This is a genomic window from Streptomyces stelliscabiei (assembly GCF_014873495.1).
Lineage (GTDB): Bacteria > Actinomycetota > Actinomycetes > Streptomycetales > Streptomycetaceae > Streptomyces > Streptomyces bottropensis.
Genome location: NZ_JADBGF010000001.1, coordinates 8,080,250 through 8,137,920 on the forward strand (window position 1 = coordinate 8,080,250; position 57,671 = coordinate 8,137,920).

Consider the following 57,671-nt stretch of genomic DNA (forward strand, 5'->3'; position numbering starts at 1 on the left):
CCTTGGCGATGCGGGCGAATTCCCGCCGGTAGTCCGGAAGGCTCAGGCGATCGGCGTCGAAGGCGAACACCCAGGCCCGGTCAATGCTGCTGGTGAGCCATGCGTGGGTCGACCACGAGGCGTTCAACAGGCGGATGTACGTGGCGGCCTGCTCGGAGCGGACGAGATCGAGCGCGCGATGATCCTCGCGGGGGTCGAAGCGGACGAGGAAGTAGGGATCGGTGAGCAGGGCCTCGGCGTGTTCCTCGGAACCGGCCGCCGTGACATGGCCGAGGGCGTGCCGGAAGACGTAAGGCTCCGCGGGGCCATGGACGGATTCCCAGCGGTCGGAGTGCCGGACCGGATCCGCGAGAAAGGGGTTGACGAGTTCCGCGAGCAGAGCCCGCTCCAGCCCCATGTGCCGTGCCTCGTCCCACGGATCCACGTCCACCGGATGGTCGTGGAGGTAGTCCGCGAGTCCCTGCTGGAAGATCCGGTAGAGGGCCTCCTTGCTCACCGGGTCGACGCCGGTGCGCAGGAAGGGTGAGGCGTCCCGCAGGGTGCCCAGGAACTCCTCGTCGGTGATCCCGCCGCAGTCCAGTGCCTTGAGGCAGCGACGCAGGGCCGTCCGGGGCATGCCGTCGCCGCGTGAGCGGGCCAGGATCGCGAGGACCGCGCGCAGTGCCGGAAACTCCTCGGCACGGGCGCGCAGCACCGCTTCCAGGAGGTCCGGCAGGTTGGGCGTGGCCAGCTTCGCGTGCGCGGTGGCGCCCACCTCGTCCTGCGGCGGGTGCTTCAGCGTCATCAGGTAGTGCACATACAGGCCGGCGAGCAGGAACGGCCCCCAGGGACTGTCCTGCCGCAGCCCGCGGACGATGCCCTGCGCCCCGAGCTTCGCCAGGAGGCCGACGAACTCGGCGGCGGCGCCGGTGGTGTAGGACTCGCAGGTCGCCAGCAGTTGAGCTATGTAGCGGCGAATGTCCTCCTCGACCGCCAGCCGGTCGGCGGTGTCCAGGTCGACGCGGTCGACCGGGATCTCCGGCATCTCCTCGATGGCGGACAGCGCGTCGATCACTTCGTGCCGACCGCCCAGCAGGATCCGGCAGGGCGGTCGGCCGGATGTGCCGTCCCGTTCCTTCTGCGCGACGAGGTCGGCGACGATACGCAGCACCGATTGCGGGTCCGTGCTCTCGTCGATCGCGTCGAGCACGATCAAGCGGTTCCTCCCCTCCAGTTCCAGGGCCTTGCGCAGCAGGGCCGAGGTCCAGGGCGCGGAATCGGCGGTGTGCGCTCCGGAGTCAGGTGCTTCTGTCCGCCGGTCGGGGTCGGACTCGTCCTCGTGCTCCTCCCTCGGCCGCTGGAGCTGGGCATGTCCCGCGATCGTGTCGATCACCTGCTGCGCCGAGCGCTGCCGGGCGTGCAGGGCGACCACGTGGGGGACCTCCGGAAGCGGTTGCTCCGTGGAGGTCCACAGCTCGCGGAAGCGGCCCCGCAGATCCGGGTGCGCCGCGCAGACGATGACGCCCAGTAGCCCCGACTTGCCCGCACCGGCGGCACCGGTGACGGTCAGCAGTGGGCTGTTCGCGGCCTGCCACGTCATGTACTGCTTCAGTTCCGAGGCCCGGCCCGAGAAGAAGCCGACGCCGATGTCGACGGGCACGAGGCCACGCCCGGAGGCCCGGTCGATGAAGTAGAGAGCGTCACCGATCTCCTCGCCCGCCGCGATACGGCTGCCCAGATCCCTGCGCAGGTCCTCTTCCCCCGGTACGTAGCCGAGCGAACGACGCTGCCGCTGAAACTCCTCGAGGCTGAGGTTTGCTCGTTGCGGAGTGGGGAGGAAAGGCCAGTCGCCGTCGCCCTGGGTCAGACTGAAGCCCAGAGACAGACGCTGTCCGGCGGCGTCCGCCCTGACCACCTGGGCCAGGCTCTCGACGAACAGGGCGAAGCTGATCGCCTCCGCGTTCAGGGAGAAGTCCCGGTCCCGCAGCCGATGGAGCGCGGTCGCGATCCAGCCGCTGAACCGCCCACCCTCCGTCGGTGAACCGCTCACGGATGCTCCGAGCAGCCACACCCCGCGTTCGCCGTCCAGCTCGGACAACGGCTGCCGACCCGTCGCGACGCCCGCCGAACACGTGTCCACGAGGAACACCACGCGCCGCCGGTTCCCGCCCCGCTCGACCTCCCGCTGCGCCCGCTCGATCCAGTGATCCAGCTCGACATCCCGGTCGTCACGGGCGACCAGACCCAGACGTCCACCGCGGTCCGTACGGCCGTGCCCGATCACGTGGACGACTGTGACGTCGGCCGGCTCCCGCTCGTTGACGAGCCGCCGGCGCAACAGCCTCTCGATGGTCTCCTCGTCCTCGTCCAGCGAGCGTTCGACCTCGGCTCCCAACCGTTCGAAGGCATGCCGGACTTCGTCCATCCGCGAGGAGACGAAACCCAACTCCTCCATGTCGGTACCGTCGTCGAAGCTCCCCACCCCGATCGACAGCACGGAGACACCCAGAGCATCACAACGGCCGTCCGAACCCCGCAACGCGACTCCCGCACACATCAGTTGGCGCAGCACCGGACTGCCGAACCGGCGCGATCCTCCTGACGCTACCCGAACATGAAGTCCGTACGACAGATTCCGCTCCCCGCGCCGTGCACCGCGAAGCCTCCGTCCAGGAGCGGGATGGGCCGGCCTGTCGCCCGTACAACAGCCGCCGTGAGGGCGACATGTGAGGACGGCTCAGGCCGCGACGAGCCGCCCCTGCCGCAGCGCGGCGGCGTAGCGGCGCAGCAGCAGCGCGGCCAGTTCGGGGGAAGGGCCGAGCACCTCGGCCAGCACGTCCGCGCCCGCCTCCGCCGCGCCTCGCGCGATCCGGTCCGGCAGCCGGCCGGGTGCGACGACGTACGGCGCCACGGCCACCCGCTCGCAGCCGAGGGCCCGCAGTTCCCGTACGGCGTCCTCGGTGCGGGGCAGGGACGCGGAGGCGAACGCGGGTCGCACGGCGCACCAACCGGTGTGCCACCACTCCCGCGCGATGTCGGCGATCACCGCGATCGCCTCCGGGTCGGAGGACCCCGCCGAGGCCAGGACGACCCCGGTCGAGGACTTGTCGGCGGGGCTCAGCCCCGCCTCGTACAGCCGGCGTTCGAGGGCCGACAGCAGCAGGGGCGAGGGGCCGAGGACCTCCGCCCGGCGGATGCGCAGGGACGGCGGCGCCTCCCGCAGGACCGCCGGGATGTCCGCCTTGGCGTGGAAGGCGCGGGTCAGGAGCAGGGGCAGGGCCACCACGTCCCGTACGCCCTGTACCGCCAGCGACTCCAGCACCCCCTGGACGGAGGGGACGTCGAAGTCGAGGAAGCCGGTCTCCACGCGCAGCCCGGGGCGCATCGCCCGCACCCGCCGGACGAGGGCGTGCACGGTCGCGGCGTGCCGCGGGTCGCGGCTGCCGTGGGCGACGACGAGGAGAACCGGCTTCTCGGACATGTGGATCAGCTCTTCACCAGCAGACCGCGGCTGCGCAGCACCCACCGCTCCAGCGGGCTGAAGATCAGCAGGTCGATGGCGATACCGACGATCAGGATGAGGAAGATCGCGAGGAACACCTGCGGCATGCTGCTGTTGGTGCGGCCCGCCTCCAGCATCTGCCCGAGACCCGAGCCGATGTCGGGGGCCTTGGCGATGATCTCGGCGGCCATCAGCGAGCGCCACGAGAACGCCCAGCCCTGCTTCAGACCGGCCACGTACCCGGGCAGGGCCGCCGGCATCACGATGTGCCAGGTGCCCTTCAGCCCGGTCGCGCCCAGGGTGCGGCCGGCCCGCAGGAACAGCGGCGGCACCTGGTCGATGCCGGACACCAGGCCGTTGGCGATCGAGGGGACCGCGCCGAGCAGGATCACCGTGTACATCACCGACGGCTCCAGGCCCAGCCAGACCACCGCGGCCGGCACCCACGCCACCGACGGCAGCGACTGCAGACCGGAGAGGATCGGGCCGATCGCCGCCCGGACGACCCGGACCCGGGCCACCAGCAGACCCAACGGGGTACCGATCGCCAGAGCGGCCAGGAAGCCGAGCAGGCCGCGCGAGACGCTGGTCCAGATGGCCTCCAGGAGCGTGCCCTGCAGCCAGGCCTGCCGGACCTCCCCCCAGACCGCCGAGGGCGCGGGCAGTTTGTAGGCGGGGGCGACCTCCGCCAGGACGAGGAGCTGCCAGACCGCCAGCACCAGCGCGACCGCGGTGATCGGGGGCAGCACCTTCTGGACGAGGACCTGGCGCAGCGGCGGCCGGCCGGTCTGCACCGAGTCCAGCGCGTCGAGGCCCGCCTCCAGCCCGGCGAGATCGTCGGCGTCCTTGACGTCCTTGACGCCCTTGGCGTCCCTGACGTTCTTGCCGGGGACGGTGCCGCTCTCGGTCTCAGTGCTGGCCATGGCGGCGGATCTCCCTACGCAGTTCTTCGGTGATCTCGACGGACAGCTCCGCCACGGCGGTGTCCTCGATGCGGCGCGGCTGCGGGATGCCCACGGTCCACTCGCGGGCCACCCGGCCGGGGCGCGAGGACAGCAGGACGACCCGCTCGGCGAGCCGTACCGCCTCACGCACGTTGTGCGTCACGAACAGCACCGAGACCTGTGTCTCGCTCCAGATCCGGGTCAGCTCGTCGTGGAGCACGTCCCGGGTGATGGCGTCGAGCGCGGCGAACGGCTCGTCCATCAGCAGCAGCTTGCTCTCCTGCGCCAGGGCGCGGGCCAGGGCGACGCGCTGGCGCATACCGCCCGACAGCTCGTGCACCCGCTTGCCGTACGCGCCCTGCAGCCGGACCAGACCGAGCAGGTCCTCGGTCCGCTCGCGCCGCTCGTTCTTCGGAACTCCCCGCAGTTTCAGGGCGAGTTCGATGTTCTTGCCCGCGGTGAGCCACGGGAACAGGGCGTGCTCCTGGAACATCAGGGCCGGACGCCCGTCGGTCGTGATGCTGCCCGCGGTCGGGGCGTCGAGACCCGCGACCAGGTTGAGCAGCGTCGACTTGCCACAGCCCGAGGCCCCCAGGAGGGTGACGAACTCGCCGGGAGCGACATCGAGCGTGATGTCGTCCAGCACGAGCTGCTGCCCGGCCGGTCCGGAGAAGGACTTCGATACGTGCTCGATACGGGCGGCGTGCTGCGTCGCCTGGACGCCGTCGGCGGCCTTGGCGAGTGCGGTGGCCATGGTCGTCACCTCCTGGGAACTCATCGGACTTCGCGGTTACTTGACGCCGAGACCGGCGTCGCTGACCTCGTCGTCGCCCTCGGCCTTGAGGACCTTGTTGAGCAGCGTCAGGTCGTAGATCCCGTCGAGCTTCGGGTTCTCCAGCAGCCCGGCCTTGACCGCGTGATCGGCCTCGGTCTGCAGGGTGGACGCCAGCGGGTCGTTGATGAACTGGATGGACTTCCACGCCGGGTCGAGCACGTCCGCCGGCAGCTCCTTACCGGAGTCGGCCTTGAGCTGGGCGTTCGCCGCAGCCTTCGCCGCGTCGGCGTCGGAGACGATGAAGGCGTTGGTCTTGACCGAGCCGCGCAGCACGGCCTCCACCACGTCCGGGTGCTCCTTCAGGAACTCCTGGCGCACGATGATGTTCGTGATCACGAACTTCTTGTCCGGCCACAGGTCGGCCTCGTCCAGCAGCACCTTCGCGCCCTCGGCGACCAGCTTGGACGCGGTCGGCTCCGGCACCCACGCGCCGTCGATGGCACCGGACTTGTAGGCGTCCGGGGTGACGGAGTTCTCCGTGCGGACCACGGACACATCGCCCTTGCCGGTGTTCGCGTCGACCTTCCAGCCCTGCTCCGCGATCCAGTTGAGGAACGCCACGTCCTGCGTGTTGCCGAGCTGCGGGGTGGCGATCTTCTTGCCCTTGATGTCCTTCGTGGACTTGATCTTGTCCGGGTTGACGACGAGCTTCACACCGCCGGACGCCGAACCGCCGATGATGCGCAGGTTGGCGCCGTCGGCCTTGGTGTACCCGTTGATCGCCGGGGAGGGGCCGATCCAGCCGATGTCGATGGAGCCGCCGTTGAGGGCCTCGATCTCCGAGGGGCCGGCGTTGAAGGTCGTGTACTTCGCCTTGGTGGCGCCGAGCTCCTTCTGGAAGAAGCCCTTCTGGATACCGACGAGAGCGGTCGCGTGGGTGAGGTTGCCGAAGTAGCCGATGTTGACGGTGTCGAGACCGTCGATCTTCTCGGCGCCGGCGGCGACCTTGTCGGTCTTGGCGTCCGTGGACTCGGAGCCGTAGCCGCAGGCGGCCAGGGCCAGCAGCGGGAGCGCGGTGACGGCCGCGAGGGTACGTCGGAAAGCTGCGGAGCGGTGTGCAGGCACGGGAGGTGTTCCTCTCGGAGGCCCGGCGGTCACGGTCTCTCAGGTCGTGGCCGGGAAATCGGGTTTTCGTCTACGGCGGTGGGGGGTGAGGGCGCGCAGGCAGTGCGCGTACGTCAGCGCACACATCGCGCCACTCCGCCCTGCCCGCTTCCGAGGGCGCCGCTGCCCACACGGCCGCCCTCCTTCGCGAACGTCGCGTAGAAGTCCTGGGAGTTCATGTCAGAAGTCCCACCCGTCGTCCTCGGCCTCGTCCTTGACGGGCTCGGGGGAGGCGAACGACTCGCCGACCATGCCGGCCGTGAGCGTGGTGCCGTCGTTCGGGTCGATCAGGATGAACGAACCGGTGCGCCGCGAGTCCGAGTAGGAGTCGACGGGCAGCGGCTCGGCGGTACGGATCTTCACTCGGCCGATGTCGTTGGCGACGAGCTGTCCCGGGTGCGGGTGCAGGGACAGGTCGTCGAGCGTGAGCCGGGACGGGATGTCCTTGACGATCGCCTTGACGGTACGGGTGCCGTGCTTGAGCAGCACGCGGTGCCCGACGGTCAGGGGCGCGTCGGCGACGTGGCAGACGGTCGCCTCGATGTCCTGGGTGGTCGGCGGGGCGTCCTTGCTGGGCACCAGCAGGTCGCCGCGCGAGATGTCGATGTCGTCCTCCAGGAGGATCGTCACCGACTGGGTCGTCCAGGCGACGTCGACCGGCACGCCGAGCAGGTCGATGCCGGCGATCTTCGTGGAACGCCCCGAGGGCAGCACCGTGATCTGCTCGCCGACCCGGAACGAACCGGCGGCGATCTGACCGGCGTAGCCCCGGTAGTCGGGGTGCTCGGCGGTCTGCGGCCGGATCACGTACTGCACGGGCAGGCGCGCGTGGCAGTGGCTCAGGTCGTGGGCGACCGGGACCGTCTCCAGGTGCTCCAGCACGGTCGGGCCGCCGTACCAGTCCATGTTCGCGGACGGCTCCACCACGTTGTCACCGGCGAGCGCCGAGATCGGGATCGCGGTGACCTCCGGGACGCCCAGCTCGGTCGCGTAGGCCGTGAACTCCTCGGCGATCGCGGCGAAGACGGGCTCGGCGTAGTCGACCAGGTCCATCTTGTTGACCGCGAGCACCACGTGCGGCACCCGCAGCAGCGCCGCGAGGGCCGCGTGCCGACGGGTCTGCTCGACGACACCGTTGCGGGCGTCGATGAGGATCACCGTCAGCTCGGCCGTGGAGGCGCCCGTCACCATGTTGCGGGTGTACTGCACATGGCCGGGGGTGTCGGCGAGGATGAAGCGGCGGCGGGGGGTGGCGAAGTAGCGGTAGGCCACGTCGATGGTGATGCCCTGTTCCCGCTCGGCCCGCAGGCCGTCGGTGAGCAGCGCGAGGTCCGGGGCCTCCTGGCCGCGGCTGGCCGAGACCCGCTCCACAGCCTCCAGCTGGTCGGTGAGGACCGACTTGGAGTCGTGCAGCAGCCGTCCGACGAGGGTGGACTTGCCGTCGTCGACGGAACCGGCGGTCGCGAACCGCAGCAGCGTGGTGGCCGAGAGCTCCTCGGCGGTGATCGTGCTCATGCTTAGAAGTACCCCTCGCGCTTACGGTCTTCCATCGCGGCCTCGGACATCTTGTCGTCGGCGCGGGTCGCGCCGCGCTCGGTCAGCCGGGAGGCGGCGATCTCGGTGATCACGGCGGCCAGCGTGGTCGCGTCGGAGTCGACGGCGCCCGTGCAGGACATGTCACCCACGGTCCGGTAGCGCACCAGGCGCTTCTCGACGGTCTCGCCGTCCTTGGGCCCGCCCCACTCGCCCGCGGTCAGCCACATGCCGGCCCGTTGGAACACCTCGCGCTCGTGGGCGAAGTAGATCTGCGGCAGCTCGATGCCCTCGCGGGCGATGTACTGCCAGACGTCCAGCTCGGTCCAGTTGGACAGCGGGAAGACGCGGACGTGCTCACCGGGGGCGTGGCGGCCGTTGTAGAGGTTCCACAGCTCGGGGCGCTGGCGGCGCGGGTCCCACTGGGAGAACTCGTCCCGCAGGGAGAACACCCGCTCCTTGGCGCGGGCCTTCTCCTCGTCACGGCGCCCGCCGCCGAAGACCGCGTCGAACTTCTCGGCCTGGATCTTCTCGGTCAGCGGCACCGTCTGGAGCGGGTTGCGCGTCCCGTCCGGGCGTTCCTTCAGCACTCCGCGGTCGATGTAGTCCTGGACGGAGGCGACGTGCAGGCGCAGCCCGTGGTCGGCGACGGTGCGGTCGCGGTACTCCAGGACCTCGGGGAAGTTGTGCCCGGTGTCCACGTGCAGCAGCGAGAAGGGGATCGCCGCGGGCGCGAACGCCTTCAGCGCCAGGTGCAGCATGACGATGGAGTCCTTGCCGCCGGAGAACAGGATCACCGGCCGCTCGAACTCACCCGCCACCTCGCGGAAGATGTGGACCGCCTCGGACTCCAGGGCGTCCAGGTGGGACAGGGTGTAGGGGGTGCCGGTCTCCCCGGAGACGGCGGCGACGGTCGTCGTCATGCCAGACCCTTCTCGGTGAGCAGCTGGTGGACCAGCGCCGCGGACTCCTGGACCGTCTGGTTCTGCGACTCGATGCGCAGGTCCGGAGTCTCGGGAGCCTCGTACGGGTCGTCGACACCGGTCAGCCCGGAGATCTCGCCGGCCGCCTGCTTGGCGTACAGACCCTTCACATCGCGCTCCGAGCACACCTCGATGGGCGTGGCCACATGCACCTCGACGTACGCCGCACCGCTCGCGGCGTGGCGCTTGCGGACCGCCTCCCGGCTGTCGGCGTAGGGCGCGATGACCGGAACGAGGGCCTTGACGCCGTTACGGGCGAGGAGTTCGGCGAGGAAGCCGATGCGCTGCACGTTGGTGTGGCGGTCGGCGCGGGTGAAGCCCAGGTCCGCGGTGAGGAACTCGCGGATCTCGTCGCCGTCGAGGACCTCCACGAGGTGGCCGTCCTCGCGGAGGCGGCCCGCCAGCTCGTGGGCGATGGTGGTCTTGCCGGCACTCGGCAGACCCGTGAGCCAGACGGTGGCTCCCGTGGCTCCGGTGGCTCCGGTCGTCACTTGGTTCTCCTGGTTCGTCGCGGGGGCACGGCCCGTCCCGGGGACGGTGCTCCCGACGGTGTCGGCTGTCTCGGCGGTGCCGGTGGGCACTGCGGCGCTCACAGGTGCAGCCCGCACTCGGTCTTGGTGTTGCCCGCCCAGCGGCCGGCCCGCGCGTCCTCGCCGGGGGCGACGCGGCGGGTGCAGGGGGCGCAGCCCACGGAGGTGTAGCCGTCCATGAGCAGGGGGTTGGTGAGCACGCCGTGCTCGGCGACGTAGGCGTCCACGTCGTCCTGCGTCCAGCGGGCTATCGGGGAGACCTTGACCTTGCCGCGCTTGTCGTCCCAGCCGACGACCGGGGTGTTCGCCCGGCTCTCGGACTCGTCGCGGCGCAGGCCGGTCGCCCACGCGTCGAACCGGGTCAGCCCCTCTTCCAGCGGCTTGACCTTGCGCAGGAAGCAGCAGAGGTCGGGGTCGCGGTCGTGCAGCTTCGGCCCGTACTCGGCGTCCTGCTCGGCGACCGTCTGCCGCGGGGTGATCGTGAGGACGTTGACGTCCATCACGGCCTCGACGGCGTCCCGGGTGCCGATGGTCTCCGGGAAGTGGTAGCCGGTGTCCAGGAACACGACGTCCACGCCGGGCCTGGCCCGGGAGGCGAGGTGCGCGACCACCGCGTCCTCCATGGAGGAGGTCACGCAGAAGTTCTTGCCGAAGGTGTCCACGGCCCACTGGAGGATCTCCAGCGCCGAGGCGTTCTCCAGATCACGGCCGGCCTGCTCGGCGAGCGCCTTGAGCTCGGCGCGCTTCGCCGCCTCCGGGCCGGCCGTGTCCGGCGAGGAAGCCGCTGTGTCGGAATCCGCCTGAACGGTAGTCATATGTGATCCCCTCCGCTGTCGGCTCGCTGAAATCCCCGGGACAGCAGCCCGAGGAACTTCAACTGGAAGGCTCGATTGCAGGCCCCGCATTCCCACGCGCCGTGTCCGGTCTCGTGGGGGCGCAGGTCCTCGTCACCGCAGTAGGGGCAGTGGAAGGGGGCGGCTCGCTCGCTCACGACAGGGCCTCCTCGTCGGCGCGGGTGACCCACGCGGCGAACCGCTCGCCGTCCGCGCGCTCGTCCTGGAAGCGCTTGAGCACCCGCTCGACGTAGTCGGGCAGTTCGTCGGCCGTGACCTTCAGGCCGCGCACCTTGCGGCCGAAGCCGGCCTCCAGACCGAGCGCGCCGCCGAGGTGCACCTGGTAGCCCTCGACCTGCTCGCCCGCGTCGTTCAGGACGAGCTGGCCCTTGAGACCGATGTCCGCCACCTGGATACGCGCGCAGGCGTTCGGGCAGCCGTTGATGTTGATGGTGATCGGCTCGTCGAACTCCGGGATGCGGCGCTCCAGTTCGTCGATCAGCAGCGAGCCGCGCGCCTTGGTCTCGACGATGGCGAGCTTGCAGTACTCGATGCCGGTGCAGGCCATGGTGCCGCGCCGGAAGGGCGAGGGGTTGACCGTGAGGTCCAGCGCCTCCAGGCCCGAGACGAGCGAGTCGACCTGCTCCTCGGTGACGTCGAGCACGATCATCTTCTGCTCGACGGTGGTCGCGACCCGGCCGGAGCCGTGCGCCTCGGCGAGGTCGGCGATCTTCGTCAGCGTGGTGCCGTCCACGCGGCCGACACGCGGGGCGAACCCGACGTAGAAGCGGCCGTCGTTCTGCGGGTGCACGCCCACGTGGTCGCGCCAGCGCGCCACCGGCTGGTCGGGCGCCGGGCCGTCGACCAGCTTGCGCTTCAGGTACTCGTCCTCCAGGACCTGACGGAACTTCTCCGTGCCCCAGTCGGCGAGCAGGAACTTCAGGCGGGCGCGGGTGCGCAGCCGCCGGTAGCCGTAGTCGCGGAAGATCGAGATGACGCCCTCGTACACGTCCGCGACCTCGTCCAGCGGCACCCACGCGCCGAGCCGCTGCCCGATCTTGGGGTTGGTGGAGAGGCCGCCGCCGACCCACAGGTCGAAGCCGGGGCCGTGCTCGGGGTGGCGGACGCCGACGAACGCGATGTCGTTGATCTCGTGCGCCACGTCGAGCAGCGGCGAGCCGGAGATCGCGGACTTGAACTTGCGGGGCAGGTTGGAGAAGTCCGGGTTGCCGATGATCCGCCGCTGGATCTCCGCCATCGCGGGCGTGCCGTCGATGATCTCGTCCGCGGCGATCCCGGCGACGGGCGAGCCGATGATCACACGGGGGGTGTCACCGCAGGCCTCGGTGGTGGACAGGCCGACGGCCTCCAGCCGCTCCCAGATCTCGGGCACGTCCTCGACGCGGATCCAGTGGTATTGCACGTTCTGCCGGTCGGTGATGTCGGCGGTGCCCCGCGCGAACTCCTGCGAGATCTCACCGATCACCCGGAGCTGGCGGGTGGTCAGCCTGCCGCCGTCGATCCGCACGCGCAGCATGAAGTACTTGTCGTCCAGCTCCTCCGGCTCCAGGATCGCGGTCTTGCCGCCGTCGATCCCGGGCTTGCGCTGGGTGTACAGCCCCCACCAGCGCATCCGGCCGCGCAGGTCGTTGGGGTCGATCGAGTCGAAGCCGCGCTTGGAGTAGATCGTCTCAATGCGTGTCCGCACATTGAGACCGTCGTCGTCCTTCTTGAACTGCTCGTTGCCGTTCAGCGGGGTGAAGTGTCCCGCGGCCCACTGGCCCTCACCACGGTGACGGCTCGCCTTGCGGCGGGGCGTGGCGGGGTTCTGCGGGGTGGCGGCCATGGGTGTATGTCCTTCGGGAAAGGCGGGGGAGGCGGCTCTGACCTGCGCTTGCGCGCGCATGCGGGCACACACCGGCAGCGTGTGCGGCGCCTGCGCGTCCTTGCGCGGGCTGAAACAGAGGAGGTGCGGCGCTGGGGCCCGGGGTCGTCCGACCCCTCGCGGTCGGGCGTCAGCTCACCGGACAGATGGCGCTGGACATGCGGCCGAGGTCGACGTGCCGCCGACTCACCAAGGCAATTCCAGTTCCAGACATGACGGAAGCGTGTCACGGCTCTTTAGACCGAGTCCACCGTCATCCATATGTCGGACAGGGATGTCTCGCATGGCGAGACGATGTGATGTGGGTCATGGTGTGGGAACGGCCGCTCCGGGCCAGGGCCCCGGCGCCGGGACGTCCGCCTCCTCGGTCACCTTCGTGTCGAACAGCCGGAACCCCCGCCGCAGGTAGTTCCCCATGGCGTGCTCCCCGTCCAGGGAGCAGGTGTGCAGCCACACCCGCTTGGTCGGCGGCAGCTCCGGCCACCGCTCGGCGAGGTCCCAGGCGCGGGCCGTCCCGTACGACAGCAGATGCCCGCCGATGCGCCGCCCCCGGAACGCCGGGACCAGCCCGAAATAGGCGATCTCCACGACCCCGTCGTCCTGCGGCTCCATCTCCACGTACCCGGCGGGCGTCCCCCGGTCGTGGGCGACCCAGGTCTCCACACCCGGTCGGCCCAGGTGCTCCTGCCACCGCTCGTACGACCACGACAGCCGGTCGGTCCAGCGGATGTCACCGCCGACCGAGGAGTACAGGAACCGGCTGAACTCGGGGGAGGGGACCCCGGCGCGCACGATACGGACGTCGTCGCCCTCGGGCGCGGCGGCGGGAAGCAGGTCGCTGGGCGAGGTCTGCTCCAGGGACCAGGTGGTGACGGGACTGCTGCTCATGGGCCCAGGGAACCACGGGGCCCGGCCCGCCTCCAAGGCAGGGCCGGGCCACCTGGCCGGCCGGCCGGTCGACCTAGTCCAGCGCGCTGTCGACGTCCCGCAGCCGCACCGCGTAGAGCACGCGCTCCGGGACGGGGTCGGTGAGCGTCCACACCTCGCCGGTCTCCGGCGAGTAGGAGAGGGAGGCGGTGTGCCGCCCCCAGCAGGCGTACGACTCCAGGTCCGCGCCCGAGGTCCCGCTCGACTCGTTCGCCGGGCACTTGGCGGCGTCGGCCCCCTCCTCGTCCTGCCGCCAGAGGGTGCCGTGCGTGTCGCGCTTCTCCGCGGCCTGCTCGACGTACCAGTCCCCCTGGTGGGCGAGGACCCCCTGGACGCCGGTGGCCTCGGTCTCGTACGCCTCGGTCGCCACGGCGTCGCTCCGGCGCCCGCTGGTGCTGAGCAGGCCGGTGCGGTCGCCGGTGACGTCGAGGGCGTAGCGCCAGACGCGGGCGGGTTCCTCGCGGCCGGGGCGGAACCGCTCGCCGGCGACGACCGTGGGCGGTGTCGACGTCCGGTCCAGGGAGAGCGAGCCGAAGCAGGGCACCCCGTCGTGGTCGCGCGCGTCGCAGCCGTCGCCCGACGGGGGGCTGTAGGAGGCGACCGCGGGCAGCGCGTACCGGTAGTGGTGGGCCGACCAGCCCTTGCCGGCCTGGGCGCCCTTGCCCGGCTTGTCGGCCTTGCCGATCGCGTCGCTGTCGGTCACGTCGGCGCGCAGGAAGCGGGCCAGGTCGAACACGTACAGCGAGTCGTCCCGCCCTTGGCGGCCGCCGGGACCCTGCGCGGTGACGATCAGCTTGTCGTCGTACCAGGCCATGCCGCCGAGCCGGGAGCGCAGGCCCTCGAAGCCCTGGCCGCCGGCCGTCGGCACGACCAGCAAGACCCAGCGGTAGGCGAGGTTCGCCGGGTCGCTCGCGTCGACGAAGGCGACCCGGGCGAGCCCCTTCTCGTCGACGGGGACGAGGCCGGTGCCGTCCCGGTCCGCGACGCCCGTGCCGCCGCGGTGCGCGTTCGCCGCGCCGCCGCCGGGCGGGACGCTCCGCACACCGGTGTGCGACCAGCCGGCCGCGATGACCTGGTTGTCCCGGGACGTGGTGACCGAGCGGGGGGTCCACTTGTCGCTGACCGCGTCGCCCGCCTCCCAGCAGTACGCCCGCACGGCCACCGGCTCGACGGGCAGATTGTCCTTCTCGCTGTCGAAGCAGTCGCCCTCGCCGCGCATCGCGTGGTTCGCGCTGCGCAGCACCTCCTCGACACCGACCGGGCCGCCCGTCGCCCGGGCCAGGCTGTGCAGCTCGGCGGGGTCGGTCAGGGTCTCCCGGAGCTGCAGTCTGCGCAGCTCACCGGCCGAGGTGAGGGAGGTGAGGGAGCCCGGGGTGCTGCCGCCCGCGGCCTGCGAGGTGCTGATCAGCGTGGCCGCCGCCGTGAGTGCCAGCGCGGTGCCCGCCAGGGACGCGCGCAGCGCACGTCCCCTTCTGCGTCGTCGGTGCCTGCCGCGGTGCTGCATAAAACCTCCCGGGGACGGCCAACTGCCCGCCGTGAAGAAGATCTTGACGGGGAGGCAGGTGGGGCGGCCTGGCAGCGATGCTACGGCAGTGGGACACGTGTCACGCCGAGGTCCCGGGAAATACAGGGAGATCCCTCACTCCGAGGCCATGATCCGTTCACCGGGAGCTGTTGCGGATGTTCGACCTGAGTTCAGATGACCGGCTCGGCTCTCTGATGTCCCGGGGGCCCCTCGTCGCCGAACGGCCCACGCGCGCAGGCGCCCCGCGCCCGCACCACCCCCGGTGCCACCGAGTGCGGCAACAAGTCCGACGGGGCCTCGGGCAGCCGGACTTCGACGTCGGCCCGCTCGGTGAAGCGGTACGGGCGGTGGTCGAGGAAGGCGCCGAGGTAGCGGCGTACGCGGGACATCTCGGCGCGGACGGTGACGGTGCGGGCGGGGTCGCCGAACACGTCGTCGGCGAGGGCGGAGGCACTGCGGCCGCCGCGGTGCAGGGCCAGGAGGTACAGCAGTTCGGCGTGGCGGGGGGTCAGTTCATGGGTCCAGGAGCCCGCGGAGCCGGCGACGGTGACACTCCAGCGGCGCGGGTGGGAGACGTCGAGGGTGATGTGCGTGGCGGTCGGCGCGGGCGCCGGGTCCGCGGTGGGGCGTATCAGCCAGCCGTCGGGCAGCGGCTCGACGGTGCACAGACCGAGCGCCGGGAGCCAGCAGCGGCCGGGGGAGAGCGACTTGGGGAGGGCGACGCGGCTGGTGTACGGCATGCCGGTCACCGCGGCCGTCCAGCCGTCCCGGTCGACGGCGACCGCGCGGCCGCCGATACGGGCCAGCACCGGGGCCGCCACCGCGCGCAGTTGTTCGAGCGAGGTCAGGTGCAGGTCCCGCAGCCGGGCCTGGGCGAGTTTGGCGACCGAGTCGACCAGGGCGAGGGTGGAGGGGTGCAGGGTCTCCAGGGGACCGCTGATGTCCACCACGCCGAGCAGCCTGCCGTCGCGCGGGTCCGTGACCGGGGCGCCGGTGCAGGTCCAGGGGTGCAGGGCACGCACGAAGTGCTCGGCGGAGAAGACCTGGACGGCGCGGCGGGAGACGAGAGGGGTGCCGATGCCGTTCGTGCCGACGATCTCCTCCCGCAAGTCCGCGCCGATCCCGAGCCCCTGTCCGTCGGCCATGCGCAGTACGGCCGGACTGCCCTCCCGCCACAGCACCCGGCCGTCGGCGTCGGCGACCATCATGATGTGCTGCGAGGTGTCCGCCAGGGAGAGCAGCCCTTCGCGGAGCACCGGCAGGACGTGGCGCAGCCGTGTGGTCCGGCGGCGGCGCTCGATCTCGTCGCGGCCGAGGAGGTCGGAGCGGATGTCGTGGTCGGGGTCGACACCGCTGCGTACCGTACGGCCCCAGGACTCGCGGATCGCGGGGCGCGGGGCGGGTTTCGAGGGCCGGCCGTCGAGGGTGTGGGCGCGTACCTCGCCGAGGATGCGGGCCGCTCGGGCGGCGTCCGTGGCGGTGAGCCGCGCGACTTCCATCGGCGAGTGCGGCACTCGTTCCTCCCCGGCAGGCCCCTGGTTCCTCGGCCCCGGTGGTCGTGGAAACCCGGCTCTGCGCGACGGTGTTGACTGCGGGCTTCCTAGTCTGCCGCTCTTCGGCCACGGAGGGGCACACTCCGGCCACAGAGCGCGGACGAGTTGCAACCCCCTGCAACCCTGGCGTACCGCCCCGCCCTCCTTGAAACTTGTTCGACGTCGCCCCGGTGCGACGTACACGCTCCTCAAGGGGGCTCTGGAAGCGGGGGTGGTGCCGTGTCGGCGCAGCACCACTCCCGCGTCGTACCGCCCGGCACCGGGCCATCCGAGGATCGGGCCACCCGGCCTCGGGCCACCCGAAAGAGGGGCGCCCGCCGCGGGCGGGATTCCTCGCGGCGGCGGCTCAGCCGACCGGACGCGCCCGTTCCACGATCGACGCCAGATCCAGTGTGTGCGGCAGGGTGCCGAAGGCCGTGCCCCGGTCGCCGCCGAGCCGGGAGGCGCAGAAGGCGTCGGCGACCGCCGGCGGCGCGTATCGCACGAGGAGCGCCCCTTGCAGGACGAGGGCGAGCCGTTCCACGAGCCGGCGTGCGCGGGCCTCGATGCCGTCCAGGTCGGCGAGTTCGGTCAGCAGGCCCTTGATCGCGCCGTCGAGCCGGTGGTCGGCGCCGCGAGCCCGGCCCACCTCCCGCAAGTAGGCGTCCAGGGCCCCCGGTTCGCGCTGGAGCGCGCGCAGCACATCCAGGGCCTGCACGTTTCCGGCGCCCTCCCAGACGGAGTTGAGCGGGGACTCGCGCAGCAGACGGGGCATGCCGGACTCCTCGACATAGCCGTTGCCGCCGAGGCACTCGGACGCCTCGACCACGAGCGGGGCACAGCGCTTGGTCACCCAGTACTTGGCCACCGGCACCGCGAGCCGCAGGAGCGAACGTTCGTTCTCGTCGCCCGACTCCGCCGCGTCGTACGCCGCCGCCACCCGCATCGCCAGCACCGTCGCCGCCTCCGACTCCAGCGCCAGATCCGCGAGCACGTTGCGCATCAGCGGCTTGTCGATCAGCGGCCCGCCGAACGCCTCCCGGTGCGCGCAGTGGTGCACCGCCTGCGCCACCGCCTGCCGCATCAGCGAGGCCGCGCCCAGCGCGCAGTCCAGCCGGGTGGCCGCCACCATCCCGATGATCGTGCGCACCCCCCGCCCCTCGTCCCCGACCCGGCGCGCCCACGTCCCGTCGAACTCGACCTCGGCGGAGGCGTTGGAGCGATTGCCCAGCTTCTCCTTCAGCCGCTGGAGGCGGAACACGTTCCGTGACCCGTCGGCCAGCATCCGGGGCACCAGGAAGCACGTGAGCCCTCCCGGAGCCCGCGCCAGCACGAGGAACCCGTCCGACATCGGCGCCGAGCAGAACCACTTGTGCCCGGTCAGCTCGTACGTCCCGTCCTCGGCCAGCGGCCGGGCGACGGTGGCGTTGGCGCGTACGTCGCTGCCGCCCTGCTTCTCGGTCATGGCCATCCCGAAGAGGGCGCCGGCCTTCTGCCCGGCGGGCCGCATGTCCCAGTCGTAGAGCGTGGACGTCAGCCGCGGCTCCCACTCGGCGGCGAGTGCCGGGTCCGTGCGCAGGGCGGGCACCGCCGCGTGCGTCATGGACAGCGGGCAGCCGTTGCCGGCCTCGACCTGCGTCCAGACGACGAACGCGGCCGCCCGCCGCACATGCCCCCCGGGCCGCGCCCAGGCCGCGGTCAGCCCGGCCGACACCCCCTTGCCGAGCAGCCGGTGCCACGACGGATGGAACTCCACCTCGTCCACCCGGTTCCCGTACCGGTCGTACGCCCGCAGCTTCGGCGGGTTCTCGTTCGCCAGCCGCCCCCACTCCTGCACCTGGGCGGAGCCCGCCGTACGGCCGAACCCCGACAGCTCCTCGCGCGCCTCGTCCAGCAGCTCCGGAGCCAGATGCCGCTCGACCGCCTCGCCGAGCACCTGGTCGGCGGCGAAGACGTCGTAGTCCACCAGGGGCGGAGCCTGATTGGTCACTTCGTGGGTGCTGGATGCCATGTCCGGAACCTACCCGTCGGCGTCACGTCGTCACGACGACGCTCACCGGTGTCCGGCGGGCGGATGTCCGGCGCCGGACCAGGACGGTCCGGCGCCGGACCGCGCGGGCCTCAGACGGGCGCCGCCAGCTCGCCCGTCCCCACGTCACCCGTGCCGAACTCCGCCTCCGGGGCCGCCACACCCTCCCCGTACTGTTCCTGCGGCCAGCCCGGCCGGTAGATCGTGTCGAGGTAGCGCTCCCCGAGGTCCGGGGAGATCGCCACCGCCGTGGTGTCGGGGGAGCCGTTGCGGGCCAGCCACGCGCCGGCGCCGCTGACGACCGTGCCGGTGGAGCCCCCGAAGAGGAAGCCGCGCCGGGCCATGCGGTGACACGCCCGTACGGTGTCGGCCTCCTCCACCCGGACGACGTCGTCCACGTAGGACGCGTCGAGCAGCGCCGGGGTCACGCTCGTGCCGAGCCCCGGGATCATCCGGCGGCCCGGCGCCCCGCCGAACGCGACCGAGCCGACACTGTCCACCGCGACGATCCGCACCCGGCGCCGCCGCTCCCAGAACCACCGGGCGCAGCCCATCAGCGTCCCCGAGGTGCCGACCCCCACGAACAGCACGTCCAGGCGCGGGAACTGCCGGGCGACGGCGGGCGCGGTGGTGCGGTAGTGCGCCTGCCAGTTCGCCTCGTTGGTGTACTGGTCCAGCCACACGTACCGCGGGTCGGTCGCGCACAGCGCGCGCACGTACGCGATCCGGGCACCGAGGAAACCGCCGTGCGGGTCCGGTTCGGAGATGACGTGGACCCGGCTGCCCAGCGCCTCGATCACGCGCCGGGTCTGCGGATTGCACCGGGAGTCGGTCACGCACAGAAACCGGTGGCCCCGGCTCGCCGCGATCATGCTCAGCGCGACGCCCAGATTGCCGGACGACGACTCGACCAGCGTCGAGCCCGGCCTCAGACGCCCCTCCCGTTCGGCGGCCCGCACCATCTCGGACGCGGCCTTGAGCTTGATCGAGCCGGCGAAGTTGAACCCCTCGCACTTCAGGAAGAGCTGATGTCCGACGACCTGGCGCAGATCGACGTACAGCTCCTCCTCGTTGAAGTCCGTGGGAACGGATATGACTGGCACCGCTGCCCCCCTGGTTGTGCACTGTCGTACGCGCTGCGCCCGGCCGTTCAGCCGTGGCGGCGCAGCTCGTGGAAGAAGTCGTCCACGACCCGCAGTCCGCCGGAGCGGGCCACGTGCTCGTGGACATGACCGCCGACCGCGAGGTCGAGGACCCCGAGGCCGAAGGGCGAGAAGACCACCGGACGGTCCGCCGGCACGGACGCCCGGCCGGTGAGGACGTCGTGGAGCGTTCCGTCGAGGAAGTCCCGCGCGCCGGTGAGCTGTTCGGTCAGGTGCGGTGAGGTGTTCGCCTTGAGGCAGTGCTCGACGTCGTCGACGAAGTTCGCCGACGCGAGCAGCACCTCGGGCGCGAGATCGCGCAGCGACACGTGCAGCACCAGGGGGTTGTGGGCGAACCACTTCGGTTCATGGACGTGCGGCTCGCCCGCGATCGTCGCGAACACCACCAGGTCGCTCGCCCGGATCACCTCCTCGGCGCCGTCGTACACGGTCACCCGCCCGTCGGCGCCGGAGCGCTCCAGGTACCCCCGGAACCCGGCCGCGCTGTCCGCGGACAGGTCGTGCACCCCCACCTCCTCGAACGCGAAGTCCGTCGCCGCGAGGAACGTGTGGATGTACCGGGCGATCAGGCCGGTGCCGAGGAAGCCGACCCGGGCCGGGCGCGGCGCCCCCCGGCGCGCGCTCAGCCGGTCGGCCGCCAGCGCCGCCGACGCCGCCGTCCGGGTCGCGCTGATGACCGAGGCCTCCAGGCACGCGAACGGATAGCCGGTGGCATGGTCGTTGAGGATCAGCACGGCGGACGCGCGCGGCAGCCCGGACGCCGTGTTCTCCGGGAAACTGGAGATCCACTTCAGCCCGTCCACCTGGAACCTCCCGCCGAGCGAGGCGGGCAGCGCGATGATCCGCGAGGACGGACGGTCGGGGAAGCGGAGGAAGTACGACGGCGGGTTGACCGTGTCGCCGGTGTCCCCGTTCCCGTGCAGGAGGTAGGCGGACTCGACCAGTTCGACGATCTCCCGCTCCCGTCCCCGCAGGGCCTGCTGCACCTGGGCGCCGGAGATCACGGCGAAACCCGGAACCTCGGTCATACGGAACTCTCCTTCGTGGGGAAGCCGGCCGGCCGGAAGTCAGCCGGCCGTACCGGGTCTGCGAGGCCCACGAGCACCTCGCGGGGGCCCTGATACGGCTCACGGCTGTGTGCGCAGCGGAGGTTGTCGACGAGGAGCAGGTCGCCCGGCCGCCACGGCCGGCGGACCGTGTGCGCCTCGTAGACCTCGTTGAGCGTCTCGACGACGTCGGCGCCGATCGGTTCGCCGTCGCCGTAACGGGTGTTGAAGGGCAGCCCGTCGGCCCCGTACAGGTCCACCAGGTACTCGCGCACCTCGGCGTCCATCGTCCATTCGCTGAGGAACGCGATCTGGTTGAACCAGCACCGGCGGCCGTTCACCGGGTGCCGGAGCACGGCGGGGCGCCGCTGCCGGGTGCGCAGGGTCCCGTCGGGCCCCCAGTCGAAGTCGATGGAGTGCGCCCGGCAGTAGGCCTCGACGACGGTCCGGTCGTCGGTGCCGAACGCCTCGGCGACCGACGCGCCGATCTCGTCGTGGTACGAGCGGGTGAGCAGCCAGCCCTCCCGCTCGAACCGTTCGGTCAACTCCGCCGGGAGCGCGGCCAGGACGGCCGCCGAGTCGGCGATCCCGGTCGCCCCGCCCCGCTCCGCGGCCTCCAGACACGCCAGGAGCAGCAGGCCGGGGACCTGCACGCCGTAGCTCGACTCGTGGTGCATGCACATCGGTTGGTTCGGCGGCCAGGCCGTCGACGAGTACACGCCCCGCGCGTACGTCCGCCGGGGCGCGAACGCCTCCCTCTCGGTCATCAGCGTGTCGGTCAGCCCCCTGAAGACGGCGCCCACTTCGACGGCGTCCCGCAGGCCGAGTCCGCGCACCAGCACCGAGCCGTGCTCGGCGACGGCGGCCCGCAGGGAGTCCCGCCGCCCGGCCGCCCACCGGGCGGCGGGTTCGGCGGGGGAGACGGTGAGCAGCGGCGGGCTGTCGGTCGACAGCACGATGTCCGGCAGCGGCAGCGGCAGCGGCAGGGCGGTCGCGGACGACGGAGCCGTCGCCGGGTCCTTCCGGCGGCGCCCGGCGGCGCGGCGGCTCAGGAAACCCATGACGTCCTCCCGGGGGTGGCGGGGCCGGCGGCGGCCCTGGTGTCGATCAGTGCGGCCAGCCCGGACAGCACCGGATGCGCGGTCACGTCCTTGGGGGACACCGCCCGCCGCAGGGCGATCGCGAGCTTCACCGCCGACAGCGAGGTGCCGCCCCGGTCGAAGAAGTGGTCGTGCCGGCCGATCCCGGCGCGTGGCACACCGAGCACCTCGGCCCACGCGTCGGCCAGCCGCTCCTCGGTCGCCGTCGCCGGCGGCTCGCCCGGCCGGCCGTCCCTCGCGTCGAGTTCCTCGGCCAGCGCCGTCAGCGTCCGCCGGTCGGTCTTGCCGTTGGCGGTCAGCGGCAGGCTCTCGCGCCGGTGGAAGACCGACGGCACCATGTACGCCGGCAGCGAGGCCGCCAGCCGGTCCCGCAGCTCCTCGGCCGCGAGGGGCCGGCCGGAGTGGAAGGCGACCAGACGCTCGCCCCCCGCGACCACCACCGCGCCGTCCCGCACCCCCGCCACCTTGAGCAGCGCGTTCTCCACCTCGCCGATCTCGATGCGGAAGCCGCGCACCTTGACCTGGGTGTCCCGGCGGCCGAGGAACTCCAGCTTCCCGTCGGGCCGCCAGCGCCCGTGGTCCCCGCTGCGGTAGAGCCGCTCGCCGGGCCGGTAGGGGTCGGTGGTGAAGGCCTGCGCGGTGCGCTCGGGATCGTTGACGTACCCCCGCCCGACACACACCCCGGAGAAGACGATCTCCCCCGGCGCGCCCAGCGGCACGAGGGAGAGACGCCCGTCGACGACGTACACGCGGACGTTGCGCACGGGACGGCCCAGGGGCACCCGGCCCCCCTCCGGAGCCCGGTCCATCACCTCGTGGTTGGTGTCGTCCGAGGTCTCGGTCAGCCCGTAGGCGTTGACCAGGGGTGTCCCCGGTTCGGTGGCGAACCAACGCTCCGCCAGCTCCTTCTTCAGCGCCTCCCCGGTGACCGACACCCGGCGCAGGTCGGGCAGTTCGCGCGGGTGCCGCTCCAGATGGGCGAGGACCGCCTCCAGGTACGACGGCACGACCTGCAGCACGTTCACGCGGCCGTCCGCGACGCGGTCGACGAACCGCTCGACGTCCAGGATCGCCTCCTGCTCCACCAGGAGGGTCCGGCCACCGGCCAGGGGTCCGGCCAGCAGCTGCCACAGGGAGATGTCGAAGCACTGGGGCGCGGTCTGCGCGACCGTGTCCCCCTCGCCGATGCCGAGGTCGTCGAGCTTGGCGAGGAAGTGGTTGAGCATCCCGGCGTGCTCGCACATCGCGCCCTTGGGCTCGCCCGTGGAACCGGACGTGAAGTAGATGTACGCGAGCCGGTCCGGACCGATCTCCAGGCCGAGGCCGGAGTCCTGGTGGCCCTCGTCGTACGCGTCCTCGACGAGCAGCCGCCGCACCCCGGGCAGTGTGGTCAGCGCCCGGTCCAGCGTGGTCGTGCTGCCCCGTTCGGTGAGCACCAGCTCGCATCCGGCGCGGGCCAGCGTGGTGGCGATGCGCTCGGCGGGGAAGTGCGGCTCGACGGGCAGATAGACGCCGCCCGCCTTGAACACCGCGAGGACGGCCGCCATCCAGTCGAGGTCGCGTTCGGTCACCACCGCCACGACACCCTCGCGGCCGAGGCCCCGGGCCAGCAGGGCCCGGCCGAGCCGGTTGGCCCGGGAGTCGAGTTCGCGGTACGTCCACCGCCGCTCCCCGTGGACGGCCGCGACGGCGTCCGGGTGCGCCACGACCCGCTGCTCGAACAGCTCGTGCACCCGGGCCTCCGGCAGGTCGCGCAGGGGCCCGGCCAATCCGTCGAGCTGGAAACGGAGTTCGTCGTCCGACACCAGACTCCGCCCGCCGTGCCCGGCGTCCGGTTCGGTGGCCAGCAGGGTGAGGGCGGTGACGTGGTACCCGGCGATCCGGGCCGCGGCGTCCTCGTCGAGCACGTCGGTGCGGTAGCGCAGCCGCAGCGCCGGGCCGTCGTCGCGGTGCACCAGCCCCACCCGCAGGGCCACGTCCGTGTCGAGGTCGCCGTCGCCCCCGCCGGTGTCGAGCACCGTCTCGAACGGCGGCTCCGAGAGGCCCAGTTCGTGCCGCAGGGCGTCCACCGGATATCCGGCGTGTGTCAGCAGCTCCGCGGTGGCCCGGTGGGTGTGTTCCAGCAGGGTGCGCCAGGTGCCGTCGGGCGGGACACCGAGCCGGCACGGCAGCAGTCGGCCGTCCTCCAGCCAACCGGTGGTGACCTCGCTCTCGCCCGACAGTGCGGCGAGCACCTTCGCGTGGGCGGCGAGCAGCGCGGCCGTACCGTCCGCGGTGGTCAACGTCCCTTCGGGCAGGGCGACTTCGTGGACGCCCGCTCCCTTCTCCGGGTCGGCGCTCCACCGCGGTATCACGGTCCGCCCCCCGGCGGTGAGCACCTCGTGCCAGTACGTGCGGGCAGCGTCGCCCGATTCCGAACGGTCCATCGTTTCCCCCCGATTCACCGTGTTCCGGTGTTCTCCGTGGCCGGGTTCCCGCCCCAGCGCGCGTGCGGCGGTACCTCCTCGCCCTTCATCAGGAAGGAGTCGGGCGCGAGCACGGCTCCTTCGCCGAGGACGACGCCGTAGTGGACGAACGCCCCGACCTCCAGCGTGCTGCCGGCGCCGATCGTGACGTGGTCGGACTTGAAGGTGCCGTCCTCCTGCGAATGCGCCTGGATCTTGCTCCCGGCGGCGAGCGTGCAGTCGTCCCCGACGGCCGTCAGGGTCCGCTCGGTGATGTACACCCCGTCGTCGAAGACCCGGCGCCCGATCCGCACCCCCAGCAGCCGCCAGACGAGACTCTTGTAGGGGGTGCCGTTGAGCACCTCCAGGTGGGCGTCCGGCAGCTTCCACAGCCGCTCCTGCCGCCAGAAGACCGGGTCGTAGATGGAGCACAGCCTCGGCCGCAGCGGCCGGAAGCGCGTCAGGGACCTCTCCACCAGCGCGTGGTACAGGACGGTGAACACCAGCGCCGCCAGGGGCAGCGCGGCGAGCGCGAGCAGCCCGGCCGGGCCGTCCCCGTGGCCGTACAGGTCGAAGGCCGCGAAGCCGAGCACGGTGAGCGCGAAGGCGTGCAGCCAGCGCAGGAACAGGAACAGCCCCATCGAGCGCAGGTTGAAGCGGTTCTTCGCGGCGAGGCGCCGGCGCAGCTCCTCGCCCTCGCGCAGATGGTCGAAGCGGCTGTCGCGCTCCACCGAACGGGGGATCTCGAAGGGCGGCGAGCCGAGCAGTCCGACCCCTTCGCGGATCTCGCCGTCGAGCGGCACCAGCACCTTCGTGGCCAGCAGACAGTTCTCGCCGGTCCGCCCGCCCACCGGGTAGGCGATGGCGTTGCCCAGGAAGTTGTGCCCGCCGATCGCCGTCCGGGACACCCGGAACGAGGTGGAGGAGTAGTCCGCGTTCATGACCGACAGACCGTCCGCGACCATCGTGCCCGCGCCGACCTTCACCAGGTACGGCGTCTCGTGCCGCACCTCGGTCCCGAAGTTGGAGCCGGTCTGCTCGACGTGTGAGAGGTCGTATCCGAGGGCCCCGAGGCAGGGGACGATGTAGGAGCTGTCGCCGCACAGCCAGGTGAAGAACCTGAGGTTGGTCAGCCGGGCGACCGTGCGGTGCACCGAGTAGTGGAAGCCGTAGAGCCGATAGGTGCGGTCCGGCTTCACCAGCGGGCGCAGCAGCCGCGGTACGACGAACACGGCGACGGCGGCCGCGACGACGGAGCCGGCGAACAGCGCGAGCGACAGGGTCGCCGCCTCGGCGTAGAAGCGGGCGGTGGTGAGGTGCAGTGACGCCGGGTCGAGCAGGGTGTGCAGCGCGGGGGCGGCGGTGAGCAGCAGACAGGTGCCGCCGACGGTCAGCGGCACGTACAGCAGCAGCGCCTGGAGCAGGGCGGTGAGGCCGTATCCGGCCCGCCGGAGCGTGCCGCAGGGGAGCGGTGCGACCCGGATGTGGTCCACGTCCGTGCGCCGGGCCGGTGAGCCGTGCCAGCTCTCTCCGGCCGGGACCGATTCGCCGTCGCGCAGCGCGGAGGAGTGGCCGAGCTGGGAGCCGTCGCCCAGGGCGGTGCCGATGTCGAGGACGGTGTGCTCGCCGACGAAGACGTCCCGGCCGAGGGTGACGGGGCCGGTGCGGATGCGCCCGGCGCGCGCCCGGTAGCAGAGGAAGGAGGAGTCCTTGCGGATCACCGTGCCCGCGCCGATCGTCAGCAGGTCGGTGCAGACCGGGAGGGTGCGGCTGAGGACGGTGACGCCCGGTCCGATGCGGGCGCCGAGGGCGCGCAGGTACAGCACGTACAGCGGGTTGCCGACGAACAGGAGCATCGGGCTGGTGCGCAGCAGCGCCTTGACGATCCAGAACCGCAGGTACGCCGGGCCCCAGACGGGGAACTCCACGGGCTTCCACCGCCCGATCAGCAGCCATTTGGCGGCGACCGGCAGGACGCACAGGGCGGACACGGCGAGCGCGCCGAAGACCGCCGAGCGCAGGTAGACCGCGAGGAACCCCGAGGCGTCCGCCACCCACTCGTACCCCTGTACGTAGCCGGTGGTGGCCAGGAGGCAGTACCCGGCGAAGAGGAGCAACTGCAGGGCCCCGCAGAGGGTGTAGCGGAAGGTGCTGCCCGGGGGCACGGGCTCGGCGGGCGGCGATGGGGCGGCCGGCGTCGCGGGGGCCTTCGTCAGCGCGGCGGCGAGGCTGCGGAGGGTGGGGTGGCCGTAGACGTCCCGGATGGACACCGACGGCAGTTCGGGGTGCTTTCTGACCCGGGCGCAGAAGTGCGCCATCGTCAGCGAGTTGGCACCGAGATCGTCGAAGAAATGACTTTCTGCGGATATGTGTTCGACGCAAGTGACGTCGGCCAGGAGTTCGGCCATGAGCCGTTCGGTGGCGGTGTACGATTCCGCGGCGTCCGGCTCGGCCCCCTGGGCCTCGCCCGGTATTTCCACCACGGGTCGTGGCGCTGGCAATGTCATTGAATTTCTCCGCGACAGGTATGGCGATGGAAGGCGCCCGGGGGTGAACGGGACGGCGCGCGGAATGACAGAAGGAGGGGGAGTTGCGGGGAGGGTTGCGGAAATCAAATGCGGTGACGTGTGGGACGGAACCGATCGGGCCTGCTCGGGGCCTGGACGAGTTCCCCGGCGCGCGCTGTGCCGGCGGCTGGTCCGGATGGGCGCAGCGGAATGCAATCCGGATTCTTTCGGTACATTCGGGAACGGGTCAAGCGGGGCCGGACGATTGACGCTTTCCCGCCCCTTTCCCGATCACTTCGGACGTGTCGGACCCGAACCCGCCCCACACCTAAGCGGGAAACTTTCCGAGGAATGACACGAATGCGCCCGAACGTTCACCTTCCGGCCCCGTAGTGATTCGGCCAGCACGTTCATGACAGAAAAGGCGATTCGGAATCACCTTTGGTTTCTCCTGGGTTTCCCTTTGTTTGCTGCCCCGTCACGCGACCGGAGGGAACCGTGCGCCGCACGCGGACTCGGCCGCGGCCGACGGCACCGGGAGGTGAGGGTGACACGCGCAGGCGGATACCTTTAGGGCGTGCAGCCAGCAAGTCAGTCGCCCCCACCGCCCGAGAGCCCGCATGGGCGTCTCCACCGCGCGCGTGCCCTCTACCGGGACGTGTCCAAGCGCAGGACCGCCTGGCTGCTCCTGAAGGACACCGTCAACTCCTGCATCGAGTACCGCATCCTGGGCCTCGCGGCCGAGGCGGCGTTCTTCTCGCTGCTCTCCGTGCCGCCGCTGCTGCTCAGCATGATCGGCCTGCTCGGCTACGTCGACGACTGGACCGGCGCCGACACCATCGCCAGCCTGGAGCTGAACCTCCTGGAGGCCTCGCGCACCGTCCTGTCCGAGAAGGGGGTCGCGCAGATCGCGCAGCCCATCCTGGACGACGTGATGAAGGGCGGTCGCCCCGACGTCATCTCCATAGGCTTCCTGTTCGCCCTGTGGTCCGGCTCCCGTGCGGTGAACGTCTTCATCGACACCATCACCGTCATGTACGGCCTCGACGGCGTCCGCGGCATCGTCAAGACCCGCCTGATGGCGTTCCTGCTGTTCATCGTGGCCCTGCTGATCGGCTCGATCGCCCTGCCGCTGATGGTCGCCGGGCCCGACGCCGTCGTCCGGATCGTCCCGTGGTCGGCGACCGTGGTCCAGGTCCTCTACTGGCCCGTCGTGATCGTCCTGTCCATCGTCTTCCTGACGACGCTCTACCACGTGTCGGTGCCGGTCCGCTCGCCCTGGGTCGAGGACGTCCCCGGCGCCCTCGTCGCGCTCGGCATGTGGGTGCTCGGCAGCTTCCTGCTCCGCATCTACCTCTCCAACACGGTCGAGGGCGCGACGATCTACGGCTCCCTGGCCGCCGCCGTCGCGGTCCTGCTCTGGATCGGTGTGGGCGCCTTCGCCGTCCTCGTCGGCGCCGCCGTCAACGCCGCGATCGACCGTGTCTGGCCCGCCGCCGCCACGGCCGCCGCCCGCGCCGCCAACGAACGCCTCCGCGAGGAACAGGCCGCCGAGTACGTCGCCCGCGCCGCCGCCGCCCGCACCCACGACCCCGAGGACCCCGACATGCCCTCCGAGTTCCCGGAGCGCTGGTCCCGCTTCCTCCCCCCGGAGGACGTGACGTCGCGACTGCGGCCGCCGGTGAAGAAGGGGGAGGAGTAGGGCACGGGGAACCGCGATCAGCCACGGACGACCCGCGGCCGGCGCATCCCCCGCACCCCACGCCGCTCGGCGTGCCCGGCCCCGGACGGCCGGTGGCCACAGGCGTAGCCTCTTGCGTGTGTACGCGGAGAGGGCTTCTCGGCTGGGTGGCGGGGCCGTCGTGTGGACGAGCGCTCCCGACGGCCCGGATGGGGCCGGCCCCGGGCGGGTACTGCCGGACGGGTGCATGGACCTGCTGTGGAACGACGGGCGGCTGCTGGTCGCCGGTCCGGACACCAGGGCGTACGTCACCGAAGGGGCTCCGAGCAATTGGGCGGGCCTGCGGTTCTCTCCGGGTGTCGCGCCCGCCTTCCTCGGCGTACCGGCGCACGAACTGCGCGACCGGCGGGTGGAACTGGGCGATCTGTGGTCCCCGGCGGTCGTGCGACGGCTCACCGCCCGGGTGGACGCGGCGCGTGATCCGGCGAGCGGGCTGGAGGAGGTGGTCCTGGAGCGGGCGGCCGAGGTGCGCCGGCCCGATCCGGTCCTGCGGCAGATCGTCACCGACCTCGACGCGGGGCGGTCCGTCGCGGCGACCGCCGACCGACTCGGCCTGGGAGCCCGGCAGTTGCACCGCCGGTCGCTCGTCGCCTTCGGGTACGGACCCAAGACGCTGGCGCGGGTGCTCCGGATGCGGCGGGCGCTCGCGCTCGCCCGGGACGGACTGCCCTTCGCCGAGACGGCCGCCCGGACCGGCTACGCCGACCAGGCGCATCTGGCCCGTGATGTCAGGGAGTTGACGGGGCTGCCGCTCGGCGAACTGCTCGCCGGCCGGTAGCGCGGCGGGCGTCCCGCTCGGCACCCGGCTGTCGCTGTCGCCCGGTGAGCGCGGGGAGCGGTCCGGCCGGTCACCCGGTGGCGGGTTCCGGCAGGGGTGCGAAGAGGTCGACGCCATGGCCGTCGGGGTCGAGGATCACGGCGTACCGCTGGCCCCACACCGCGTCCCACGGCTTGAGTTCGCCCCGGTACCCCGAGTCCACCAACTCCTCGTACACCGCGTCGACCTCGGCCGGACTGTCGCACAGCAGGGCGAGCCCGGCGCCGCCACCCGTTCCCGGGCGGTACCCCGGGTGGAAGGAGCGGACGGTCTCCTCGGTGTCCAGCAGCAGCCGCAGTCCGCCGGGCAGATGGGCCTCGGCGTGCGGCAGGTTCTCGGCGCCTTCCGGGAAGGCGAAACCGAGCCGACGGTAAAAGGCGACGGAGGCGGCCATGTCCGAGGCCACCATCCCGATCGCGTCGAGTCGTGGAGTCATACGGTCACCGTAGGCGGACCGGTGACGGCCGGTCTTGAAGGAATCGGACACGGACCCCGCAGGAACGGTGTGAGTAAGCGCTCTCACGCGTACGGACTCTTCGGCCCACCTGTGGAACAGCTGTGCGGCAGGATGTGGGCATGCACATGCCCCGTACCGCGCGTGTCCTGCTGCCCCTGGCGCTGCTGCCGTCGCTGCTGCTCACCGCCTGCGGGACGGACAAGGTCGTGGACACGGGCCGTGCGCCCCTGGCGCCGGTCCCCGACCGGGCGGAGTTGACCGCTCGGGCCGAGGCGCTGGGCCTCGCGCCGGGGCTCGTCTACGTCACCGAGGCCCCGGGATTCACGCTGGCCCGCCAGTCGGTCGGCGTGTACGGCGCCGACGGTTTCTCCGCCGCCTACTGGTCCCGGAGGAACAGCGCCCAACTCCTGCTCCACGTCGACCGAGGCACGATGACCGCCGAGAACTGCCCCGAACGTCCGCTCGGCCGGGGCACCGAGGGGCCGGTCGACTGTGAGCGCGACGGGGACGCCTGGTACCGCACCTCGGTGGGGCAGCACGAGTACGCGGTGCCGCGGGACGGGCACCTCGTCCTGATCAGCGCCGCCACGGACGCCGTCGACCGCGCCACCCTGCGGGCCGCCGCCCGGGCCGCCCACCGCCCCACCGACGCCGAACTGGCCTGCATCCTCCCGCGCCGCCATCACGACGAGCCCCGGCCCCTCTCGCCCTCGCACGACGGGCAGCCGGCCGAACGCGGCGACCTCCCCCCGGTGGGCGACGGGGCACCCGACAACGAGGTGGGCACCTCGGGGTGAGCCCGGACCCGCCGCACCGGGGCGGGCGAGCCCGCCGGACCTCCTACGGCGCGGTCTCCCCCTGCGGGCCGAACGCCGTCATGAAGCGGTCGCGGAACTTGTCCATCCGCCACACCGGGGTGTTGCCGGCCGGCTGGAGACCGTCGGTCCAGCCCCAGTCGGCGACCTTCTTCAGCACCTCGGGGTCCTTGGCGACGATCGAGACCGGCACGTCATGGCTGGGGTTGTCGCCGGTGACCGTCTTGTTGGGCTGGTGGTCACCGAGGAAGACCAGCACGGTGTCCCGGGAGCCGTGCTTCGCGACGAAGTCGACGAGGCTGCTCACCGAGTACTGGATCGACTTGCGGTACTCGTCCCGTACGGCCAGCGGGTCCTTCCAGACCTCCGTGGGGTTCTTGCCCTCGGCCTTCTGCAGCGAGTGGTAGACCGACCCGTCGCCGACCTGGTCGTCGGGGATCGTGCGCGGGATCGGTGCCCACGGGTTGTGGCTGGAGGTCAGGATGATCTCCGCCATCATCGGCCCGCGGTCCTTTTTGCCGTGCTCCAACTCCTCGAAGGCCTTCAGCGTGTACTGGTCGGGCATGGTCGACCAGCTGAACTTCGGTCCCCTGTAGCCGAGTTGGTCGGAGTCGTAGATGTGGTTGAGGCCGAAGTACTTGCCCTCGGGCCAGGCCATCTGGGTGCCCGGCACGACACCGACCGTGCGCCAGGCGCCGGTTCGACGGAACGCCTCGGTCAGGGTGAGCCGGTCGCTCGCGACGAGGTTGGCGTAACGCGACTGGTTCTTGATCCACAGACCGGACAGGAACGTGGAGTGGCCCAGCCAGCTGCCGGCGCCGGTGATGGGGGAGCGCAGCCAGCCGCTCTGCGACGCGTAACCGGCGTCCTTCAGCTCCTGCGTCTTCTGCGCGAGCGTCTGGCTGAGCGGCTCACCCATCCGCGGGTCGTCGATCGCGGAGCGGCCGTAGCTCTCGATGAACGTGATCAGTACGTCCTTGCCGCGCAGCCCCGTCAGGAGCTGGTCGGGCGGCACGTCCGCGAAGGCGTCCACCGCGGACTGCTTACGGAACGCCTCCCCGTCCTTCAGTCCGTCGTTCACCGCCTCGATCCGGTTCTCCACGAGCGTCGCCGCGCTGTGCGAGGCCACCGGGACGTCGGCCACCTCCAGCGTCAGCGTCGAACACGTGATCCATGCGGTGCCCAGGACGAGCAGCGTACGGCCGGCCGTGTGCCGGTGGCGCACCATCAGCCTGCTGATCCGCACGACCGCCAGCGTCATCAGCACCGGCAGCGCCAGCGCGAGGAGGATCACCCCGACCGTCGCGGCCTGCGCGGCGGCGCCGCCGAGCGAGTCCTTCATGAACGACTGCGCGTCGTCCAGCAGGATCCAGTCGAGCACCAGGTCGAACGGGCGGTCCAGGGTCCAGTACGACCCCATGTCCAGCACCTTGACGATCGTCAGCAGCCCGAGCAGGACCCCGACCACCACCACCGCCACGCGCCGCGCCTTCGTCGGCAGGACGAGCAGCAGCCCGGCCACGAGGATGCCCTCCGCCGGGATCCGCAGGAAGCGCCCGAACTCGATGCGGGTGATGTCGTTCGGCACGAGCAGCGCGAACATGACGAGCGCGACGGCCAGCCCGGTCACGGCCCAGGTGAGGGCCCGCGCGGCCCGGGGGTGCGCGACCCGCCAGCCGGAGGGGGCTGCGGCGGGGGTCGGCGAGGGGGAGGGGGAGGGAGACGGGGAGGGGGCAGGGGCCGATGTCGCGGTTGGCTCTGGTTGCGCGTCGGGGGCCGACTCCTGCTCCGGTTCCGATTCCGGTTCCGGTTCCGGATTCCGATCCGGGTTCGACCCTGGGTCCGACGTCTGCTCCGATGCCGAATCCGGTTCCGTCATCGGCTCCGGTTCTGGCTCGGCCTCCGTCATCGGTTCCGACTTCGTCGCCGGCTCCGACTCGGTCTGCGTCTCTGCTTCGGGCGCGGATTCCGTCCTGGACCCGGACTTGGACCCGGACTTCGCCTCGGACTTCGCCTCGGACTTGGCTTTGGCCGCCGGCTCGGCCTCGGGCTCGGACGTGGCCTCGGGCTCCGGCTCGGTCTCGACGCCAGGGGCCGGCTCTGTCTCCGTACCGGCTTCCGCCGTTGCCTGTTCGCCCGCCGTCGCCGTCACTGCCGCGTCCGGGGAACCCGCTTCCGACGTCGGCTCCGGAGGGGCGGCTTCGTCGGGGGTTTTGTCGTCGTCCGGTGCCGGTGTCGGTCCCGGAAGCTGCGGAGAGCGTATGTGCGACAACCCGAAGGTCCTTCCCTGTGGAGCATGTCGAGCTCGGTGCTGGTGGCGCGGAGTGGGCCGGGGCCGGTGCGGCCGCGGAACACCCGAGGGGCGATCCCTATGCGTACGGTCGCACGACGCCCACCGTTCACCGGAACTCAGGGTCGCCGCAACCACTTGACCGAACCAAAACACACCAGGCTCCCACCCGTGCCGACCTGCTCAGGCCGAGCGCGGCACCCCCGTGCTGGACCGCTCCACCAGCCGCGTCGACAACTCCGTGCGTGTGCCCTCCGGTTGGTCGCCCTCCATCATCCGCACCAGCAGCCGGAGAGCGCTCTGGGCCATCTCCGAGAGCGGCTGGCGGACGGTCGTCAGCCCGGGAGTCGCCCAGCGGGCCTCGGGAAGGTCGTCGAATCCGACCACGCTGATGTCGTCCGGCACGCGCAGTCCCCGCTCGGCCAGCGCCTCGTACACCCCGAGAGCCATCTTGTCCGAGCAGACGAACACGGCGGTGGGCGGCTCGGGAAGATCGAGCAGCTGGAGCATGCGGTGGTGGGCGGTGGTCTCCATGAAGTTGCCGTAACGGACGTACTCCGGCCGGTACGGGATCCGTGCGGCCGTCAGCGCCGAGCGGTAGCCCGCCACCCGGGCGCTGCTGCACATCTTGCGCCGGTATCCGGCGATCACGGCGATCCGCTCGTGCCCCAGGGACAGCAGATGGTCGGTGGCGGTCATCCCGCCCTGCCAGTTGGCCGCGCCGACCGACACCACGCCCGGCGGCGGTTCCAGGACCGGGTCGATGAGCACGAACGGGATGCGGTGCTGGGTGAGCCAGGAGTACTGGGCGGGGGACAGCTCGGCGAGGTTGAACAGCACCCCCGCGGAACCCCGTGCGGTCAGCTTGTCGAACCAGCCGCGTTCGGGGCGGGCGCCCCGGGTGCGGGTCAGGCCCGCCGAGACCACGACCTCCAGGCCGGCGTCGTGGGCGGCCTGTTCGACACCGTGCAGGACCGCGCCCGACCAGGAACTCTCCAGGGAGTGGACCACCAGGTCGACCATGCGCGGCGGTTGCGACGCCTCGAACCGGGGTCTGCGGACGTAACCGAGCCGGTCCAACGCCTCGGTGACCCGGCGCCTGGTCTCCGGGGCCACGTCCTCGCGGCCGTTGACCACCTTCGAGGCGGTCGGCACGGACACCCCGGCCTCGCGTGCCACCACCGCCAGCGTCGGCCCGGCCGTCGCGCTCCCGCCACGCACCATCGCGACTCCACCTCTCAGGGCCCCGTCCCGAGGGCCGGTGAAATTTTCGAACAGCGTCTCTCGCACGGTGCAGGCGTGCACCGCGTAGCAAGCGCTTCCTACGGTAAGCCCAACTCAACACGGCGGGAAGAAGCGGGGATTCACAGGACCGCCCAGGCCAAAACTTTCGAAACTTCGAACAAGGAGGCCGAGGGGTGAGTGTCGACGAGCATCCCGGAAAGCGGGCCCTCGCCTCCCCCGGCTCGGGGACGCGAGGGCCCGCCGCCGCCTCAGACGAGGGCGGCGACCAGCAGGGTGAAGGCCGCGACGATGACGGCGACGCGGACGTAGTGGTAGCGCTCCCAGCGCTTCATCTGCTGCTTCCAGTCGTCGGGCCGGTTGTCGGGCGTCCAGGTCTTGCCCTGGTTGTTGATCGGCACGAGCAGCAGGATCGACATGATCACGCTGACGATCAGCAGCGCGCCGGCGGCGATGACGAGACCGGTGCCGTGGTGGTGCCACCCGGCGACGGCCCAGATGCCGACGAGGACGAGTGAGCCGATGTACCAGACCGGCATCACGGCGCCGAGCATCCGGCCCCCGTGGGAGCGGGCCTGCTGATTGCTGTCGTCCGGGAGGGCGTCGAAGATCCGGTTCATGACGAAGGCGACGGAGAACTCCACCCCCACCATCAGGCCGACGAGCACGGTGGTGACGACCTCAAGTGCGTTGAGCATGGCGACCCTCGCAATATCTAGTACTGCTAGCTGATGAGGCAACGCTAGTACTGCTACTGCTCCTTTGTCTAGCGGTGCTAGAGTCAAGGCATGTCGGTACAGGAACGCAAGCAGCGCGAGCGGGCGGAACGCGAGCGCCTCATCGTGGCGACGGCCCGTGAACTCGCCGAGCGGCAGGGCTGGGACGCGGTCACCACGCGTCGGCTCGCCGAGCGCATCGAATACAGCCAGCCCGTCCTCTACAGCCACTTCCGCGGCAAGCGCGAGATCATCGGCGCCGTCGCCCTGGAGGGCGCGGTCGAGATGGCCGCGGCGCTGCGGGCCGCCGTCTCCACGGCGGACGGCGGCCCTCGCGCCCGGGTCACCGCCCTCGCCCGCGCCTACCTGGACTTCGCCGAACGCAACCCGGCGGTCTACGACGCGATGTTCCAGCTCGACGGCGGCCTGGCGTTCGCGCAGGAGGACACACCGGAACCTCTCAAGGACGCCTTCGCCGCGCTGCTGGAGTGCCTCGGCGAGGTCGCCGGGGACGGCGTGGACCCGGGGCTGTTCACCGAGTTGTTCTGGGCGTCCCTGCACGGCGTGGCGACCCTGACCCGGTCGGGACGGGTGCCGCGGGAGTACGCCGAGCCGAGGGTGGAGCTGCTGGTCGCCCGGCTCGCCGCGGTCTGACCCTCCGTCCGGCGGGCAGGCGGCCGGGGATTCGACGACAGGTCCTAAGCCTCCGCGGCCTGCCCGCCGCCTCGCCACCGGTCGCTCGCGCCCGTCGCGAAGAGGCCGCCCCTCACCTGGGAGGCATCCGCTCCCGACCGGTGCGTCCTCCTGTCCTCGCCCGCCGCTCCGCCCACTCGTCCCACCCTTCACTCCGCTTTGCACACCAGCCGGAACCCGCTGAAGTCCGCGGTGAACTCCGCCGCTACCAGGTCCTGAGCGTGGATGCCGGCCAAGGTGCCGGTGAAGCGGAGCCGTAGTCGTCGGACAGGTGGGTGAAGTCCAGGACCGGTCCGATGGGGGTGCGGGTTCGTCGCGGAGGTGCCAGAAGGCCGCCTCCGCACCGTCGAGGTCGCCCCCGAGTGACGGGTCCCTCCGGGGCGACCTCGACGAGAGACATCTGCCGGGCCCCGTCCTCGTCGCGTTCGAGGAGGCTGGGCACGGTACGGCCCTCGCCTCGCCACTGCAGGCCGCGCTGCGGTTCCCCCTCGGGTTCGGCCCAGGTCAGGTCCAGGCAGAGGTACGAGGAGGTGTTGTAGCGCAGGGTGAGGCCGGCCGCCTCGTCGAAGGTACGCGGTCGGGCGTCCACGGTGACCTCCACCTCCGCCCGGTGCTCGGAGAGCCGCTGGGCCGGCACGGCGACGGGGCCTGTCCGTCCCGTACGTCACCGCCATGGCCGAACGGGTCCGTCCCGAGGGCGGCGGCGGTGACTACGGCTCGACCGGCGGCGGCTACGACCACCTGGGCTTCGGCACCCTGATACGCCCGATGACGCCGGACAGGCCCGTTGTCCCCCGAACGGCCGTCCGAAGACCCGGCACGACCGGAATACCGCGAGGGGATGTGGTGCTCTGAGGTGGACGACGGTCCACGAGCGGGCGGGCGTGAGGAGCTGGTGCGATGACGGCAGACCGGCAGGGCCCCGTGGTCAGGACACCGTACGGGCTCGTACGGGGCACGTACGAGCACGGGGACGGCCACGAGAACGGGATCGCGGTCTTCCGGGGCATCCCCTACGCGGCCCCGCCCTTCGGCCCCCACCGGTTCCGCCCGCCCGTCCCGCCCGAGCCCTGGGCGGGGGTGCGGGACGCCGTCGCCTTCGGGCCGACGCCTCCGAAGCCGCCGTACTCGGAGGCGTTCGCCCGCTGTCTGTCGGACCCCGTCGTCCCGGGCGACGACTGCCTCAACCTGAACGTGTGGACACCGGCCCCGGACCCCGCCGCCCGGCTGCCGGTCATGGTCTGGATCCACGGCGGTGCCCTCACCCGGGGATCGTCGGCGGTCCCGGTCTACGACGGTGCCGCCTTCGCCCGTGACGGTGTGGTGCTGGTGTCCCTCAACTACCGCCTGGGAGTGGAGGGTTACGGCCTCTTCCCGGACGCCCCGCCCAACCTCGGACTGCGTGACCAACTGGCCGCGCTGGAGTGGGTGCGCGAGGCGATCGCCGGGTTCGGCGGCGACCCTGACCGGGTGACCCTGGCCGGCCAGTCGGCGGGCGCCATCAGCGTCGGCGCGCTGCTGGCCGCCCCCCGCGCGCGGGGCCTGTTCCGGCGGGCGGTCCTGCAGAGCGGGCCGCCCGAGGCCCTGGACCGGGACAAGGTGCGCCGCATGGTCCGCCGGATGGCGACCCGACTGAAGGTCCCGGCGACCGCCGAGGCCTTCGCCGCCGTGGACCGGACCGCTCTCGTCGAGGCGCAGGCGGAGGCGGGCCGCCTCAGCAGTCCGGTGCTGGGCGGCCCCGCCTTCGGCCTCGTCGTCGACGGCGACCTGCTGCCCACCGATCCGCTGGAAGCCCTGACCGAGCACGGCGCGGCCCCCGGGACCGACCTCCTCATGGGCTGGACCCGCGACGAACACCGCCTCTGGCTCGTCCCCGGCGGCCTCCAGGAGCGTGTCGACCGGCTCGGCACGGTCGCCCTGGCCGGCGCGCGCGCCCGCTGCCGCTGCGGCCCCGAGCTGCCCCGCGGCTACCGCGAACTCCATCCCGACACGGGCACCGCCGACCTGGTCGGCCGGCTCGTCACCGACCACCTGCTGCGCGTCCCCCTGCACCGCGTGGCGGACGCCCGCCTCGACCACGCCCGGTCCTACCTCTACGAGTTCGCCTGGCCCTCCGGCACCCCCGCCCTCGGCTCCTGCCACGCCCTCGAACTCGGTTTCGTCTTCGACACCGGCGACACCTCGGCCTCCGCCAAGCTCGCCGGAGAGGACCCGCCGCACGACCTCGCCGCCGCCATGCACACCGCCTGGGTCCGCTTCGTCACGGAGGGCACCCCCGGCTGGCCCGCCTGGGACGCCACCCACCCGGTGCGCGTCTTCGACAGCCCGGTGGACGCGGACACCCCGGACGGCATCCGGATGGTCCTCGGTCCCTACGACCCCGAACTCGCTCTCTGGGACGCGGACGCCAGACGCCCCCGCAGAGTCCAGGGCGCGGGCACCTTCGTCATCTCCGGCGGAGGCCCGCTCCCGGCCCTGCGCCGCTTCCGCCGCAGTCCGTGATGTCCTCTAGCCGTGCTCCGGGCCGGGCTCGGCGGTCCCGTCGGCCACGGGCGTCCGGGGCTTGGTGTGGAGGATCTCGCGGGCCTGTTCCGCGGCGCGGACGGTGTTCTCGCTGACGAAGTCGAGGAAACGGGCCACGTTCTCCAGGCGTGCGGCGGCGGGAGTGCCGGTGCCGAGGACACCGACACCCTGACGGGCGGTCTCGACGATCTGGGAGATGGCGCGGGCGCTGGCGAGCATCGACTGGTACCAGACGTCGTCGTCGACGACGTAGCGCTCGCGGCGGCGCTCGCCCTGTTCCCGGCGGACCATGCCCTGGCCGTCGAGGAACGTGATCGCCTTGGAAATGGACGCGGGGCTCACCTGGAGGCGCTGGGCCAGCTCGGACGCGGTGAGGCTGCCGCTGTCGGTGAGCGTGAGGCAGGCCATCACCCGGGCCATCATCGTGGGCATCCCCGAGGCCGTCATGACGGCCGTGAAGGTCTCCTCGTACTCGCGTACGGCTTCGGCGTCGCGTCCGTGGGGCTGCTCGGGCGCCCGCGCGGAGAGGGGTGCGGTCGGGCGACGACGGTGGGCGCGGCGTTCGGTGGCGCGGTGGGCCAGCTCGGCGCGGTACCCGGTGGGGCCGCCGTTGCGCATCACCTCACGGGTGACCGTCGACGTCGGACGGTCGAGCTGTCTGGCGATCTCCGCGTAGGCGAGGCCGTCGGCCAGCCCGAGCGCGATCTGCCGTCGTTCCTGCTGAGTGAGCCTGCCTCCCGGCATCGCTGTCTCCTTCGTGCTCCGTGGTGCGCCCACTCTAGCGTTCACCTCAGTTCATTGCAACGTGACGCGTGCGTTTCGTTGCGTTAAGTTCGAACTCATCGCAACGAAATAGAGCCTCTGATCTGCATAAACGGTAGAGCTACGCAACGAGTATGTTGCTGAATCTGTGAATGCAACGTAGCTTTTCCATTGTCAGAAACAAGGACGCGAAGGAGAGAACGATGCAGAAGTTCGACACCCCCGCCCCGATCTCCGCGGTGCTGAACATCCCGGCCGGACACGTGCGGTTCATCGCCGCCGACCGGGTCGACACCACCGTCGAGGTCCGTCCCGCCAACGCCTCCAAGGACCGTGACGTCAAGGCCGCCGAGCGGACCACGGTCGACTATCGCGACGGAGTGCTGCGGATCGAGGCCCCCAAGGCGAAGAGCGAACTCCTCGGCCCCTCCGGAGCCCTGGAGGTCACGGTCCAGCTGCCCGCAGGCTCCCGGGTCGAGGCCACGGCGGCGGCCGCCGAGTTCCGCGGCGTCGGGCGGCTGGGCGAGGTCTCCATCGACGGCGCGCACGGTTCGGTCAAGTTCGACGAGGTCGCCGGCGCCCGTCTGGCCCTCCTGGCCGGCGACGCCCTGGTCGGCCGTCTGGACGGCCCCGCCGAGATCACCAGCGGCAAGGGCGACCTGCGCGTCACCGAGGCCACGGGCGGCACCGTCACCCTGCGCACCGGACACGGCGAGATCTCCGTCGGGGCCGCCGCCGGCGTCTCGGCCTCGCTGGACGCCTCCACCTCCTACGGCCGGATCCGCAACTCGCTCAGGAACGGCGAGGGCGCCGCCGCCCGGCTCGACATCAGCGCCACCACCGGCTACGGCGACATCACCGCCCGCAGCCTCTGACCCCCTGACTGCCACCCGTGACCTTCGAAGGAGCGACTCCCATGACCGACCCGGCCATCGCGGCGAACGGGCTGCGCAAGTCCTACGGTGACAAGACCGTCCTCGACGGCATCGACCTCGCGGTCCCCGAAGGGACGATCTTCGCCCTGCTGGGGCAGAACGGTGCCGGCAAGACCACCGCCGTCAAGATCCTCTCGACCCTCGTCCCCTCCGACGGCGGCCGGGCCCAGGTCGCCGGCCACGACCTCACCGCCGACCCCCAGGCCGTACGCGCGGCCATCGGTGTCACCGGGCAGTTCTCCGCCGTCGACGGCCTGATCACCGGCGAGGAGAACATGCTCCTCATGGCCGACCTGCACCACCTGCCCAAAGCCGAAGGACGACGCGTCGCGGCCGAACTCCTGGACCGCTTCGACCTCACCGACGCCGCGAAGAAACCCGCCTCCACCTACTCCGGCGGCATGAGACGCCGCCTCGACATCGCCATGACCCTCGTCGGCGACCCCCGCATCATCTTCCTCGACGAACCCACCACCGGCCTGGACCCCCGCTCCCGCCACACCATGTGGCAGATCATCCGCGAACTGGTCACCACCGGCGTCACCGTCCTGCTCACCACCCAGTACCTCGAAGAAGCCGACCAGCTCGCCGACCGCATCGCCGTCCTGCACAACGGCCACATCGCCGCCGAAGGAACCCCCGAACAGCTCAAACGCCTCGTCCCCGGCGGACACGTACGCCTGCGCTTCACCGACCCCACCGCCTACCGCACCGCCGCCACCGCACAGCCCCACGCCACCCGCGACGACGACGCCCTCGCCCTGCACCTGCCCAGCGACGGCACCCAGCGCGAACTGCGCGCCATCCTCGACCAGCTGCACACCGCCGGCATCGAGGCCGACGAACTCACCGTCCACACCCCCGACCTCGACGACGTCTTCTTCGCCCTCACCGCCGACACCACCCTCCCCACCCAGACCGCGCAGGCCACCGAGGCCACCCAGACCAAGGAGACCGTCCGATGAGTTCCCTCGCCCTCGCCGTCCGCGACTCCTCCACGATGCTGCGCCGCAACCTCCTGCACGCGCGCCGCTACCCGTCGCTCACCCTGAACCTGCTGCTCACGCCGATCATGCTGCTCCTGCTCTTCGTCTACATCTTCGGCGACGTGATGAGCGCCGGCATCGGAGGCAGCGACCGCTCCGACTACATCGCCTACATCGTCCCGGGCATCCTGATGCTGACCATCGGCGGCACCGTCGTCGGGACCGCGGTGTCCGTCGCGACGGACATGAACGAGGGCATCATCGCCCGCTTCCGCACGATGGCGATCCACCGCGGCTCCGTGCTCATCGGGCACGTCGTCGGCAGCGTGCTGCAATGTGTCGCCAGCGTGGTCCTCGTCGGCGCGGTCGGCGTGGCCATCGGCTTCCGCTCCGTCGACGCCACCCCCCTGGAATGGCTGGCCGCGTTCGGGCTGCTCGCCCTGTTCTCGCTGGCGCTCACCTGGATCGCGGTCGGCATGGGTCTGGTCAGCCCCAACGCCGAGGCGGCCGCCAACAGCGCACAGCCGCTGGTCCTCCTGCCGCTCGTCTCCAGCGCCTTCATCCCGGCCGACACCATGCCGGGCTGGTTCCGGCCGATCGCCGAGTACCAGCCCTTCACCCCGGCCATCGAGACCCTGCGCGGTCTGCTCCTCGGCACCGAGATCGGCCACAACGGCTGGCTCGCCCTCGCCTGGTGCCTGGGCCTCGCGGTGCTCGGCTACTTCTGGTCGGCCGCCCGGTTCAACAGCGACCCGAAGTGACGCCGTGACCACCGGATCCGCGACTCAGGTCCCCGTGCCCCGCGAGGGGCGCGGGGACCTGTCGCGATCGGTCACGCGGGCAAGCGCCGGTCGCGTGGCGGGTCCTCAGCCCAGTGTCCGCGCGATGGCCGCGATGGCCTCCGGCCCCACCCGGCAGCATCCGCCGATGAGCCGGGCCCCGGCCGCCCGCCACCCCTTGACCTGCTCGGTGGTGAACGTGGACCGCCCGGTCCAGGCCCGGGCCGACGCGTCCCAGGTCTCGCCGCTGTTCGGGTACACGACGACCGGCTTGCCGGTGACCCTGACGGCTGTCTCGATCGCGCCGTCCACGTCGTCGGAGGCGCAGCAGTTCACGCCGACGGCGACGACCTCCTCGGAGTCGGCGGCGAGTGCGAAGGCCTCCTCCAGCGGCTGCCCGGCCCGCGTGCGGTCGCCGGCGACGGTGTACGACAGCCAGGCGGGCACGCCCAGACCGCGGACCGCCCGCAGCAGGGCCTCGGCCTCGTCGGTGTCCGGGATCGTCTCCAGGGCCAGGACGTCGGGGCGGGCGGCGGCCAGCGCCTCCAGCCGGGGCCGGTGGAACCGTTCCAGCTCGGCCGGGCTCAGCCCGTACCGGCCCCGGTACTCGGAACCGTCCGCGAGCATGGCCCCGTACGGGCCGACCGAGGCAGCCACCAGCAGCGGGCCCGAGCGGCCCCGCGTCTTCGCCTCCACCGCCGCGTCCACGGCCGACTCGACACTCAGGGCCATGAGTTCGGCCGCCCTCTCGCCGTCGACGCCGCGCTTGGCGAAGCCCTCGAAGGTGGCCTGGTAGCTCGCCGTGATCGCCACGTCGGCGCCCGCCTCGAAGTAGGCGAGATGGGCCTCGGTGAGCGCCTCGGGCTGCTCCGCGAGCAGCCGCGCCGACCACAGCTCGTCGCTCAGGTCGTGCCCGGCGGACTCCAGCTGGTTGGACATGCCGCCGTCGAGGACGAGTACATCGGCGGCGAGGGCCGCGGCGAAGGGGCCGACGGGAGGGCCGGGGACGGGGGAGAGGCTGCCGGGTGCGTTGCTGGTCATGCCGACGACGGTAACCGAGCCCCGGAGGCGGACCCCCGAGTATGTCCAGTCTGTGAACAGATCGACCACCATGTGGACTGCGGGGGTACGATCACGCCCTCCCCGTCCCCACTCCCTCCCCCGGGAACCGCCATGACCACCACCAGCACCCCCGAGGCCACCGAGCCCGAACCGAGCCCGGCCGGCGACGCCGGGGCGACCCCGGCCGCCGGACCCGGCGCGAGCGCGGCCGCCCCGGGCCGCAAGTTCGGCGTCGTCGCGGCCACCGCCCTCGTCATGGGCAACATCATCGGCGGCGGCATCTTCACGCTCCCCGCCGCCGTCGCCCCGTACGGCACGGTCAGTCTGCTCGCCTTCGGCATCCTCTCCGTGGCCGCCGTCCTGCTGGCGCTGCTCTTCGGGAAGCTGGCCCGGCGCAGCCCGGTCACCGGTGGCCTCTACGTCTACCCGCGCGACGCCTTCGGCCCCTTCGCGGGCTTCCTGTCGGCCTGGTCGTACTGGACGATGTGCTGGGTCAGCATCGCCGCGCTCGCCGTCGGCGTGGTCGGCTACGTGGACGTGCTGATACCCCTGGGCGACGGCAAGGCCGTCCCGGCGCTGGTGGCCCTGGCCGCCCTGTGGCTGCCGGCCGCCGCGAACTTCGCGGGCACCCGCTACGTGGGCGCGGTGCAGATCGTCTCCACCGTGCTGAAGTTCGTGCCGCTGCTGCTGGTCGCCACCATCGGTCTGTTCTTCGTCGACACCGACAACTACGGTCCGTTCAACGCCTCCGGCGAGAGCACGCCCGGCGCCATCGCGGCCGCCGCGGCGCTCCTTCTCTACAGCTTCCTGGGCGTCGAGTCGGCCGCCGTCAGCGCGGGCGAGGTCAAGGACCCCGAGCGCACCGTGGGCCGGGCCAGCGTCCTCGGCACGCTCGCCTCCGCGCTGGTCTACATCCTCGGCACGGTCGCGGTGTTCGGCCTGGTCCCGCACAAGGAACTGGTGGAGTCCGGGGCGCCCTTCGCCGACGCCGTGAACGCGATGGCCGGCGGCAGCTGGGGCGGCACGGTGATCGCGCTGGTCGCCGTCGCCTCGATCGTCGGCTGCCTCAACGGCTGGGTCCTGCTCAGCGCCCAGATGCCGTACGCCGCCGCCCGCGACGGCCTCTTCCCGAAGCCCTTCGCCCGGCTCGGCAAGGGCGGTGTGCCCGGCTTCGGCGTCCTCGCCACCGCCGTCCTCGGCACGCTCCTCATCGTCGTCAACTACGCGGACGACCCGGACACCGCCTTCCGCGTCCTCGTCCTCATCACCACGTTCACCGGCTGCGTCCCGTACCTGTTGTCCGCCGCGGCCCAGCTGTACTGGCTGGCCAGGGGCACCCGCGAGCGGGTCCGCCCCGCCGGCCTGGTCCGCGACCTGATCGTCGCCGCGCTCTCCTTCGCCTTCTCCTTCTGGCTGATCGCCGGAGCCGGCTACGCGGCCGTCTACCAGGGCGCCCTGTTCCTGTTCGCGGGCATCCCGGTCTACGTGTGGCTGCGGGGCCGGCAGGAGGGCGCCCAGGACGAGGCGGACACGGTCGCCGGGGCCGGGGTCTGAGCCGGACGGCACGACCGCGCCTCAGCCCGCGGCCGCGTGGCGCCCGCCGCCGCGGCGGTTGTTCCTGAGCCTTCGGGTCACCGGCACGAGCAGCCCGGACAGACAGCCGACGGCGAGCGCGTACGGCCACCAGCCGAGGCCGGTGTCGGCGGAGGCACTCGCGTTCTGCGTACGGGTCTCCCGGGCACCGGACCCGGGGCCCGCGGCGGCCTTCACCGCCGGTGACCGGTCCGCCTTCGCCCGGGAGAGGACGACGTCGTTGCCGTCACCGCCCCGGTAGGTGATCCGGTACGTGTGCTCGGCCAGCTTCACCTCGGCGCCCTCGCGGAGCCCGGTGAACGACCCGGTGTTCCGGCCCTCGCCCCGGTGGTCGATCACGGTGACCTTCGCGCCGGGCCCGCCGGCGGCGGCCGGTGCCGCGAGGTCCAGACCGCCGGCCAGCCGCACCGCGCCGGAGACCTTCAACGGCTTCGCGCGCAGGACCAGTTGACCCTTCTTCGTCTGCGTGTAGCCGCCTGTCACCGTGAGGCCGGTCACGACCGCGCCCGCGTTGGTCACGGCTCCCTTCACCGTGCCCCTGCCGGACAGCGACCGGGTCACCGTGAGCCCGGCCGTGCCCACGTCGAGCGTCGCCGCGGCGGTGGTGAGCCGTAGGGTGCGGCTGTGGGCGAGGGTCGCTCCCGAACGCAGGGCCAGCGTGCCCCTGGTGACGGTCGTCGGCCCGGTGTACGTCACCGCGCCGCCGGTCAGCGTGGTGGTGGCCCTACCCGACTGGGTGAGCGAGCCGCTGCCGCCGATCCGCGACAGCGTCACGGGCCTGGCGGTGTTGCGGACGATCAGCGAGCCGTTGTCGACCACCTCGCAGAGGTCGCCCTCGGTGTACAGCCCGCCGTCGCCGCCGGACCTGCCGCTGCCCAGCCGCAGCACCGCGCCCTTCTCGACCGTCGTCGACCCGTTGTAGTACTGGACGGCGGCGAAGGTGACGTCGTTGCCCTTGGTCCCCTTGACGACGATGTCCCCGGCGCCGGGCGCGGAGAGGGTGTCGTGGAAGCGGCCGCCGCCGATGGGGGCGCCGAGGGTGACCGGCCCGTTGTAGTCGAAGGTGAGCCGCGAACGGGAGCGGGCGGCGAGGAGGTTGATGTAGACCGTCTCCGCGGTGCCCGGCATGAAGATCTTGTTCGTGGTGCCGTCGCCCCACTGGACGTCGGCGCCCTTGATGTTGGTGCCGCGCTTGTTGACGTTCTTGCGCGCGGGTGTCCAGTTCAGGGCGGGGTCGCTGAGCGAGGGGTTGGTGTCGCCGCCCCGGTCGGACCAGCTGTACTGCCCGGTGAGGATCACCTTGCCGCCGGGCCGCGACTGCACGTTGATGTCGCTGCCGTACTCGCGCTGGTAGAAGTCCATGCCCTGGGTGACGGTCCGTCCGAGCGGGGTGTCCACGGTCCAGGTGCCCTGGTTGAGGACCTTGCGCGCGTTCGGCAGGGAGGTCGCGTACTCCGGGCGTCCGGCGTTCACCTGGGTGCCGTTGTCGATCACACCGCTGAAGGGATGGGTGCCCGACAGGTCCCAGGTGGCCCACAGGAACCGCGGCTGGCTGACCAGCCCGGAGCCGCTGAGGGTCCCCAGGTTGTACGCCACGTCCTTCAGGGCGAGCCGCAGGGTGCCGTCGACCCGGATGTTGTTCTGGTTGAGCCGGAACGCCGGGGTGCCGTACGGGTAGTGGCCGATCACGCCCGTCGAGCCGCTGTCGCCGTACTGGAGGGTCGCGCCCCGCTCGACGGTCACGGCCGGCGGGTCCGGGCGGGTGACGGTGACGTAGGGGTGGTTGCCGCCGAGGATCCGTACGCTCTGCCGCTGCCGGGACTTCGGCAGGGTGAAGTCGCTGTCCCTGGTGAAGATCAGTGTTCCCGTGCCGCGCACGGTGAGCGTGCCGGTGCCGCTGAACACACCGCCGTACGTGGTGGTCCCCGACGGCACGGTCACCACCGTGTCCCCGGCGAGCGTGACATCGCGCCCGGCCAGCACCTCGGAGGTCGCGTCGCGGGGGCCGGCGGCGGTCGCGGTGGGGGCGCCGAGCATCAGGGCGGTGACCGCCAGGGCTCCGGCGGCGGCCGCTGTCTTGTGGGTTTGGCTGTGCACGACGTCGGAGACGGTCCGGGGCTCACCCCGATAACAGAAACTTCGTGAAGTCCGGCTTCCGCGCATCGGTTCGTTCCTGTGCTCATGTGTTCGTCTTGCCCGACCCGTTGACCTGGACGTAACACGCCCTTACCTTTTCGCCGTTCGCCATGACTGATCTTGTGCGAAATGTCGAACGAATCTGTTCTCTTTTGTGTCTCTCCCTTCCTCCCCCTGTCCCCCCAACCTCCCCCCACGTGCAGAACCCCGCAGAGAGGCGGACCGCATGAGCCGCGAGCACGAACTCCCCCATCCCCCCGACCGCAGGCTGCTCCTCAAAGGCGCCCTGGCCGCCGGCGCCCTGACCGCCCTGCCCGCCACCGCCGCCCGGGCGGCCACGCCTCCGGCGGTCACCTCCCGGCCGGCGTACGTCAATCCGCTGGTCCGCAATCGCGCCGACCCGCACATCAACCGGCACACCGACGGCTTCTACTACTTCACCGCGACCGCACCCGAGTACGACCGGATCATCCTGCGCCGATCCCGCACCCTGCGCGGGCTGTCGACGGCCGCCGAGTCGGTGATCTGGCGCAAGCACGAGACGGGTGCGATGGGCGCGCACATCTGGGCGCCGGAGATCCACCACATCGACGGCAAGTGGTACATCTACTTCGCCTCCGCGCCCGCCGAGGACATCTGGGCGATCCGCATCTGGGTCCTGGAGAACTCCCATCGGGACCCGTCTCGGGGCACCTGGGTCGAGCGCGGGCAGCTGAAGACGGCCTGGGAGACCTTCTCCCTGGACGCCACCACCTTCACCCACCGGGGCTCCCGCTACCTGGCGTGGGCACAGCACGAGCCCGGGATGGACAACAACACCGCCGTCTGGCTCTCGAAGATGGCCGACCCCCTGACCCTGACGGGACCTCAGGTACGGCTGACGACACCGGAGTTGGACTGGGAGGTCATCGGCTTCAAGGTCAACGAGGGGCCGTCGGTCATCAAGCGCAACGGCCGCCTCTTCATGACCTACTCGGCCAGCGCGACCGACTTCAACTACTGCATGGGCCTGCTGACCGTCGACGCGGACGCCGACCTCATGGACCCCGCCAACTGGTCGAAGTCCCCGACCCCGGTCTTCACCAGCAACGACACCACCAAGCAGTACGGGCCGGGCCACAACAGCTTCACCGTCGCCGAGGACGGCCGCACCGACGTCCTCGTCTACCACGCGCGCCAGTACAAGGACATCGTGGGCGACCCGCTCAACGACCCCAACCGGCACACCCGCGTCCAGCGCCTGCGCTGGAACCCCGACGGTACCCCCGACTTCGGCGTCCCCGTCGCCGATGCACCCACCCCGAGCACCCGGTAAGGAGAGCTGAGATGAGACGTGCGTACGCGATGCTCCTCGCGCTCTGTCTGGCGCTGGCCGGCGCCCTCGTCACCGCCGGTCCCGCCCAGGCGGCGCCGCAGACGATTCCCAACGGCGTCCAGTTCAAGGACACTTCGGGCAACCCCCTGCACGCCCACGGCGGCGGTGTCATCAAGGTCGGCACCTATTACTACTGGTTCGGCGAGAACCGCAACGCCGACAACACCTTCAAGTACGTCTCGGCCTACCGCTCCACGGACCTGAAGAACTGGGAGTTCCGCAACAACGTCCTGACCGAGGCCACCGCCCCGGAGCTGGCGACGGCCAACATCGAGCGGCCCAAGGTCATGTACAACGCGGCCACCGGCAAGTTCGTGATGTGGATGCACAAGGAGAACGGCACGGACTACAGCGAGGCCCGTGCGGCCGTCGCCGTCTCCGACACGGTCGACGGCGACTACACCTGGCAGGGCAGCTTCCGCCCGCTCGGCACCCACATGTCCCGTGACATCACCGTCTTCGTGGACACCGACGGCACCGGCTACATGATCTCGGCGGCCCGCGAGAACTACGACCTGCAGATCTACCGGCTCACCGCCGACTACACCGGCATCGCCGCCCTCGTCGCCGACCCCTGGCACGGCGGCCACCGTGAGGCCCCGGCCCTGTTCAAGCGCAACGGCGTCTACTTCATGCTCACCTCCGGTGCCACGGGCTGGAACCCCAACCAGCAGCAGTACGCGACCGCCACCAGCATCGCGGGCCCCTGGACCGCCATGACCAACGTCGGCGACGCCACGACCTTCGGCTCGCAGACCGCGTACGTCCTGCCCGTGCAGGGCACCTCGACCACCTCCTACCTGTACCTGGGCGACCGCTGGGGCAACTCCATCGGCGGCACGGTCAACGACTCCCGCTACGTCTGGCTGCCGCTGACCTTCCCGACCTCCACCACGATGTCCATGTCCTGGACCCCCGAGCTGACGATCGACACGGCCACCGGCACGGTCAGTGGCACCAGCGCCACGTACAACACGCTGATCGCCCGCCACTCGTCCAAGTGCGCCGACGTCACCAGCCAGTCGCAGTGGCCGGGAGCCCAGATCAAGCAGTACACCTGCAACGGCGGCAACAACCAGAAGTACTGGTTCAAGTCCGTCGGCAGCGGCTACTACCAGCTGACGACCCGGCACAGCTCCCTGTGCGTCCAGGAGAACGCCGGCACGGTCACCCAGGAGAACTGCAACTCCTCGTCCACGGCCCAGCAGTGGTCGCTCACCACCACCGGCTCCTATGTGAACGTCAAGTCCCGCGCGACCGGCAAGTGCCTGGACGTCAACGGCGCGTCCACCGCCGACGGTGCCGCCGTCATCACGTACGCGTGCGGCAGTGGCACCAACCAGCAGTGGACGCGCGGGACATGACGGCCAGTCAGTTCAACAGGTCGATCGCGTCGACCGACGTCCCCGCACTGAGGTAGGAGGTCGTCCCCGACCCGCTCACCACGTTGATCCGCAGCACGTTGTACTGACTCGTGTCGGTCAGCCAGGCCGACGCCGGGACGCTGTAGGTGAACGTGTGGTTGTTGCCCCGGTAGGACCCGTTCGTCAGCGACCGGGTGTTCGGCTGGGTGGGCGGGGAGGGGATCGCCGAGGTCCAGGTGTCGTTGACGACGACCTGCGGCCGGCCGTTCGCGTAGGCCGTCGTCACGCCGATGCGCAGGGTGTGGGCGGCGGCGGCCTGCGCGGCGGTCAGCCGGAAGTACACGAGGAGGCCGCTGTTGACGTCCTTCCAGAGGTAGCAGGGGAAGCCCGAGGTCTCGGTACCGCTGCCGACGACCACGTTGCCGGTCCAGGCGGCGGCCCGGACGTCCGACGGATGCGCGTACGTCATCAGGTCGGCGTTCTTGAAGCCGCCCGGCGTGCCGTTCCAGTCGTTGATCCGCCAGATCGCGCCCGCGTTGGACGGATCGTTGGTGGACGGGATCGCGATCGAGTTCAGGGTCGTCGTCCCGCCCGCGGTGACCGACACCGAGGTGGTGTACACCGCCAGCTCACCCTTGAAGACCGTCAGCGTGTACGTCCCCGGCAGCACGCCCGGGACGGAGAACCAGCCGTCCGAGGCGCGCGCCGAACCCCAGTACTGGGCCGCAGAGTTGGCGAGTCCGACCGTGTAGACGTGCGACGTGTTCCGGCCGGTGATGCCGACACCCGCGACCCGGCCCCGGCCGCTCGCGGGGACGTACCCGGACAGGCCGAGCGAGTCCGCCCACGGTGTGGTCAGGGTGCCCGGGAACAGCGACGAGGAGGGGGCCCCGCCGTCCGTGAACGCGATGACGTACGGGCCCTGGAGGCCGAACCGCTGCTCCTCGGTCTGGTTCTGGCCGTAGTACAGGATCTCGTAGAGGCCGCCGCCGTCCGCGCTCTGGTGGCGCAGCAGGGAGCGGTAGAAGGGGCCGCCGGAGGCCTTCTCGTGGTTGCTGCGGACCATCCACAGGCCGACGCTGCCGGTCTTCCAGCCGATGTAGTCGTAGTCCATCACGCGGAGTTTGGAGTAGTGCTTGGAGCGGGTCTGGCCGTCGGACTTCCTGAACACGTCCGAGGCCTCGATGGTGCTGTTCGTGTAGGTGTACGAGTCGGGCTCGTCGTTGAGGAACAGGCCCGCCTTCACGCGCAGGATGTAGCGGGTCGCCGAGACCGAGGTGTCGGCCTTGTTGGTCCACAGGTAGACGTTGTTCTCGCCGCTGCGGGCCGCGTAGTAGTGCTTCAGCGTGCCGTAGGTGACGGAGACGAGGATCGTCGAGCCGGACCGGGTGACGGTGACGGTCGAGCTGCCGAGGCCGGACTCGATGTGCGAGTTCATGCCGCCGTAGCCCTGGTACTCCGTGCCCCGGTAGACGAGCGAGGCCAGGTCACCGTTGCTCTTGCGGACCTTGAACACGAGGTTCGCACCGGTGTCGATCACGTAGTGGGTGCCGTCGTCGGTGTAGCCGAAGGCGGCGGCGCGGGCGGTGCCGGCCAGCGGCCCGGCGAGCGCGGCACCGGCCGCCGTGGCGGCGGCGCCGACGACGAGGCCGCGGCGGCTCGGGCCGGACGCGGTCGGGGGTGTGTCGGAGGCCGCCGCGGGCGTGGCCGCGGGCGTGGATTCGGACATGGGGATCCTCCTCGGGTGCGGTGGGGGGAGTGCGGTGATTCGGAAGGGTGACAGTTGAATCGTTTTCGCGAAAGGGCTTTCACGGGGTGGAAGTTGGCAATCATGTGAATGCTGGCACAGGTCTAGAAAGCGCTTGTCAAACGATGTACCGTCCAGCCGCCGGACCTTGTCACTCGTCGGAGGAGCCGCAATGAGACGTTTCACCATCGCCGCGCTGACGGTGGCGACGACCCTGGGCACCGCCTTGACGGCCGTACCGGCCGAGGCGCACCAGGGCCGGCCCGTGCTGGGCCCGGAGAGTTGCACCGCGAACGTCTGCCACTTCGACGTGCCCGCCGGCACCTACGACGTGCGGGTCCGGCTGGGCGGTGACACGGCGGGCAGCACGAAGATCACCGGTGAGACGCGCCGCACGCTCCTGGCGGAGACGGCCACCGACGCCGGTGCGACCGTCCGGCGCAGCTTCACCGTCGACGTCCGCACCCCGGAGGGCGAGCCGACCGGGCCCGACGGCAGCCCCGGCCTGGACCTCGTCGTCGGCGGTTCGGCGCCCGCCCTCGCCGACATCCGGGTGACCCCCGCCAAGGGGGCCCGCCAGATCTTCCTCGTGGGCGACTCCACGGTCTGCGACCAGCCGGGCGAGCCGTACTCCGGCTGGGGGCAGCAGCTCCCGCAGTACCTGACGAAGCGGCTGTCGGTCGCCAACTACGCCGACTCCGGGGAGAGTACGGTGTCCTACCTCGCCGACCCGCGGCTGTGGGCCACCGTCCAGGCGCGGATCGGGCGCGGCGACCTGGTGCTGATCCAGCTGGCCCACAACGACAAGCAGACCGACGAGGCCACCTATCGGGCCAACCTGGAAACCCTGGTCGCGGGCATCCGTGAGCAGGGCGGGAAGCCGGTGCTGGTCACCCCGATCGTGCGCCGCTGGTTCAACACCGACGGCACCCTCAACAACGGCACCGCTCTGCTGGTCAACGGCCTCGGCGTCGACCATCCTGCGGTGACCCGCGCGGTCGCCGCCGCCCACGGTGTGCCCCTGATCGACCTCACCGCGAAGACGAAGGCGCTGGTGGAGTCGCTGGGCACGGAAGGCTCCAAGGCGCTGTACCTGTACAACGAGAAGCGGGACAACACCCATACGTCGACGCACGGTGCGACCGTCTACGCCGGCCTCGTCCGTGACGAACTCGTCGCCCAGGGTCTGGTGCCCGAGGGCAGGACCAGGATGGGATAAGACCCCTGGGGCGTCCCGACCGGAACCGGGGCGCCTCAGGTCTGCGCGCGAGAGGGGGGCGGGTGGCATGGTGCACGTCGGCGTCTGCGACGGCGCGAAGCGTCCCGCGCAGTTCCCCGTGCCCCTGAAAACAGGGGTTACGCCCCTCAGGCCCGTGGTGCCTGATCGTTGGGGGCGCGGGGAACTGCGCGAGAACCCCCACCCAGCCGCACCCGTCAACACACGCCGCCACCCCGAACCGCCCCGCCCCGGTCCCCAGTCAAGAAAGCGCACGCCACATGCCCTCCCAGCCCCAGGAAGACCACACCCTCAGCCCGTACACCGGCTACACCCGCGCCCACTGGGAGGCCGCCGCCGACGCGCTGCTCGCCGCCGTGGAGCCGTACGCGAGTGCTGACGGCGCGCTCTACCAGCTGCCCGGAGACCGGGCCAGCTGGACGGGCCGGCTCTCCGACGGGCTGGAGGGATACGCCCGTACCCTCCTGCTCGCCGCCCTCCGCCGGGACGAGAAGGCGCTCGCGCGCTACGCGGACGGCCTCGCGGCCGGAGTCGCGGGGGTCTGGCCCCGCATCGAGGACCGCACGCAGCCCCTCGTCGAGGCCGCGTCGATCGCCTTCGCCCTGCGGGTGACCCGGGACCTGCTCTGGGACCGCCTCGACGACGCCGTCCAGCAACGCGCGGCGGCCTGGCTCGGCGACGCGCTCACCGCCGAACCCTGGCCCTGCAACTGGGAGTTGTTCCCGGTGACGGTCGGCGGCTTCCTCGAAGAGATCGGCCACGAACCGGAGACGGCCCGCCGCGTCATCGACCAGCGCCTCCACCGCATCGAACAGTGGTACCTCGGCGACGGCTGGTACACCGACGGCGACGGCCGCAAGTTCGACTACTACAACGGCTGGGCCATGCACCTCTACCCGGTGCTGCACGCCTGGCTCGCCCAGGACGACCGCCTGCTCGCCCGCTACGGCGACCGCCTCTCGACCCATCTCGACGACTACGCCCGGCTGTTCGGCGGCGACGGCGCCCCCCTGCACCAGGGCCGCTCCCTCACCTACCGCTTCGCGACGACCGTCCCGCTGTGGCTGGGCGCCCTCACGGGCCGGACGCCGCTGTCGCCGGGGCAGACACGGCGGCTGGCGTCGGGCGCGCTGAAGTACTTCCTCGACCGGGGCGCGGTCGACGAGCACGGCCTGTTGTCCCTCGGCTGGCACGGCCCCGACTCCACCGTCCTGCAGGGCTACTCGGGCCCCGCCTCCCCGTACTGGGCCAGCAAGGGCTTCCTCGGCCTCCTGCTGCCCCCGGACCACGAGGTGTGGACGGCGACGGAGGAGCCGGGCCCGGTGGAGAGCGAGGACGAGCTGCGTCCCGTCGGCCCGCCCAACTGGCTGCTCCAGTCCACGCGTTCGGACGGCCTGGTCCGCCTCCACAACCACGGCAGCGAGGACGTCCGCTACGACCCCTTCTACACCCGGCTCGCCTACTCGACGGTGACGCGGCCCGTATCCCTGGCGGAGCCGGCCGAGTCGTACGACAACAGCGTGATCGTCGGCGGCGACGCGAGCCGCACGGACATCGAACCGCTGGGGGTGGGCGAGGGCTGGGCGGCCTCCCGGCACACGGTCGGCGAGGGCGGCGTCCGGGTCACGAGCCTGGTGGCCGCCCGGGGGGCGGTGGAGGTCCGGGCGCATCTGGTGACGGGCACGGCCCCCGGTACGCCGGTGCGGGTGACGGGCTGGGCCGAGGCGGAGGGCGTGCGGTGCGCACTCCACCCCGCGTACGGCCTCTCGGGCGCCGCCGCCGGACCGGGCCTGACCGGTGAGACGGCCGACGCGGACGCGACCCTCTTCGTCGCCCTCGCCCGCCTCACCGCCGACGCCGACCCCCAGCCCCTCCCGGAACTGGTCTCCGTGGAGGTGCGGGGTGCCTACGAGCTGTCCGTGCACTGGGCCGCCGGTGAGCGGGCCCAGTTCGTGTTCACGGCGTCAGACGAGCGATCCTCAGCGTCTTCGTGGTCGGTGACGCCCCGTTGAGGGCGGTTGTGTAGGACGGGGTGACGGGGGCGTAGGCCCAGGTCAGCGTCCCGTCCTTCAGGACCGCGATGTCCCCGGAGATACGGGCCTTCACGACCTTGTCGGCGCCGTGGAGCTTGCCGCTCCAGTCGACGAGACGGAGGTGCGTGCCCGTGAAGGTGCCGGTGCAGGTGCCGCTCGCGCACGTGGCGTTCTTCAGGGTCTCGTAGGAGACGAGGAGCCGGTCCTTGCCGTACGGGGCGACGCGCACGTTGACGTGCTCGGTGCCCTTGGCGGAGGTGAGGTACACCGGCTTGCCCGAGGGAGTGGTGCGGTTCTTGAGGAACGCCAGCGCGACCTGGTGGGTGCTGGTCCTCGGCTCGACCGTCCAGCCCCGGCCGCTGGAGTCGTCCGGGTTCTTCTTGGCGGAGGCGGCGCCGCGTGAGGCGAAGGCGGTGGCGTAGCGGCCGGTGGAGGACTTCACCAGGTCGCCGGTGCGGCCCGCGAAGGTGCCGCCGCAGTAGCCGGCCCAGCACTGTTCGCGCTGCACGACCGGCGCGTCGTCCGGGGCGGCGATGCCGGTGGAGACGAACAGGCCGGAGCGCCAGTCGTCGAAGCAGAGGGAGGCGAAGTCGCCGCTGGTCTCGGCGCGCAGGGCTATGCCCTCGTTGTGGGAGCAGCCCCAGTCCCAGCCGCCGCCGAGTTTCTTGCCCTTCGGGCCCACGTAGGACAGCTTGTCGCCGAAGTGGCCGTCGGCGAAGCCGCCCGCCCCGTGCACGACGAGGTAGGCGCCGTACTTCTTGCCGTTCCAGGCGAGTTGGCCGTCGAGCAGCGGGGCCGTGTCGTGGGAGGAGGTGCCGGTGAGCTTGGTCCGCCAGGTCTGCTTGCCGTTCTGGTAGCGGACGAGCGCGGCGGCCGTCTCCTTCCACTTGTTGGTGTCGGCGACCCGGGTCAGCAGCGCGAACCCGTCGTTGTGCGCGACGAGCCCGCCCACCTCCTTCGTGCCCTTGACGACCGTGTCGGCGCCCGACCGCTTCCCGGCCGCCGTCAGCGGGGTGACATGGATGCCGTCCGACGCGGGCCAGGCGACCCGCAGTGTGCCGTTCGGCGCCACGGCCGTCGCCGTCCGCGTCCACTCGCGGCTGTTGTTGTAGCCCGCCGAGAGGTAGGGGAACTTCGCCGGCAGGGTCACGGTCGTGTTCGTGACGGTGAGATCACCGGCCGCGGCGGGAGCCGTGGGCGCCGCCCCGGCGGTCGCGTACCAGGCGCCCGCCAGCACGGACGCGGCCACGAGCGAGCCGACGACGGGCTTGCGCGCGAGGTGGCGACGGCGGTGGCGGGACGGGGCGGAGGGGGAGGGTGTTGCAGGTGTCATGTCCTGTGGTCGTCCCCGGGGCGGCGGAAGGTTGCCGCCGTCGGGCCGGAGATCGTGTGGGACCACCGGACCTCACGGGCGGCTCCGGCCGGATCACGCCGTCTCGGGGTTCTCCCGGGGCCAGTGCGTGAGCGCCAGGTGCAGCGCCTCGACGCACCGGTCCCAGGACCTGCGGACGTCGCGGGGCGCGCCGAAGCCGCCGCCGGCCTCCAGGGCGCAGAAACCGTGGAAGGTGCTGCGCAACAGCCGTACGGCGTCCGTGGAATCGGGTTCGTCGAGGCCATAGGCGCGGAGCATGCCGTAGGTGATCTCGGTGGTGCGGCGCAGGGCGGGGGAGTCGGTGACGGGGATCTGGTCGAGCGGGAGCTGGGTGGCCGCGTACCGGCCGGGGTGCCGCAGGGCGTACTCGCGGTAGGCCCCGGCGAAGGCGGCGAGCGCGTCCTTGCCGGCCCGGCCGGCGACGGCCGCCGCGATCTGCTCGATCATCTCGCCGCCGGCCAGCAGGGCCATCCGGCCGCGCAGGTCCTGGAGGTTCCGCACATGTGAGTACAGGCTCGCGTCCTTGACCCCGAAGTGGCGGGCCAGGGCGGACAGCGAGACGTTCTCGAAGCCGACCTCGTCGGCGAGATCGGCGGCGGCCGCGGTGATGCGGTCGGGGGTGAGACCGGCTCGGGGCATGGGCCACCTCTGGACGGGACGGGAACCTAGGGGCTCTAGGTTAAGGTCCGCCCGCCCCTGTGCCGTACCCGGACGCGTCGGCGGCGGCCCCAGCGGTCCGGACCCGCCGGCCGGCCCACCCGCCGGCCCCACCCCGCGGTGGTCAGGGTGGGGCCGGGGGCACCGGCCCGCTCATGGGCTTCTGACCGTCAAGACGCCCGTCTGCCTCTGTCGATGGCCGCGCGCACGTCGCTTTACCAGCCGAGGTCGGCGGCCACCAGTACCGGGGGTGCTCAGCCGATCGGTGCGTACAGCACGCCCAGCTTGTCGATCTCGTCGCCCGCGCGGCCGGTGAAGCCGACGATCTGCCAGCCGGCGGGAGCGGTGAAGGTCTTCGCGTCGGAGGTGGCCGTGCCGGAGGCGAGGGTGCGGCCCTTGTCCGTGCCGAAGGCGGCGGAGAAGATCCGCGTACGGCCGTCCTTCTGGCCCTGCGTCAGCTTCACCGAGGTGAGGTGCTCGCCGGAGGCCAGGGTGAGGGAGGCCGCCGTGCCGCCGGTACCGCCGTGGGTCAGGGTCGTACCACCGTCGAGCGTGAGCGAGAGCCCGTCGAGGCGGGAGGCGCCGCGCAGGGTCAGGGTGCGGGGCGAGACCGTCGAGGGCAGGTCGTCCGCGTCGGTGAACGCGGTGCCGTGCGGGCCGCCGGCGAAGTCGCTGGCCCGCAGTCGCGGGTTGAGCTTCCAGGAGAAGTCGACCGTGTGCGGGAAGTGGTCGGAGAGGTTGCCGCCCGCCGAGTCGAGGAACTTCGCCCACTCGTTGTTGTAGCGGTTCGCGGTCAGGTCGACGACGTTGCTGTCCCGGTAGAGGACCTTGTCGACGACCTCGCAGCCGTTGGTCGGGGCGGTCTTCGGGCAGACCAGCGGTTCACTGCCCAGCGCGGGGGCGACGCCGCCCTTGACCAGCTGCACCCAGGGGTCCGTCAGGCCGTTCTCGCCGACGAGGCTGCGGATGTTGTAGCCGGTGCGCGTGTAGCGGGTGTTGGTGTCGCCCATGACGATCACCGCGTTGCCCGCCGAGTTCGCCTTGATGAACTCCGAGAGCTGGGTGACGTTGGCGCGGCGCGCGGCCAGGGCCGCATCGTCGTCGTCGGCGTTGGTGTGCACGTTGTAGAGGTCGACGTAGACACCGTCGTCGAGGCGCACCCGGGCGAGGGAGAAGCCCTTCGGCGTCAGGCAGTTGGTGCCGGTGCAGGTGTTCCACTTGACCCGCTCGAAGTCGTCGAACGCGTAGTCGGAGAGGGTGTTGAGGCCGTCCCCGAAGGGCACCCCGCCGCTGGTCGCCGTGCGGTAGGGGTGGTTGTCGCCCGCGTACAGGGCCGCGTGGTAGTTGAAGTCCTCCTGCACGTTGACGATGTCGTACGCCCCGAGACGCGGCGAGATCAGCGGGGTGTTCGTCGCGGGCTTGCCCGAGCTGAGTCCTTCCGGCAGACCGGCGACGTTGTACGTCAGCACGTTGAACGTGCCGCTGGTGGCCGCCGCGGCGGGGGTGGCGCCGGTGGTGGCCAGACCGGTGACGGCCAGCGCGCCGGCGGCGAAGGCGCCGAGCAGTCTTCGCATCGGGCGCGGGGGGTTAGTGGAACGCATGGGGGCTCTCCGGAGGGCGTGGGGAAGATGAGCGGTGCTCAGGTTCAACGTCAATCAGTGTGACGTGCAAGGTCAGTTGGGGAAACAGTGAGGGACGAGGCGATCTGTCGTATCCATGGCACCCGCCAGCCACGCCGTGATCGTTCGACGTTCATGTGCCCCCTCGATCCTCCCCAGGCGGCACGGTCGTGCCGCGGAGGCAGCCGCGGACGGCGGCGGCAACCGGGAGGCGTTCCATGGAGCACGGGCACGGGCACGGGCATGGGCACGGCCGTCACCACCACGGTCATGAGCACGGACGCGGGGCCGGCCGCCCCCTCCACCTCCCCCCGCGCGC

47 protein-coding genes (1 of these 47 cut by a window edge) are annotated in these 57,671 nt (G+C 71.6%); 14 read left to right on the top strand and 33 right to left on the bottom strand.

Annotation, left to right across the window (positions count from 1 at the left end):
• The 21 genes from H4687_RS35585 to H4687_RS35685 form a co-directional block, all read right to left on the bottom strand.
• Positions 1–2,476 carry the 5' portion of a WD40 repeat domain-containing protein gene (locus tag H4687_RS35585; protein WP_046918045.1) on the bottom strand. The gene continues 1,511 nt to the left of window position 1, outside the view, so 2,476 of the gene's 3,987 nt are visible here — the first part of the coding sequence; the start codon lies at positions 2,474–2,476; the stop codon falls past the left edge of the window.
• A 240-nt stretch (positions 2,477–2,716) separates the two neighbouring features.
• Positions 2,717–3,460, bottom strand: a complete 744-nt coding sequence (locus H4687_RS35590) for a sirohydrochlorin chelatase (protein ID WP_046918044.1) — start codon at positions 3,458–3,460, stop codon at positions 2,717–2,719.
• A 5-nt stretch (positions 3,461–3,465) separates the two neighbouring features.
• A complete protein-coding gene (locus H4687_RS35595; RefSeq protein WP_046918043.1) occupies positions 3,466–4,404 on the bottom strand; it encodes an ABC transporter permease in 939 nt (312 codons plus the stop codon).
• Positions 4,391–5,179, bottom strand: coding sequence for an ABC transporter ATP-binding protein (locus H4687_RS35600; protein WP_046918042.1), 789 nt, complete (start codon positions 5,177–5,179; stop codon positions 4,391–4,393). Before H4687_RS35600 ends, H4687_RS35595 begins: the two co-directional genes overlap by 14 nt.
• 36 nt (positions 5,180–5,215) lie before the next feature.
• On the bottom strand, positions 5,216–6,325 hold the full coding sequence (locus tag H4687_RS35605; RefSeq protein WP_046918041.1) for an ABC transporter substrate-binding protein: 1,110 nt from the start codon (positions 6,323–6,325) through the stop codon (positions 5,216–5,218).
• A 219-nt stretch (positions 6,326–6,544) separates the two neighbouring features.
• Complete coding sequence (locus H4687_RS35615; RefSeq protein ID WP_046918040.1) at positions 6,545–7,879, bottom strand: sulfate adenylyltransferase subunit 1; 1,335 nt, start codon at positions 7,877–7,879, stop codon at positions 6,545–6,547.
• A 2-nt stretch (positions 7,880–7,881) separates the two neighbouring features.
• The gene (cysD, locus tag H4687_RS35620) at positions 7,882–8,820 is read right to left on the bottom strand and encodes a sulfate adenylyltransferase subunit CysD (protein ID WP_046918039.1); all 939 of its coding nucleotides are present in this window, start codon (positions 8,818–8,820) and stop codon (positions 7,882–7,884) included.
• The gene (cysC, locus tag H4687_RS35625) at positions 8,817–9,371 is read right to left on the bottom strand and encodes an adenylyl-sulfate kinase (RefSeq protein WP_046918068.1); all 555 of its coding nucleotides are present in this window, start codon (positions 9,369–9,371) and stop codon (positions 8,817–8,819) included. The genes cysD and cysC overlap by 4 nt, the downstream gene beginning before the upstream one ends.
• 98 nt (positions 9,372–9,469) lie before the next feature.
• Complete coding sequence (locus tag H4687_RS35630) at positions 9,470–10,225, bottom strand: phosphoadenylyl-sulfate reductase (RefSeq protein WP_046918038.1); 756 nt, start codon at positions 10,223–10,225, stop codon at positions 9,470–9,472.
• The gene (locus H4687_RS35635) at positions 10,222–10,401 is read right to left on the bottom strand and encodes a hypothetical protein (RefSeq protein ID WP_078907087.1); all 180 of its coding nucleotides are present in this window, start codon (positions 10,399–10,401) and stop codon (positions 10,222–10,224) included. Before H4687_RS35635 ends, H4687_RS35630 begins: the two co-directional genes overlap by 4 nt.
• Positions 10,398–12,089, bottom strand: a complete 1,692-nt coding sequence (locus H4687_RS35640; protein ID WP_046918037.1) for a nitrite/sulfite reductase — start codon at positions 12,087–12,089, stop codon at positions 10,398–10,400. Before H4687_RS35640 ends, H4687_RS35635 begins: the two co-directional genes overlap by 4 nt.
• A gap of 169 nt (positions 12,090–12,258) precedes the next feature.
• Complete coding sequence (locus H4687_RS48210; RefSeq protein WP_309474722.1) at positions 12,259–12,342, bottom strand: putative leader peptide; 84 nt, start codon at positions 12,340–12,342, stop codon at positions 12,259–12,261.
• Between the two features lie 92 nt (positions 12,343–12,434).
• Positions 12,435–13,016, bottom strand: coding sequence for a GNAT family N-acetyltransferase (locus H4687_RS35645; protein WP_046918036.1), 582 nt, complete (start codon positions 13,014–13,016; stop codon positions 12,435–12,437).
• A 73-nt stretch (positions 13,017–13,089) separates the two neighbouring features.
• Positions 13,090–14,559 (bottom strand): hypothetical protein, encoded by a 1,470-nt coding sequence (locus H4687_RS35650; protein ID WP_046918035.1) that lies wholly within the window; start codon positions 14,557–14,559, stop codon positions 13,090–13,092.
• Positions 14,560–14,750: 191 nt separating this feature from the next.
• Positions 14,751–16,079: a helix-turn-helix domain-containing protein gene (locus tag H4687_RS35655; RefSeq protein ID WP_046918034.1), complete on the bottom strand. Its 1,329-nt coding sequence runs from the start codon at positions 16,077–16,079 to the stop codon at positions 14,751–14,753.
• A gap of 400 nt (positions 16,080–16,479) precedes the next feature.
• Complete coding sequence (locus H4687_RS35660) at positions 16,480–18,123, bottom strand: acyl-CoA dehydrogenase family protein (RefSeq protein WP_046918033.1); 1,644 nt, start codon at positions 18,121–18,123, stop codon at positions 16,480–16,482.
• Between the two features lie 110 nt (positions 18,124–18,233).
• Positions 18,234–19,244, bottom strand: a complete 1,011-nt coding sequence (gene sbnA, locus H4687_RS35665) for a 2,3-diaminopropionate biosynthesis protein SbnA (protein ID WP_046918032.1) — start codon at positions 19,242–19,244, stop codon at positions 18,234–18,236.
• 47 nt (positions 19,245–19,291) lie between these two features.
• On the bottom strand, positions 19,292–20,332 hold the full coding sequence (sbnB, locus tag H4687_RS35670; RefSeq protein WP_046918031.1) for a 2,3-diaminopropionate biosynthesis protein SbnB: 1,041 nt from the start codon (positions 20,330–20,332) through the stop codon (positions 19,292–19,294).
• Positions 20,329–21,411 (bottom strand): TauD/TfdA family dioxygenase, encoded by a 1,083-nt coding sequence (locus H4687_RS35675; protein WP_050398083.1) that lies wholly within the window; start codon positions 21,409–21,411, stop codon positions 20,329–20,331. The genes sbnB and H4687_RS35675 overlap by 4 nt, the downstream gene beginning before the upstream one ends.
• Positions 21,399–23,876, bottom strand: a complete 2,478-nt coding sequence (locus H4687_RS35680; protein ID WP_046918895.1) for a non-ribosomal peptide synthetase — start codon at positions 23,874–23,876, stop codon at positions 21,399–21,401. The genes H4687_RS35675 and H4687_RS35680 overlap by 13 nt, the downstream gene beginning before the upstream one ends.
• 14 nt (positions 23,877–23,890) lie before the next feature.
• Complete coding sequence (locus H4687_RS35685; protein ID WP_225966926.1) at positions 23,891–26,401, bottom strand: Pls/PosA family non-ribosomal peptide synthetase; 2,511 nt, start codon at positions 26,399–26,401, stop codon at positions 23,891–23,893.
• 577 nt (positions 26,402–26,978) lie between these two features.
• On the opposite strand from H4687_RS35685, the gene H4687_RS35690 reads away from it, so the two are divergent.
• Positions 26,979–28,103: a YihY/virulence factor BrkB family protein gene (locus H4687_RS35690; protein ID WP_179859985.1), complete on the top strand. Its 1,125-nt coding sequence runs from the start codon at positions 26,979–26,981 to the stop codon at positions 28,101–28,103.
• Between the two features lie 118 nt (positions 28,104–28,221).
• Positions 28,222–28,920: a helix-turn-helix transcriptional regulator gene (locus H4687_RS35695; RefSeq protein WP_097249150.1), complete on the top strand. Its 699-nt coding sequence runs from the start codon at positions 28,222–28,224 to the stop codon at positions 28,918–28,920.
• 70 nt (positions 28,921–28,990) lie between these two features.
• On the opposite strand, the gene H4687_RS35700 is transcribed toward H4687_RS35695, so the two are convergent.
• Positions 28,991–29,395: a VOC family protein gene (locus tag H4687_RS35700; protein ID WP_225966927.1), complete on the bottom strand. Its 405-nt coding sequence runs from the start codon at positions 29,393–29,395 to the stop codon at positions 28,991–28,993.
• A 140-nt stretch (positions 29,396–29,535) separates the two neighbouring features.
• Here H4687_RS35700 and H4687_RS35705 point away from each other — a divergent pair, with 140 nt between their 5' ends.
• Positions 29,536–30,213 (top strand): hypothetical protein, encoded by a 678-nt coding sequence (locus H4687_RS35705; RefSeq protein WP_046918900.1) that lies wholly within the window; start codon positions 29,536–29,538, stop codon positions 30,211–30,213.
• A gap of 43 nt (positions 30,214–30,256) precedes the next feature.
• Here H4687_RS35705 and H4687_RS35710 read toward each other — a convergent pair whose 3' ends face one another.
• From H4687_RS35710 to H4687_RS35720, 3 genes are all read right to left on the bottom strand, one after another.
• On the bottom strand, positions 30,257–31,861 hold the full coding sequence (locus H4687_RS35710; protein ID WP_063778563.1) for an alkaline phosphatase family protein: 1,605 nt from the start codon (positions 31,859–31,861) through the stop codon (positions 30,257–30,259).
• 843 nt (positions 31,862–32,704) lie between these two features.
• Positions 32,705–33,745: a LacI family DNA-binding transcriptional regulator gene (locus tag H4687_RS35715; RefSeq protein WP_046916186.1), complete on the bottom strand. Its 1,041-nt coding sequence runs from the start codon at positions 33,743–33,745 to the stop codon at positions 32,705–32,707.
• 269 nt (positions 33,746–34,014) lie between these two features.
• A complete protein-coding gene (locus tag H4687_RS35720; protein WP_046916185.1) occupies positions 34,015–34,461 on the bottom strand; it encodes a DUF1772 domain-containing protein in 447 nt (148 codons plus the stop codon).
• A 90-nt stretch (positions 34,462–34,551) separates the two neighbouring features.
• Between H4687_RS35720 and H4687_RS35725 the strand changes: the two genes are divergently transcribed.
• On the top strand, positions 34,552–35,133 hold the full coding sequence (locus tag H4687_RS35725; protein ID WP_046916184.1) for a TetR/AcrR family transcriptional regulator: 582 nt from the start codon (positions 34,552–34,554) through the stop codon (positions 35,131–35,133).
• 244 nt (positions 35,134–35,377) lie between these two features.
• Here H4687_RS35725 and H4687_RS35730 read toward each other — a convergent pair whose 3' ends face one another.
• Positions 35,378–35,809, bottom strand: a complete 432-nt coding sequence (locus H4687_RS35730) for a beta-xylosidase family glycoside hydrolase (protein ID WP_050398085.1) — start codon at positions 35,807–35,809, stop codon at positions 35,378–35,380.
• A 35-nt stretch (positions 35,810–35,844) separates the two neighbouring features.
• On the opposite strand from H4687_RS35730, the gene H4687_RS46855 reads away from it, so the two are divergent.
• Together H4687_RS46855 and H4687_RS35740 are read left to right on the top strand one after the other, a co-directional pair.
• Entirely contained in the window at positions 35,845–36,027 is a 183-nt protein-coding gene (locus H4687_RS46855) for a hypothetical protein (protein ID WP_306458988.1), read from the top strand.
• Between the two features lie 45 nt (positions 36,028–36,072).
• Positions 36,073–37,674, top strand: a complete 1,602-nt coding sequence (locus tag H4687_RS35740; RefSeq protein WP_050398086.1) for a carboxylesterase/lipase family protein — start codon at positions 36,073–36,075, stop codon at positions 37,672–37,674.
• A 6-nt stretch (positions 37,675–37,680) separates the two neighbouring features.
• Here H4687_RS35740 and H4687_RS35745 read toward each other — a convergent pair whose 3' ends face one another.
• A complete protein-coding gene (locus H4687_RS35745) occupies positions 37,681–38,439 on the bottom strand; it encodes a GbsR/MarR family transcriptional regulator (protein ID WP_046915635.1) in 759 nt (252 codons plus the stop codon).
• 221 nt (positions 38,440–38,660) lie between these two features.
• Here H4687_RS35745 and H4687_RS35750 point away from each other — a divergent pair, with 221 nt between their 5' ends.
• From H4687_RS35750 to H4687_RS35760, 3 genes are read left to right on the top strand one after another with little or no spacing between them, the layout of a single operon-like run.
• Positions 38,661–39,332, top strand: coding sequence for a DUF4097 family beta strand repeat-containing protein (locus tag H4687_RS35750; RefSeq protein ID WP_046915636.1), 672 nt, complete (start codon positions 38,661–38,663; stop codon positions 39,330–39,332).
• A 41-nt stretch (positions 39,333–39,373) separates the two neighbouring features.
• On the top strand, positions 39,374–40,357 hold the full coding sequence (locus H4687_RS35755) for an ATP-binding cassette domain-containing protein (RefSeq protein ID WP_192781757.1): 984 nt from the start codon (positions 39,374–39,376) through the stop codon (positions 40,355–40,357).
• On the top strand, positions 40,354–41,139 hold the full coding sequence (locus H4687_RS35760; RefSeq protein WP_046915676.1) for an ABC transporter permease: 786 nt from the start codon (positions 40,354–40,356) through the stop codon (positions 41,137–41,139). The genes H4687_RS35755 and H4687_RS35760 overlap by 4 nt, the downstream gene beginning before the upstream one ends.
• Positions 41,140–41,244: 105 nt before the next feature.
• Here H4687_RS35760 and mmuM read toward each other — a convergent pair whose 3' ends face one another.
• The gene (gene mmuM / locus H4687_RS35765) at positions 41,245–42,198 is read right to left on the bottom strand and encodes a homocysteine S-methyltransferase (RefSeq protein ID WP_046915679.1); all 954 of its coding nucleotides are present in this window, start codon (positions 42,196–42,198) and stop codon (positions 41,245–41,247) included.
• A gap of 132 nt (positions 42,199–42,330) precedes the next feature.
• Between mmuM and H4687_RS35770 the strand changes: the two genes are divergently transcribed.
• Positions 42,331–43,773 (top strand): amino acid permease, encoded by a 1,443-nt coding sequence (locus H4687_RS35770; RefSeq protein WP_046915677.1) that lies wholly within the window; start codon positions 42,331–42,333, stop codon positions 43,771–43,773.
• 21 nt (positions 43,774–43,794) lie between these two features.
• Here the strand turns inward: H4687_RS35770 and H4687_RS35775 are convergent, their stop codons facing one another.
• Positions 43,795–45,909 (bottom strand): hypothetical protein, encoded by a 2,115-nt coding sequence (locus tag H4687_RS35775; RefSeq protein ID WP_046915678.1) that lies wholly within the window; start codon positions 45,907–45,909, stop codon positions 43,795–43,797.
• Positions 45,910–46,174: 265 nt separating this feature from the next.
• Here H4687_RS35775 and H4687_RS35780 point away from each other — a divergent pair, with 265 nt between their 5' ends.
• Positions 46,175–47,263 (top strand): glycoside hydrolase family 43 protein, encoded by a 1,089-nt coding sequence (locus H4687_RS35780; protein ID WP_046915095.1) that lies wholly within the window; start codon positions 46,175–46,177, stop codon positions 47,261–47,263.
• An 11-nt stretch (positions 47,264–47,274) separates the two neighbouring features.
• A complete protein-coding gene (locus H4687_RS35785) occupies positions 47,275–48,687 on the top strand; it encodes an RICIN domain-containing protein (protein ID WP_046915094.1) in 1,413 nt (470 codons plus the stop codon).
• A 7-nt stretch (positions 48,688–48,694) separates the two neighbouring features.
• Here H4687_RS35785 and H4687_RS35790 read toward each other — a convergent pair whose 3' ends face one another.
• The gene (locus H4687_RS35790) at positions 48,695–50,416 is read right to left on the bottom strand and encodes a rhamnogalacturonan lyase B N-terminal domain-containing protein (protein ID WP_046915093.1); all 1,722 of its coding nucleotides are present in this window, start codon (positions 50,414–50,416) and stop codon (positions 48,695–48,697) included.
• 190 nt (positions 50,417–50,606) lie between these two features.
• Between H4687_RS35790 and H4687_RS35795 the strand changes: the two genes are divergently transcribed.
• Positions 50,607–51,653, top strand: coding sequence for a rhamnogalacturonan acetylesterase (locus H4687_RS35795; protein ID WP_046915092.1), 1,047 nt, complete (start codon positions 50,607–50,609; stop codon positions 51,651–51,653).
• Positions 51,654–51,931: 278 nt separating this feature from the next.
• Positions 51,932–53,683: a DUF2264 domain-containing protein gene (locus tag H4687_RS35800; protein WP_046918305.1), complete on the top strand. Its 1,752-nt coding sequence runs from the start codon at positions 51,932–51,934 to the stop codon at positions 53,681–53,683.
• Here the strand turns inward: H4687_RS35800 and H4687_RS35805 are convergent.
• From H4687_RS35805 to H4687_RS35815, 3 genes are all read right to left on the bottom strand, one after another.
• Complete coding sequence (locus H4687_RS35805; protein ID WP_046918306.1) at positions 53,628–55,037, bottom strand: hypothetical protein; 1,410 nt, start codon at positions 55,035–55,037, stop codon at positions 53,628–53,630. The genes H4687_RS35800 and H4687_RS35805 overlap by 56 nt on opposite strands.
• A 93-nt stretch (positions 55,038–55,130) precedes the next feature.
• Positions 55,131–55,715, bottom strand: coding sequence for a TetR/AcrR family transcriptional regulator (locus tag H4687_RS35810; RefSeq protein WP_046918307.1), 585 nt, complete (start codon positions 55,713–55,715; stop codon positions 55,131–55,133).
• Positions 55,716–55,987: 272 nt separating this feature from the next.
• Entirely contained in the window at positions 55,988–57,307 is a 1,320-nt protein-coding gene (locus H4687_RS35815; RefSeq protein ID WP_046918308.1) for a jacalin-like lectin, read from the bottom strand.
• Between the last annotated feature and the right edge of the window lie 364 nt (positions 57,308–57,671).

Bases quoted from the DNA above. Each gene is read 5' to 3' on its own strand.
- H4687_RS35590 (WP_046918044.1), bottom strand. From the start codon at position 3,460: ATGTCCGAGAAGCCGGTTCTCCTCGTCGTCGCCCACGGCAGCCGCGAC.
- H4687_RS35595 (WP_046918043.1), bottom strand. From the start codon at position 4,404: ATGGCCAGCACTGAGACCGAGAGCGGCACCGTCCCCGGCAAGAACGTC.
- H4687_RS35600 (WP_046918042.1), bottom strand. From the start codon at position 5,179: ATGGCCACCGCACTCGCCAAGGCCGCCGACGGCGTCCAGGCGACGCAG.
- H4687_RS35615 (WP_046918040.1), bottom strand. From the start codon at position 7,879: ATGAGCACGATCACCGCCGAGGAGCTCTCGGCCACCACGCTGCTGCGG.
- cysD (WP_046918039.1), bottom strand. From the start codon at position 8,820: ATGACGACGACCGTCGCCGCCGTCTCCGGGGAGACCGGCACCCCCTAC.
- H4687_RS35630 (WP_046918038.1), bottom strand. From the start codon at position 10,225: ATGACTACCGTTCAGGCGGATTCCGACACAGCGGCTTCCTCGCCGGAC.
- H4687_RS35640 (WP_046918037.1), bottom strand. From the start codon at position 12,089: ATGGCCGCCACCCCGCAGAACCCCGCCACGCCCCGCCGCAAGGCGAGC.
- H4687_RS48210 (WP_309474722.1), bottom strand. From the start codon at position 12,342: ATGTCTGGAACTGGAATTGCCTTGGTGAGTCGGCGGCACGTCGACCTC.
- H4687_RS35645 (WP_046918036.1), bottom strand. From the start codon at position 13,016: ATGAGCAGCAGTCCCGTCACCACCTGGTCCCTGGAGCAGACCTCGCCC.
- H4687_RS35650 (WP_046918035.1), bottom strand. From the start codon at position 14,559: ATGCAGCACCGCGGCAGGCACCGACGACGCAGAAGGGGACGTGCGCTG.
- H4687_RS35655 (WP_046918034.1), bottom strand. From the start codon at position 16,079: ATGGAAGTCGCGCGGCTCACCGCCACGGACGCCGCCCGAGCGGCCCGC.
- H4687_RS35660 (WP_046918033.1), bottom strand. From the start codon at position 18,123: ATGGCATCCAGCACCCACGAAGTGACCAATCAGGCTCCGCCCCTGGTG.
- sbnB (WP_046918031.1), bottom strand. From the start codon at position 20,332: ATGACCGAGGTTCCGGGTTTCGCCGTGATCTCCGGCGCCCAGGTGCAG.
- H4687_RS35675 (WP_050398083.1), bottom strand. From the start codon at position 21,411: ATGGGTTTCCTGAGCCGCCGCGCCGCCGGGCGCCGCCGGAAGGACCCG.
- H4687_RS35680 (WP_046918895.1), bottom strand. From the start codon at position 23,876: ATGGACCGTTCGGAATCGGGCGACGCTGCCCGCACGTACTGGCACGAG.
- H4687_RS35685 (WP_225966926.1), bottom strand. From the start codon at position 26,401: ATGACATTGCCAGCGCCACGACCCGTGGTGGAAATACCGGGCGAGGCC.
- H4687_RS35700 (WP_225966927.1), bottom strand. From the start codon at position 29,395: ATGACTCCACGACTCGACGCGATCGGGATGGTGGCCTCGGACATGGCC.
- H4687_RS35705 (WP_046918900.1), top strand. From the start codon at position 29,536: ATGCACATGCCCCGTACCGCGCGTGTCCTGCTGCCCCTGGCGCTGCTG.
- H4687_RS35715 (WP_046916186.1), bottom strand. From the start codon at position 33,745: ATGGTGCGTGGCGGGAGCGCGACGGCCGGGCCGACGCTGGCGGTGGTG.
- H4687_RS35720 (WP_046916185.1), bottom strand. From the start codon at position 34,461: ATGCTCAACGCACTTGAGGTCGTCACCACCGTGCTCGTCGGCCTGATG.
- H4687_RS35725 (WP_046916184.1), top strand. From the start codon at position 34,552: ATGTCGGTACAGGAACGCAAGCAGCGCGAGCGGGCGGAACGCGAGCGC.
- H4687_RS46855 (WP_306458988.1), top strand. From the start codon at position 35,845: ATGGCCGAACGGGTCCGTCCCGAGGGCGGCGGCGGTGACTACGGCTCG.
- H4687_RS35740 (WP_050398086.1), top strand. From the start codon at position 36,073: ATGACGGCAGACCGGCAGGGCCCCGTGGTCAGGACACCGTACGGGCTC.
- H4687_RS35745 (WP_046915635.1), bottom strand. From the start codon at position 38,439: ATGCCGGGAGGCAGGCTCACTCAGCAGGAACGACGGCAGATCGCGCTC.
- H4687_RS35750 (WP_046915636.1), top strand. From the start codon at position 38,661: ATGCAGAAGTTCGACACCCCCGCCCCGATCTCCGCGGTGCTGAACATC.
- H4687_RS35755 (WP_192781757.1), top strand. From the start codon at position 39,374: ATGACCGACCCGGCCATCGCGGCGAACGGGCTGCGCAAGTCCTACGGT.
- H4687_RS35760 (WP_046915676.1), top strand. From the start codon at position 40,354: ATGAGTTCCCTCGCCCTCGCCGTCCGCGACTCCTCCACGATGCTGCGC.
- mmuM (WP_046915679.1), bottom strand. From the start codon at position 42,198: ATGACCAGCAACGCACCCGGCAGCCTCTCCCCCGTCCCCGGCCCTCCC.
- H4687_RS35770 (WP_046915677.1), top strand. From the start codon at position 42,331: ATGACCACCACCAGCACCCCCGAGGCCACCGAGCCCGAACCGAGCCCG.
- H4687_RS35780 (WP_046915095.1), top strand. From the start codon at position 46,175: ATGAGCCGCGAGCACGAACTCCCCCATCCCCCCGACCGCAGGCTGCTC.
- H4687_RS35785 (WP_046915094.1), top strand. From the start codon at position 47,275: ATGAGACGTGCGTACGCGATGCTCCTCGCGCTCTGTCTGGCGCTGGCC.
- H4687_RS35790 (WP_046915093.1), bottom strand. From the start codon at position 50,416: ATGTCCGAATCCACGCCCGCGGCCACGCCCGCGGCGGCCTCCGACACA.
- H4687_RS35795 (WP_046915092.1), top strand. From the start codon at position 50,607: ATGAGACGTTTCACCATCGCCGCGCTGACGGTGGCGACGACCCTGGGC.
- H4687_RS35800 (WP_046918305.1), top strand. From the start codon at position 51,932: ATGCCCTCCCAGCCCCAGGAAGACCACACCCTCAGCCCGTACACCGGC.
- H4687_RS35805 (WP_046918306.1), bottom strand. From the start codon at position 55,037: ATGACACCTGCAACACCCTCCCCCTCCGCCCCGTCCCGCCACCGCCGT.
- H4687_RS35810 (WP_046918307.1), bottom strand. From the start codon at position 55,715: ATGCCCCGAGCCGGTCTCACCCCCGACCGCATCACCGCGGCCGCCGCC.
- H4687_RS35815 (WP_046918308.1), bottom strand. From the start codon at position 57,307: ATGCGAAGACTGCTCGGCGCCTTCGCCGCCGGCGCGCTGGCCGTCACC.